The following is a 46,259-nucleotide window of genomic DNA, read 5'->3' as shown; positions in this document are numbered from 1 at the left end:
ATGCCCTACCCGCGCTGACCGCCTGACAACCCCTGTCGAAGGAGCACAGCGCTACACCACTACCCGGGACTTGACCCAGGCTCAGGAAGCAGACCGCCGGGAACGCACAGACGCGGCGCCTCGTGAGATTGGGTGGGTGACGTTCTCGGCCCTGGCCGACCATGGAGGTCTACTCCCAGGTCTCGTCGCAGGCCACGCGCGAGGCACTGCGCCAGCTCGGCGGACGACTGGGCGGCTCGGCTGGCTAGACCGACTGTCGCCCCATGGGCGACAAACGAAGATGTCGCGGTTCGACGACAAATGCACATGTCGTGGTACTGTGACATTCCGAGATGTCACAGATCTGTGACATCTACGGTTGGAGGTGGGTCGCATGCTCAGGACGGTCCGAGACGTCGGTGCTGCGGTGCGCCGAGCACGCCGGGAGGCCGGGCTCAGTCAGCAGGCTCTCGCGGACCGGGCGGGGGTCTCCCGCCAGTGGCTCTCCCGCGTGGAAGCGGGGAAGGGTCCCTCCGCGGAGATGGGCAAGGTGCTCGACGTCCTGGCCGCGCTCGGACTCGCGGTCGACCTGGTCACCACCCCCGTGGCCGAGGCCACGGACGATGACCCGTTCGCCAGTCTCTTCGAGGACGGCTCATGACGGCATTCCTGAACGTCTACCTCGACGGCGTCCTTGCCGGACAGTTGGCGCAGACCGCTGGTGGGGCGCTCGCCTTTGCCTACGACAGTTCCTACACCGCCCGTGCCAACCCCACGCCGCTCTCGCTGTCGATGCCGCTGAGTGGGTCGCGGCACTCGAACCGTGTCGTAGCCGCCTGGCTCGAGGGGCTCCTCCCGGACAACCTCGCCGTGCGGGAGGAGTGGGCTCGTAGGTTCGAGGTGTCAGCGCGCAACCCGTTCGCCCTGCTCCGGCACGTCGGGCGCGATGCCGCGGGGGCCGTGCAGGTGCTTCCCGTCGACGTCGACCCACCGGATGCAGCTCGGCGCACGGGCGACGTCCGCCGGCTCACCGAAGGCGAGCTCTCGGGTCTTCTTCTGCGCCTGACGGTGGGGGACCACGGCTGGGACGTCGGTGCCGGTTCCGGACGATGGAGCCTGGCGGGAGCGGAGAACAAGGTGGCGCTGCACCGTCTGGACGACGGCGGGTGGGGTGTTCCCCAGGGCGCGATGCCGACGACGCACGTCTTCAAGCCGACCCGCGCCGGCACCCGCTTCGAGGACCTGCACGTCAACGAGTTCGTCTGCCTGCGTGCCGCGGGTCTGCTGGGCCTGCGCGTCGCCCGGGTGGACCTGGTCGACGTCGGCGGGGCCAGGACGCTGGTCTCCACCCGCTACGACCGCGGTCGCGGACAGGACGGGATGTGGTTGCGCCTCCATCAGGAAGACCTGCTGCAGGCCATGAGCTACCCACCGACCAAGAAGTACCAGTCCGATGGCGGCCCCAGCGTCAAGAACGTCGCCTCGCTCCTGTCGACGCTGGCCCTCGCGGACCGTGATGCCGTGCGGTCGGCGTTCTTCGACGCCTTCGCCTTCAACGTCCTGGTGGGCGGGACCGACGCCCACGCGAAGAACTACTCCCTGCTCCTGCGCGGGCCACGGGTGGCCCTGGCACCCCTCTACGACGTCGCGTCCTATGCGCCGTACCTGAAGAGGGGCGAGGCGGTGCGGAGCTCGATGAAGGTGGGGCGCAACTGGCTCGTCCGCGACGTGACCGTCGAGGACTGGGTCGCCGTCGGTCTCTCCCTGGGTCTGGAGGCGACCGAGGCCGTGGACCGCGTGGAGCGCCTGCGCACAGGCCTGCCCGAAGCAGTCCTCGCAGCGGCTGAGGCCTCACCCGCGCCCTTCGCCGAGGAGGCCCGCCGTGTCGCCACAGCCGTCACTCGCCAGACACACCTGCGGGCTCAGCGCCTTCCGCGCGCCTCCCGGAACTCGGCTGACTAGGGTGCGGCACGATGAGGCCATGGAGACACGACCGGGGACGCCGGACGCCGGGGCCGTCCGGACCATGGTGCGCGTCTGCCGCAGTCGCGAGCGGGCCTGGGGGACGTTGAGGCGGCTCACCGACGCGGGTGACACCGGCGCCTGGGCGGAACGGCTCGAGGACGACATCGCCCGGTTGGGCGAGGCCGTCGCGTGGCTGGAGGCGGATTGGCGGCCCGACGGCGTGCTGCTGCTCGAGGGGCTGGTCCGACGGGCCCGGCGGCGCGGGGTGGAAGACCTGGCCGAACTGGCCGAGGACGCGGCGGCCGCCGCACAACCCCACCTGTCGCGCCTAGGTCGTCAGGTCCGGACGGTGCACGAGCAGGTCAGGACCGAGCTGACGGCCTGGGAGGAGGGGGACGTCCTCACGGCGAAGACCCTGCGGGTGGACCAGATGGGCCTGGTCGGCACGGGGAGCGAGGTGCGCGGGACGCTCAGCACCCTGACGGATGCCAGGACACCGGTCTGGTCACCGGTCGCCCAGGTCGTCGGGGCCTATCTGCTCCTCGAGACCGGTCACTGAGCTCGACGGCGGGGCGTAGACCCGCGGGGCGACATACCCGGGCGGCAGCCAGGAGCCGAAGGGGTCGGACCGGCGCATCCGGCACACCTGGCACAGCGTCCCCTCCCCACCGAAGGGGGTGCGACACCTGGCGCAGTCCTGGACGCGGATCGTCTCCAGAGGGGCGGAGGACTCCTGCGCCAGGTGGGCCCAGGTCACCGGGCCATCGTCGGAGATGGCCTCCACCGGGCAGAGGGCCTGACATCGGCCGCACCCGATGCACGCGGCCGGGTCCAGCATGAGGCTGACGCTCCCCGCCTCGCCCTGCCGCAGATCCAGCGCCGCGGTCGGGCAGCTCCGCACGCAGGTGGTGCAGGCTGTGCAGCCCTGGGACCGAAGGTCGCGACTGCGGGGCGCCGCGTGGGGTGAGGCTGGCGCGGACGGTCGGGCAGACAGCTCGGTGCGCAGGGCCGGCGAAATCGCGTGGGCGCCACCGGCCAACCCGACCACTTGACGTCGGATCTCCACCAGTGCCCGGGCCAGGCGGACCTGGTCACCGGCCTCGCCATGCCCGTCCGAGGGGCCCGGGGCCAGGCGCTCGACGGTCGGGATCTCCTCGGCTCGGTGCACCTCCCGACGTGGTGCGGCCCAGGCGAAGAGGGCACGGCGTCGGACCGGGAGGGCGTCGACGCTGCTGGTCCGGTCCGTGACCCTGCCGCGCCCCGGCCCGGGCCGGGAGCCCGAGCGTCCCGGCGTCACGGCGGCCAGGACCTCCAGGCGGATGGCGGCTCCCAGCTCGGCCAGCACCAGCTGAAGGAAGGCTGCCGCGGGCGGGTCGGCCTGCCCGGCGGGCGTGGGGTCGATGGACTTGGGGCCATCAGGTGTCGGGACGGTAGACGTGGTGCCAGCAGGCGTGCGGACGGCAGGTCCGGGCTCGCCGCAAGAGCACCCCGTGAGGTCCAGCACCAGCAGGGGAGCCGCGGCCACCAGCTCGGCCAGGGGGGCGGGGGACAGCGCCCGCAGGCAACCCTCCCAGCGCACGACGTGGTCGTGCGGCCCACCAGCGACCGCCCCCTCGGACCCACCGTCCGCCGACCCCGCGCAGCGAAGGACGACCCGCCGGTCGGCCGGGAGCCCGCGGGCCCAGGTGGTGACGGTCGCGACCGGGTCCGGGTGCATCAGGACAGGGTCGAGGCGACGCCGAGGTGGTGCAACTGGCCCAGCGCGCCACGGGTCAGTCCGGCCAGTCCGAGGTGGTAGTCGGTCTCGGCGTGCTCCTCGACGCGCTCGAGCAGGTCGGGCACCCACTGCTGCAGGTGCTGGTCGGTGAAGCTCCGGATGCCGGTCACCAGCTCCTCCGCACCGTCGGCATCCCCGACCTCCAGGGCATCGAGGGCGCGCAGCGCGAGGGTCGCGACGAAGGACGCCTCCAGCGCCACGTGGTCGTCCGGCTCCTTGTTGAGCAAGGGGCTCTGCAGGCCGAAGCGGCGGTAGAAGTCCCTGACCTGCAGGGTCTGCACGTCGAAGACGAGGCCCTCCCGCGATCGGTGCACCGACTCCCACGGCGCCGCCAGCAGCGGACGGGGCCCGACGAAGAGCCGACGGTGGTCTTGGCGCAGCGCCTCCAGGCTCTCCGGTCGCCCGTCGTGACCCCGGCCGGAGCGTACGAGCAGCCGCACCCCGCCGCTCGTGGCCGGGTCCTCGTAGGGCCAGGCCGCCAGCTGCTCGGGGCTGCGCAGGGCGTCGACGAAAGCCTGCTCCGGCTCCCGCCCGAAGGCGGTCGAGAGCACCGTCCAGGCTGCCGCGACATCGTCCAGCGCGTCGGCGAGCGCCGCGCCGGCGGGCCCAGGAAGCACGCTCACATCCCGATCCTGGCCATCGAGTCGTAGAACAGGCTGCGGCCGATGATCTCGGAGGCGAGCACGGTGGCGAAGGCTGCCGTGGCCACGGTCGCCACGAGCAGGGCCGACCGGTGGTCGGCGACCATGCGGTAGAGCGTGAGGCCGAGCAGCCCGGCACCGAGCACGAGCAGCACGAGGCGCGCGACGAACCAGGCGGTGCCGTAGGCGGCGACCGAGGCGGACGGCATACCCGGGTCGGCGGCCAGGTCCCGCTGCTGAAGCACGATGACGACCAGCTGCACCCCGAGGAGCAGGATGGAGGCGGTCGCGACCCAGCGCAGGGAGGCCTCGACGAGCTCCCGGCGGCCGGCATCGCCCGCGGCGGCGGCCTCGGGCGGCGGCTCCTCCGGACGCCGCAAGGACAGCAGCCAGCGGACCGGGGCCAGTCGCTCGACCCAGGCGAACCGCCGGGCGAGCCCCTGCCGGCGCCACATGATGACGCCCATGAACGCTGCACCGACCGCCAGGGCGCCCAGCAGGAAGGTGGTGAGGAAGAACTGTGCGGGCGTGGCCCAGGTGTTCCAGGCGGGCACGGTCGGCAGCGACGCGTAGACCATCGACATCACCCAGACCAGCCCCAGCCCGACGACGGCCGTCAACGCGGCCAGCGCCTGCCGCAGCGCCGGCGAGCCCCAGCGGAGGAACTGCAGGGCCGCGAAGAGGAAGCCCAGCCCGGAGAAGGCGATGCCGAAGACGATCTCGCGGCTCAACCACGAGGAGTCGAGATGCCGGAACGTGTTCAGCGCGTTGAACGGGTTGCCGAGGTGGAGCATCGAGGCCATCAGCCCCAGCACCAGGACCGGCCCGATGGCGTAGAGGGACGGGTCGGCGATCTCGTCGACGGCGGCCTTGCCGTAGCGCAGTCGGCCGACCACCTGGACCACTCCGAGGGCGACGAATGCGCCGACCGACATCTGGGCCAGCACGGTGAAGAGGATCAGCGGTAGCTCGTGGACGTTCACGGCACTAGATCTCCGTCGGGTTGGCGATCTCGCCGGTGCCGCTGCCCGTGGGCTGGGCGTCCCGGTGCGGGGTGATGACCAGGTGGGGTCTGGTGATCGAGGGGTCGGGCAACGGCTCGACCGCGTCGACGGTGCCGTACTTGGCGCGCAGCTCATCGATCGGGCCCCAGTCCAGGGCTCGGGAGGGGCAGGCCTCGACGCAGGCCGGGTTCTTGCCCTCGGAGCGGTAGTCGGCGCACAGGTCGCACTTGGTCATGTGCCCCAGCTCGGGGTTGTACTGCGGGGCGGAGTAGGGGCAGGCCCATTCGCAGTAGCGGCAGCCGACGCACTTGTCCGGGTCTACGGCCACCGTGCCGTCCTCGCGCTTGTGCATCGCGGTGGTCGGGCAGACCGCCACGCAGATCGGGTCCTCGCAGTGGTTGCACGCGATGGAGGTGTAGTAGCTGAAGACGTTCGGCACCATCGTGTCGCCGTCCTGCTGCCAGGTGCCGCCGGTGTACTCGACCACCCGCCGCCAGGTGACGCCCACGGGCAGGTCGTGCTTGTCCTTGCAGGCGATCTGGCAGGCCTTGCACCCGGTGCAGACGCTCTGGTCGAGGTAGAACCCCAGGTTGTCGCTCATCATGCCTCCAGGTCAGGTGCGGTCGTCTTCTCCAGCTCCACCAGCGTGGAGTACTGCGGGTTGGACTTGGCGAGCGAGGTCGGGTGCCAGCTGGTGAGGATGTTGGCCGTGCCGGCCCGGTCGGTGCCGTCCGGTCCGGGGTCGTACCACGCGCCGTGCGGCAGCATGACCACCCCGGGGGCGATGCGCGGCGTCACCTTGACGGCGACCAGGGTCGCGCCCCGGTCGTTGAAGACCCTGACCCAGTCATCGTTGTCCAGCCCGCGGGCCGTCGCGTCCGCCGGGTTGATCCACAGCCGTTGCGGGTGGGCCTCCTGCAGCCAGGGCACGTTGCCGTAGGTCGAGTGGGTGCGGCCCTTGAAGTGCTTGTTGATCAGCTGCAGGGGGTATGTCGTGTGAGCGCGGGCGGCTTCGGCACCCTCGGTGGTGCGCACGTACTCCGGCACCGCGGTGATCCGCTCGCCCTCCGGGAGCTCCCAGCGCCTGGCGTTCTCCCAGACCTCCTCGGAGAAGATCTCGATCTTGCCCGAGGGGGTGGGCAGCGGGTTGGCTTCCGGGTCCTCGCGGAAGTCGCGCAGGGGGATCACGCTCTCCCCGGCCATCTTCCAGACGCCCATCTCGCGCAGCTCCTGGAAGGGCGGCAGCTCGGGGTAGGTCTTGCGGGTCTCCTCGACGGTGTGCTCGACCCACTCCTCCTGGGTGCGGCCCTCGGTGAACTCCCGCTCCACGCCCATCCGCCGGGCGACCTCGCTGCAGATCTCGTAGATCCCGCGGCAGTCGTAGAGCGGTTCGATGGCCTTGTCCGCCAGGATGGTGTAGCCCATGTTGCCAGCGTGCCCCTGGTTGATGATGTCCATCTGCTCGGCGTTGGACAGGTCGGGCAGCAGGATATCGGCGTAGCGGGACGAGACCGTCATCTGGTTCTCGATGACGACGATGAACTCGCACTTGCTGTCGTCGCGCAGCAGCTCGGTGGTGCGGTTGATGTCGGAGTGCTGGTTGACGAGGGTGTTGCCGCCGTAGTTCCAGATGAACTTGATCGGCACCGACAGGCGGTCGGCGCCACGCACCCCGGCGTTGAGGGCCGTCATCTCCGGCCCGCGCTCGATGGCGTCGGTCCAGGTGAAGTGGGAGATCTGCGTCGTCACCGGGTTGGGTATAGCGTCGAAGGGCTTGGCCAGGCTGAGCATGTAGGCGCCCTCGCGGGACCCGGTGCCGCCGCCGGGGACACCGATGCTGCCGGTCATCGCGGCGAGGGTGAACATGGCCCGTGACTGGTTCTCGCCGTTCTGCTGGCGCTGGGCCGACCAGCCCTGCATCACCGCCACCGGACCGGCCGCTCGCCCGATCTGGCGGGCCAGGTCGACGATGGTGCCCACCGGCACTCCGGTGACGGGGGAGGCCCACTCCGGCGTCTTGGCAGTCCCGTCCGGGCCATCGCCCATGACGTAGGCCCGGTAGGAGCTCCCGGCGGGGACGCCCTCGGGCAGGTGCTCGTCGTCGAACCCGACGCAGTGGCTGTCCAGGAACTCCTGGTCGTGCAGGCCCTCGCTGATCATCACATGGGCCAGGGCCGCGATGAGGGCGACGTCCGTGCCGGGCCGGATGGCGACCCACTCGTCAGCCAGCTGCTGAGCGGTGTCCGACAGCCTGGGGTCGACGACGATGACGCGGGTGTGGTGCTTCTTCTTCGTCTGCTGGGTGACGAAGACCTCACCGCCACCGCTCATCCGGGTCTCGATCGGGTCGTTGCCGAAGATGACGACCAGCTCGGAGTTCTTCCAGTCGTCGTGGCTGTTGGTGTCGGTCCAGCCGCCGTACTGCACGCGCATCGCCTCGGTGATGCAGCCGGTGGAGTAGTCGCCGTAGTAGGTCAGCGAACCACCCAGGATGTTCATCAGGCGCTGGATCGCCCCGCCGTAGGGGCCGTAGGAGTTGATGATCGTGCCACCGATGACCCCCGTGCCATAGGCCTGGAAGACCGCTTCGTTGCCGTACTCCTCCAGCACCCGGCGCAGGTTGTCGGCGATGTCGTCGAAGGCCTCCTCCCAGGTGATCTCCTCCCACTCGCCGGCACCGCGCTCACCGACGCGCCGCAGAGGGGTCTTGAGCCTCTCCGGGCTGTAGATCCGCTGCCGGATCGAGCGACCGCGCACGCAGGCGCGGATCTGCTGGGTGCCGATCTCGTCGTCACCGGTGTCGTCGGGCAGGACCCGGGTGATCTGGTCGTCCCGGACCTCGAACCGCAGCGGACAGCGGGAGCCGCAGTTGACCAGGCAGGCGTTCCAGACCGTCCGGTCCGGGGGCGCTTCGGGGGCAAGGAGCCCGGCGGCCGTCTGCCCCTCCTCTGCACCGGTGCACGCGGCCAGCCCGACTCCCCCACCGGCCACGGCGCTCCACTGCAGGAACCTCCTGCGCCCCACAGCCGGGCCCCAGCCCCGCCCCGCCACGTCGCTCGATCCGGACTCCGAGTCGTTCATGCACCTCATACTACGACGCACTGTCATAGTCCATGCCCGGTTGCCGTAGGTTGCCGCGGCTTGGCGCGTCGCCCGGAGGGCGCGACGATGGGAGCATGAGATCCGTCGAAGGCATCGAGGAGCAGCACCGGGAGTGGCTGGACGCCGTGGGGGCGTTCGCCGGCGTGCAGCTGGACCTCCGCACGGTCGAGCGCGTGCTCGACCTGGCCAAGGACGTCGCGCACGACGCAGCCCGACCGCTGGCGCCGGTCGCCGCCTACGCCCTGGGGATCGCCGTCGCCGGCGGCGCCGACCCCGACGAGACCGCGCGGCGCATCGCGGGGCAGGGTGTGTCGGACTGAGCCGAGAGCCCTTGCAGGCACAGATGCTTGGCACGTTGATGTCGGGCAGCGCCAGCGAGTGCTCGGCGGAGCTCCAGGCGACCCTCCACGAGGTCCTGACCAGCGACTTTGCAGGTAACGACCCGATCACGGCTGCTGTGGGCGGGACATGTTCGTTTGCTGCACATCACACCGATGAAGTTGCTGTGAAGTACGTGTAGATTGACATTGTGGACATCGAAATGTTCGGGAACAAGAGAACCGGGACCCTCGTGCCGATCTCGGGTGTCCACCCACGATCCGGGGATTGGACACACTCCGCCTTCGTTCCCGCGCCCCTGACGGATGACCTGCCCGACCTGAGCTCTCAGACCTGGATGCGGGTCGCCGACGCGCGCGCAGCCCTCGCGGCACTGGACAGCACAGCGCGTCAGCTGCCCAACCCCCAGCTGCTCCGGCGACCCTCGCTGCAGAGGGAGGCCCAGAGCACCTCGGCGCTCGAGGGCACCTACGAACCCCTGCACGCGGTGCTGACCGCCGACGACGAGGGCCCGGTGAGCCTCACGATGCGCGAGGTTCTCAACTTCGTGACCATGGCCGACCTGGCCTTCGGCTGGGTGAACCAAGGGCGGACCCTGTCCGTCCCCATGCTCGCCGAGCTCCAGCAAACGCTGGTCCGCGGCACCCCGGCGGAGAGCCCCTCGTCCGGGCAGATCAGGAGGATCCAGGTCGTCATCGGGCAACGCCGGACGGCTGCCGTCGGGGAGCTCCCCGTCAAGGCCGCCAGGTTCGTCCCCCCTCCTCCCGGGTTGGACCTCGAGGCGAACGTGCGCGACCTGGTGCGTTGGATGGCCGCGGACCACAAGAACACCATGGACCCGGTGGTCGTCTCGGCGCTCTCGCACTACCAGTTCGAGACCCTGCACCCGTTCCACGACGGCAACGGACGCATCGGCCGCCTTCTCATCGTCCTGCAGCTCTACGCCTCTGGGGTCCTCAGCGAGCCGACCCTCACGGTGTCGCCCTGGTTCGAGGCACGACGCGCCGAGTACTACGACCGCCTCCTGGCGGTGAGCTGCGCCGGAGAGTGGGACCAGTGGATCTCCTTCTTCGCCCAAGGGTTGGAGGAGTCGGCTCAGACCACCCGTGGGCAGATGCTGAGGCTCGTCGACGTCCAGTCAGACCTGAAGGAGACGATCCGCGGCTCATCTCTCCGCGCGGACAAGGCACACACCCTCGTCGACTACGCGGTCGCACACCCCTCCTTCACGGTGCGGCAGGTCCAACGCGACCTAGAGCTCTCCTACGGCCGGGCCAACGGCCTCGTCGGTCAGCTGGTCGACCTCGGCGTCCTCTCGTCAACGGGGGAGACCTACCGCCGCCGCTTCTTCGCCCCTGCCGTCCTCGACGTCCTTCTCCGCGCATGACGGCGTTGCAGCACTTTCCTGGGGTATGGGGCGGACCTGCGAGGTCTGCTCCCAGGCCATGCGCGACGCCTCCGTCAGCTCGGGGACGCCTGGGGGAACGCGCGTAACCCCATACCTGCAGGTCAGGCCCACAATCGACGCGTTTGCAGCCGTACTTTCCTGGGGTACGGGCACGAAAGAGGCCCTCCCCGCGGAGCGGGAAGGGCCTCTGACCTGGGTGGAGGCGACCGGACTCGAACCGACAACCCTCTGCTTGCAAAGCAGATGCGCTACCAATTGCGCCACGCCCCCGAGGGGTATGAAGTTGTCCGACCGCCGCGCACCCGCTCCTGCTGGGCGGCAGCCGGGTCCGGCGGGAGGTGGGTTACTGACCCGGCTGACCGGGCACGTCGTCGGTGGCCTCGGCCCACAGGTCACGCTCGGCCTGCTGGTCCTGCATCCGCTTGAGGGCCACGAGGCCGGCCGCGGCGGCGGCCACCATGAGGAGGCGCTTCATCTGTCGATCAACTCCTGATCTCGGCGACGACGCAGGTGGGTGGTGGGCCTAACTGGACTTGAACCAGTGACCTCTGTCTTATCAGGACAGCGCTCTAACCGACTGAGCTATAGGCCCGGGCACGTGCGAGGCACGCGACGGTCGAGATTACCTCACCCTCCGGAGCGCCGCCAAAACACCCAGCCACGCGCTCCACGCCCCGTAGCAGACCTTGAACGAAATGTAGTACGTCTACTACATTGATCCCATGTCGGCCTCCCCAGCGGCGATCCAGTGCCAGGGCCTCACCATGTCCTACGGGGACCGCCTGGTCCTCGACGGCATCGACCTCGAGGTTCCCCCCGGCCAGGTGGTGGCCCTGCTCGGCCCCAACGGCGCGGGCAAGACCACGACGGTCGAGATCCTCGAGGGCTTCCGTCAGCCCTCCGCCGGCCAGGTCACGGTGCTGGGGGAGAACCCGGCCACGGCCCCCGAGTCGTGGCGGTCCCGGGTCGGCGTGGTCCTGCAGAGCTGGCGCGACCACGGCACGTGGAAGGTGCGCGACCTCATCGAGGTCATGGGGGGCTACTACGCCCCCTACGCCACGCCGAGCGTGCCCCGTCCCTGGTCGACCGACGAGCTGCTGAGCCGCGTGGGGCTCGCGACCCAGGCGGACGGCCGCATCGACAAGCTCTCGGGTGGGCAGCGACGCCGCCTGGACGTGGCCATCGGTCTCGTCGGGCGACCGGAGCTGCTCTTCCTGGACGAGCCGACGACCGGGCTGGACCCGGCCGGCCGGCGCGACATCCACGACCTCGTGGCCGACCTGGCGGACCTGCGCACGACCGTCCTCGTCACCACCCACGACCTCGCGGAGGCGGAGAAGATCGCCGACCGCCTGCTCATCCTGGCGGGGGGACACCTCGTCGCCGACGGGACCCCGGACGCGCTGCGCCACCAGCTGTCGCGGTCCAGCGAGGTGCGGTGGCGCGACCGGGCGACAGGGCAGGTCACCGTGCACGCGGACGCCGACCCCACGGCATACCTCGCGCATCTCCTCAGCACCCGCCCGGGCGAGGTCGAGGTGCTCGAGGTGCGCGCGGCCTCCCTGGAGGACATCTACCTCGACATCGTGCGCCGCTCCGAGACCGACGAGCACGACGGCGCCGACCTGCCCACCGCCGCCCTGGAGGCTCTGAGATGACCACGGCCATCCCGACCGCCGTGGTCCGGTCCGCCGCCCGGCAGGCCCGGATCACCCTCGTCCGGAAGTACACCTCGCCCGCCGGCCTGAGCGTCGTCGTCGTCTCGCTCGTGGTCCTCGTGGTGCTGTGGTTCCTGCGGGACGCCGAGCTCGGTGTCGCCCAGGTCGGGGCGAGCGGCTACATCTTCAGCGGCTTCCTCGCCTTCGGCGTCATCTCGGCGGCCGTCCTCGGGGTCGCCGGCGAGCTGCAGGCCGAACGTGAGGACGGCACCCTGCTCCGCGCGAAGGCCGTGCCCCACGGCATGACGGGTCACCTGCTCGCCAAGATCCTCGTCGCGCCCTTCGACGCGCTCATCCCCATGCTGCCGGCCATCGTCGGGGCGGCGATCTTCCTGCCCGACGTCATGCCCCGCGACCTCCTCGGGTGGGTGCTGCTCCTCGTGGTCTTCCTGCTGGGGGTGGTGACCATGCTCCCGTGGGGTGCGGTGCTCGGCTCGGTCTTCCGCACCATGATCGGCCTCGCCTGGGCGATGATGGCGATGTATGCCGTGGCCGCCCTCTCCGGGGTGTTCTACCCGGTCGGTGGCTGGCCGGCGCCGCTGCAGTGGGCCGCGCAGTGCAGCCCGCTCTACTGGATCGGGGTCGCGGTGCGCTCCGTCCTGCTGCCGCCGGAGGCGGCCGCGGCCGAGATCGGGGGCGAGTTCCGGCTCGTGCTGGCGCTGCTGGTCCTCCTCGGGTGGGCGGTGGTGGGCCTGCTCGTCGCCCCGGTCCTGCTGCGCCGGATGGCGCGCCGGCAGTCCGGCAGCACCGTCCAGGCGGCCCGCGAGCGTGTCCTGGCGAAGGGCTACTGACCCCCGTGCCCAGCGAGTCACCGCCGCTGCACAACCGGATCGCGATGCTGCGGGTCGAGCGCGGCATCAGCCGGCGGGAGCTGGCGGAGGCGCTGGGCGTGCACTACCAGACGGTGGGCTACCTCGAGCGGGGCGAGTACAGCCCCTCCCTCGTCCTCGCCCTGCAGATCGCCGAGTTCTTCGCCGTGCCGGTCGAGACCGTCTTCAGCCGCCGCCCCTTCCCGCCCCTGGGTGGCTGAGCAGCCGCTCCGTCCATGGCGTGACACCCCCGGTCGCGCTACTATGAGATGTAGTAGACAACAGAGAGGTGAGGACGATGACCACCACCCAGAGCACCACCCGACCGATCGTCGTGGGCTTCGACGGGTCGCAGAGCTCTCAGGACGCCATCCGGTGGGCGGCTGACGCCGCGGCCCGCCTGGTCGCGCCCCTCGTGGTCCTGCACGCCGCCGATCGCATCGTCCACGCGCAGGACGTCTCCATCGGCATCTGGGATCCGGCAGCCGAGCACCAGCGGGCCCAGGACCTCGCCGAGCAGGGCGCCGCGCTCGCCCGGGAGGCGCACCCCGACCTCGAGGTCACCGCCCAGGGGTCCCTCCTCGGCCCTCGCCAGGCTCTCGACGAGGCCTCGGCCCACGCGAGGGGCGTGGTGGTCGGGTCCCGCGGCTTCGGCCGGGTCCGCAGCACCCTCCTGGGTGCCACCACCTACGGCCTCACCGGCCACGCCCGGTGCCCGGTCACCGTCGTGCCGGGGCCGGCCTCCATGCCCGGACCCGACTCGCGTGTGGTGGTCGGCGTCGACGGGTCCCCGGAGTCCGAGCGGGCGGCCGAGGCCGGCGCGAGGTGGGCCCAGGCCTGGGGTGCGGACGTGCTCGTCGTCAGCAGCTGGGAGCGCCCGACGACCGACCCGTGGGGTCTGAGCGTGGACGGTATGCGGTCGGTCGACGAGGCCGCCGAGGTGCGCCGTGAGCGGGCGGCGGGGCAGGCACGGCATGCCGCGGACGCCCTCACGGCCGCCTTCCCCGACCTCTCGGTGGAGATCGCCACCCCCAGCGGGCGCGCCGACGAGAACCTCGTCGAGGCGTCGTCCGACGCGGCGCTGCTGGTGCTGGGCAACCGGGGCAGCGGACGGCTGTCGTCGTTCCTGCTGGGGTCGACGACGCGCAACATCCTGCACATGAGCATGGTGCCGGTGCACATCGTGCGCTGACCCCGACGGCACGCCCGAGCACCGGGCGGCCGGCTCACCTCACTCGTCGGAGAGCGTCACCTGGGCGCCTCCGACGAGGGCGGCGCAGATGTTGTAGAGGAAGGCCGAGAGGGTGGCCAGCGCGGTGAGCAAGAAGACGTTGAGCACGCCCAGCACCGCCGACAGGGCCATGACCCGGCTGAACCCGAGGTAGTCGGTGAGGTCGATGGTCGGGCCGCTGGCCTCCCCGCTGGTGATCTGGGCGAGGAAGCCGTTGATGGTGGAGAAGACGTTCATCCCGGACAGCACCGTCCACAGCACCGCCACCATGACGACGCCGGAGATCCCCAGCGCCACGGCGACGAGGAAGCTGATCTTCAGCACCGACCACGGGTCGATGCGCTGCGCGGTGAGGCGCACCCGACGCGGACCGCCCCGGCGCGGGGCCGGGCGCCCCGGCGGCCGGTTGCCCGACGTGCGGGCCGTGCTGCCCTGGACCCCGTCGCGCGGGCTCGCGCCCCGGGCCGTGGACCCACCCCGTCCCGCGCTGGCACCCGCGGCCGACCCCGAGGCCAGGCCGGCGGTCGCGCCGCGCAGGGCACGGGCCTTGCGCGCGGCCAGGTCGCGCCCCTGAGCGGTGCGAGCGAGCGCGCCGTCCTTCATCTTGGCGGCCGCCGAGCGCTCGTCGCCCTCGTCCCGGGGGGTGGATGGCGAGCCGCCCCCGGGGGAGGAGCCAGCCCCGGTCCCACCGGCGGCGCTCTTGTGCACCTGCGTCTCGTCGGTCGAGGAGCGGGACCCCGAGGGGCCCGGAGTGCTGCTCATGCGCCGTCGTCCTCCGTGCTCTCGGTGCTGTCGGTCTCAGAGCTCTCGGTGCCGTCGGCCACGTGCTCGCCGGACGGCAGGGTGTCCTCGTTCTGACCCGACGGTACGCCATCGTCCTCGGGGACCGCCGCATCCGCGCCGTCGACCTGCACGGCGGCCTCGACGGCCTCCTCGAGCTCCTCCTCGCCCGCCGCCTCCGCGTTGCGCGCGATCGCCAGGACCGCATCTCCCCGTCCGGGGTTGGCGAAGCGCACGCCGCTGGTGTCGCGGCCGGTGACCCGGACCCCCCGCTCTCCGCCCACCGCCGAGCGCACGACGTTGCCGCGCTCGGTGAGCACGAGCACCTCGTCCGACTCGTCGACGAGCAGCGCACCGACGACCGGGCCGGCCTTGTCGGTGGCCTTGGCGACCTTGATCCCCAGCCCGCCACGACCCTGCACGCGGTACTGCGACACGGGGGTGCGCTTGGCCATCCCGGTGGAGAACACCACGAACACGTAGGGGTCGGTGCCGTCGGCGACGACCTGCATCGCGAGCAGCTCGTCGTCACCGCGGAACTTCATCCCGGTCACGCCCGAGGTCGCTCGCCCCATCGGGCGCAGCATCTCGTCGGCCGCGGGGAAGCGCACCGACTGGCCGTCGCGGGAGACGAGCAGCACGTCGTCGCTGCCGTGCGCGAGGGCGGCGCCGACCAGCTCGTCACCCTCCCGCAGGTTGACGGCGATGAGCCCGCCGGACCGGGGGGAGTCGTAGTCGGTGAGCCGCGACTTCTTGACCAGGCCGTTCTTGGTGGCCAGGAGGAGGTAGGGCGCCTGCTCGTAGTCGCGCAGCGGCAGCACCGAGCGGATGCTCTCCCCGGGCTGGAACGCCATGAGGTTGGCGACGTGCTGACCCTTGCCGGTCGGCCCGCCCTCGGGGAACTCGTAGGCCTTGGACCGGTAGACCCGGCCCTGGTCGGTGAAGAAGAGCATCCAGTGGTGGGTGCTGGTGACGAAGAAGTGCTGCACGAGGTCGTCGGCCCGCAGCGCCGCACCCCGGCGACCCTTCCCGCCCCGGTGCTGGGCGCGGTACTCGCGCACCGGCGTCCGCTTGACGTAGCCGCCCCGGGTGATGGTGACGACGACGTCCTCCTCGGTGATGAGGTCCTCCATCGACATGTCACCGTCGAAGAGGTCGATCGTGGTGCGCCGGTCGTCGCCGAACTTGTCGACGATCTCCGCGAGCTCGGTGGAGATGATCTCGCGCTGTCGTGCGGGGCTGGCCAGGATCGCCTCGAACTCGACGATCTGCGCCTCCAGCTCGTCGTGGTCAGCCTGGATGCGGGCCCGCTCCAGGGCGGCCAGCCGGCGCAGCTGCAGGTCGAGGATGGCCCGGGCCTGCGCCTCGTCGATACCCAGCAGCTCCATGAGCCCGTTGAGCGCCTCGTCCGCCGACGGGCTGCGCCGGATGAGCGCGATGACCGCGTCCAGCTGGTCCAGCGCCCTGAGGTAGCCCCGGTAGACGTGGATCCGCTTCTCGGCCTCCCGCAGCCGGAACTGCGTGCGGCGGACGATGACCTCGACCTGGTGGTCGACCCAGTGCCGGATGAACGCCGAGATCGGCAGGGTCCGCGGCACCCCGTCGACGAGCGCCAGCATGTTGGCGCCGAAGGACTGCTGCAGCTGGGTGTGCTTGTAGAGGTTGTTGAGCACGACCTTGGCGACGGCGTCCCGCTTGAGCACGACGACCAGCCGCTGCCCGGTGCGCCCCGAGGTCTCGTCGCGCAGGTCGGCGACACCGCTGAGCTTGCCGTCCTTGACGAGGTCGGCGATCTTCTTGGCCAGGCTGTCCGGGTTGACCTGGTAGGGCAGCTCGGTCGCGACCAGGCAGGTGCGCCCCTGGATCTCCTCGACCTCGACGACGGCCCGCATGATGATCGAGCCACGCCCGGTGCGGTAGGCGTCCTCGATGCCCTTCTTGCCCATGATGAGCGCACCGGTGGGGAAGTCCGGGCCCTTGATGATCCCCAGGAGCGCGTCGAGCAGCTCCTCCCGGGAGGCGTCCGGGTGCTGCAGCAGCCACTGCGCCCCCGCGGCGACCTCGCGCAGGTTGTGCGGGGGGATCTGCGTGGCCATTCCGACGGCGATGCCCGCCGAGCCGTTGACCAGCAGGTTCGGGAAGCGTGCGGGCAGGACCGCGGGCTCGCGGGTCTTGCCGTCGTAGTTGTCGACCATGTCGACGGTGTCCTCGCGGATGTCGCGCACCATCTCCATGGCCAGCGGGTGCAGCCGGCACTCGGTGTACCGGGGTGCCGCCGCCGGGTCGTCCCCGGGGGTGCCGAAGTTGCCCTGCCCCTGCACCAGCGGGTGCCGCATCGACCAGTCCTGCACCAGCCGGACCAGGGCGTCGTAGATCGCGCCGTCTCCGTGCGGGTGGTACTGGCCCATGACGTCGCCGACGACGCGCGAGCACTTGTTGAAGCCGCGGTCCGGGCGGTAGCCACCGTCGTACATCGCGTAGAGCACCCGCCGGTGCACCGGCTTGAGCCCGTCGCGCACGTCGGGCAGGGCCCGGGAGACGATGACGCTCATCGCGTACTCGATGTAACTGCGCTGCATCTCGGCGTTGATGTCGATCGGCTCGATCCGATCGCCGGCCCCGGTCACCGCCGCCTCCAGGGCGGCGTCGGCACTCTGGGCCGCGGTGGACGCGTCCGGGATCTCCGGCAGGTCGGGCAGGTCGGGGGTCTGGTCGTCAGCCATGGGTCACCTATGTCGATTCAGGTATGGGGTGGGGCGGCTCAGATGCAGCGTCTTCTGGACGTCTTCGTCATCGCTCGATCCTCAGATGTCCAGAAAACGGACGTCCCGGGCGTTGCGCTGGATGAACGCCCGCCGGGACTCCACGTCCTCGCCCATGAGGATCGCGAAGATCTCGTCGGCCTTGGCGGCGTCCTCCAGCGAGACCTGCAGGAGGACCCTGGTGTCCGGGTTCATCGTGGTGTCCCACAGCTCGCTGTAGTCCATCTCGCCGAGGCCCTTGTAGCGCTGCACCCCGGTGTCCTTGGGCAGGCGCCAGCCCTTGACCGCTCCGTCCTCCAGGAGGGCGTTGCGCTCCCGGTCGGTGAAGGCGAACTGGTGCTCGGCGTTGGTCCACTTGACCCGGTAGAGCGGCGGCTGCGCGAGGTAGACGTAGCCGGCCTCGATGAGCGGCTTCATGAACCGGAAGAGCAGCGTGAGCAGCAGGGTCCGGATGTGGAGACCGTCGACGTCCGCGTCGGCCATGAGCACGATCTTGTGGTAGCGCGCCTTGGAGATGTCGAAGTCCTCGCCGATGCCGGTGCCGAACCCGCTGATGAGGGCCTGCACCTCCTGGTTGGCGAGGATCTTGTCGAGGCGGGCCTTCTCGACGTTGAGGATCTTGCCGCGGATCGGCAGGATCGCCTGGTTGTGCGGGTTGCGGCCGCGCACCGCCGAGCCGCCGGCCGAGTCGCCCTCGACGATGAAGACCTCGGAGATCGTCGGGTCGTTGGACTGGCAGTCGCGCAGCTTGCCGGGCAGCCCCCCGGACTCGAGCAGGCCCTTGCGCCGGGTGGCGTCCCGGGCCTTGCGGGCGGCGATCCGCGCCGTGGCGGCCTGGACCGCCTTGCCGACGATCTCCTTGCCCTCGCGGGGGTGCGCCTGCAGCCAGTGTCCGAACTCCTCGTACATCGCGGTCTGCACGAAGCCGCGCACCTCGGAGTTGCCGAGCTTGGTCTTGGTCTGGCCCTCGAACTGCGGCTCGCCCAGCTTGACGCTGATGACCGCGGTCAACCCCTCGCGGATGTCGTCACCGGTGAGGTTGGGGTCCTTCTCCTTGAGCAGCTTCTGCTCCCGGGCGAAGTCGTTGACCATGCGGGTCAGCGCCGACCGGAACCCCTCCTCGTGGGTCCCGCCCTCGTGGGTGTTGATCGCGTTGGCGTAGGTGTGGACGGCCTCGGTGTAGGCGCCGGTCCACTGCATCGCGATCTCCAGGCTGAGCATGCGGCTCTCGTCGGCGCTCTCGAAGGCGATGACCTCGGCGTGCACGGGCTCGCTGCGCTTGGACTTGTTGAGGTAGGTGACGTAGTCGAGCAGGCCGTTGTCGTAGCGGTAGGTGTGCGAGCGGCCCGTGCCCGCCCCTGCGCCACCGCGCTCCAGACCGGGGGTGGTGCCGTCGTCGTCGGCCTCACCCTCCCCGTCCATGGGGTCGTCGTCCAGGGCGTCGACGTCGACCTGCACCTCGCGGGGACGCTCGTCGACAAGGGCGATGGTCAGGCCCTTGTTGAGGAAGGCCATCTGCTGGAAGCGCGCCCGGATGGTCTCGTAGTCGAAGTCGACGGCGTCGAAGATGTCCGGGCTGGGCCAGAAGGTGATCGTCGTGCCGGTCTGCCGGTCGGCGTCCGAGGCGGGCTCGTGCTCGGCCAGGGGCGCCTGGGGCACGCCCAGGTGGTAGGTCTGGGTGAAGACGGTGCCGCGCTGGCGCACCTCGACGTCCAGCCGCTCGGAGAGCGCGTTGACCACCGAGGACCCGACGCCGTGCAGCCCGCCGGAGACCTTGTAGCCGCCCCCGCCGAACTTGCCGCCGGCGTGCAGCTGGGTGAGGACGAGCTCGACGGCCGGCTTCTTCTCCACCGGGTGGATGTCGGTGGGGATGCCGCGCCCGTTGTCGCGCACCCGCACCGCCCCGTCGGCCCGCAGGGCCACGTCGATGCGGTCGGCCTCGCCCGCCAGCGCCTCGTCGACCGCGTTGTCCACGATCTCCCACACCAGGTGGTGCAGGCCGCGAGCACCGGTGGACCCGATGTACATCCCCGGTCGCTTGCGGACCGCCTCGAGGCCCTCGAGGACCGTGATCGCCGAGGCGTCGTAGGCCGAGGCCGTGGCGAGCGACTCCGGTGCCCCGGACTGCGGTGCCGTCTCCGGGAGCTCCGGCATGGCCGGGTCCTCGGTGACGTCGGAGATCGCTCCGTGCTCTGGTCCGGCACTGGACAAGGGGGCTCCTCGGGTGGATGTGTCAAAGACGTCTCAGTCTACCCTTTCCACCGCGCGGATCCGAGTTTCCCCGGCGTGTGCCCCGTCCTCTGGGCCGTCCCAACGGCGGTGTGAGCGGAGTGACCCTCGATCAGGCATCCCCCCACGCACCCGGGGTCGCGACCGCCAGGAGCGCGTCTCAGCCGTAGGTGTCCCGCGGCCCGCGCCCCCCGGAGGACAGCGGCCCCTTGCGCCAGTGCGGCCCGGCCGGCCCCTGCACGACGATCTCGGCGACCACACCTTCCCCCACGAGCTCCTCGATCCGCGTCAGCACCGTGGACGTGAGCAACCGCATCTGGGTGGCCCACGCGGTGGAACGGGCGCGGACGGTGAGGGTGCTGCCCTCGAAGGCGACGACCTCCACCTGGTCGGCCACCTGGTCCCCGACGATCGCTCGCCACCGGCCGACGACACCTCCCACCTGCACCTCGCCGGCCCAGCCACGACCGGCGACGAGCCGTTCCATCTCGTCGCCGAGCAGCTGCGGGTCGCGGCGGGACCGCGGGTCGGGCTCCTCCCCGGTGCCCCCACGACGTCGCCGCGAGCGTCCTGGCGAGCCGGGCCGCAGTCCCTTGTCGCGCGCGGTCCGGCGGGCGCGCGAGAGCGCCTCCCGGGCGGCGTCCATCGCCCCGTCGGTGGGAGCGGTGTCCCCGCCGCCGTCACCGCCTGCCGGACCCACCGGCGGCCCTGCGCCCGTCATGGCTGCGCGGCCGCCTGCTCGGGGGCCTCGGCCTGCTGGGCGGACCCGGAGGCCCGGGCCGTCACCGAGCCGAGGGTCACGTCGAAGACCCGGCTCCCGGGGCCCAGCAGCCGCTGGGGCACGTCCTCGGCCACCGCCGCGGTCACCAGCACCTGCTCGCACTCCGCGACGAGCCCGGCCAGCCGTTCACGCCGACCGGAGTCCAGCTCGGCGAAGACGTCGTCGAGGACGAGCACGGGGTCGGTGCCGAGGTCGTGCCGCAGCAGGTCGAAGCCGGCCAGCCGCAACGACAGGGCCAGGCTCCAGGACTCGCCGTGGCTGGCGTAGCCCTTGGCCGGCAGCTCGCCCAGCGCCAGCACCAGGTCGTCGCGGTGCGGTCCGACGAGGCATACCCCCCGCTCCTGCTCCTGCGTCCGCACCGCCTCGATGGACTGGAGGATCGCCGCGGTGAGCTCCTCCTGGGTCGGGACCTCGCCGGCGGCGACGGCCTCGGTGACGTCCGTGCCGGGGTCGAGGCTGCTGCGGTAGGTCGCCCCGGCGCGGGTGTCGCTGTCGCTCAGGGTCCGGTAGGCCTGCTCCAGGTAGGGACGCAGGTCCCGCAGCAGCCGGAGCCTGGCGTAGAGCAGGGCGCCGCCGATCTGCGCGAGCTGCTCGTCGAAGACCGCGAGCGTCGCCAGGGCGCCGTCGCGGGCCTCCTCGAGGGTCTCCCCGGGGGCCAGCCGTGGGCCGCCGGACCGTCGGGTGGGTGCGCGCCACAGGTGCCCGGCCTGCTTGAGCAGGGCGCCGCGCTGGCGCACCGCCTTGTCGTAGTCGGCCCGGACCGCGGACCACCGCGGCTGTCGGGCGACGAGGAGGTCGTCGAGCAGCCGGCGTCGCTCGCCCGGGTCCCCCTTGACGAGCGCGAGGTCCTCCGGGGCGAACAGCACGCTGCGCAGGGTGCCCAGGACGTCGCGCTGGCGGCCGACCGGGGCCCGGTTGAGACGGGCCCGGTTGGCCCGGCCGGGCACGATCTCCAGCTCGACCAGCGACTCCCGGCCGTCCCGCACGACGGTGGCCCGCACGATGGCCGAGCCCGTCGCGCCGGCGCGCACCAGCGGAGCGTCCTGGGCCACCCGGTGGCTGCTCAGGGTCGCGACGTAGCCGGCGGCCTCGACGAGGTTGGTCTTGCCCTGCCCGTTGCGCCCGAGGAGCACGCTGACCCCGGGCTCCAGGTCCACCTCGGCGGCGGGGTAGCTACGGAAGTCGCTGACCTCCAGGTGTGTCAGGTGCACCGCTCTCGCGTCGGCTCAGTGCGCGTCGCCGGTGCCGGAGGTCGGCCCGGACGCGTCCTCGGTGGCACCGGAGCCGGAGGAAGGACCGGCGTCGGGCGACGAGGCCGGCTCGTCGCCCTCCTGGCGGGCACCCGGGCGCTGCTGGCTGTCGGAGTCCTTCTTCTTCGGCTCGGCGCCCCCGTGGACCTCCTTCTGGTCCTGCTCCAGGTCGGCGTCGTCGAGCATCCGGACGTCGTGCCCGCCGAACTGGCCGCGCAGCGCGGCGACGGCCTGCATGGCGGGGGAGTTCTCCTGGCGGGAGGCGAAGCGGGCGAAGAGCGCGGCGCTGATGACCGGCATCGGGACCGCGTTGTCGATGGCCTCCTCGACCGTCCACCGCCCCTCTCCGGAGTCGGTGGTGTAGGCGTCGATGCCCTCGAGCCCGGGAGTGTCGCCCAGGGCGCTGACCAGCAGGTCCAGGAGCCAGGAGCGCACCACGGTGCCGCGGCTCCAGGCCTGGAAGCAGCCCCGGACGTCGGTGACGATGTCCTTGGCCATGAGCAGCTCGAAGCCCTCGGCGTAGGCGTGCATGAGGCCGTACTCGATGCCGTTGTGGACCATCTTGGCGTAGTGCCCGGCCCCGACCTCACCGGCGTGCACGAAGCCCTCCTCGCGGGGGCCCTCGGGGCGCAGGGCGTCGAAGATCGGCATGGCCTTCTCGACGTCCTCGTCCCGCCCGCCGCACATGAGGCCGTAGCCGTTGTCCAGTCCCCAGATGCCGCCGGAGACGCCGCAGTCGACGTAGCCGATGCCCTTGGGCTCCATGAGCTCATCCAGCTCGCGGTCCTCGGTGTACTTGGAGTTGCCGCCCTCGATGATGAGGTCGCCCTCGTCGAGCAGCTCCCCGAGCTGCTCGACCGTGGAGCGGGTCGGCGGGCCGTGCGGGACCATCACCCAGACCACCCGGGGGGGCTCGAGGGCCTGCACCATCGACTCGACGTCGTCCACGTCCCGGAGGTTCTCGTCGAGGTCGAACCCGACGACCTCGTGCCCGGCACGACGCAGCCGCTCGCGCATGTTGTTGCCCATCTTGCCCAGGCCGATCATGCCGATCTTCATCTGCTGCTCCTTCGGTGGGTGGTGATCTGGTGGCGTCGGGTCAGCCCGCGAACCGTACCGGCATGAGGACGTACCGGTAGGAGTCGTCGGCGTCCCCGTCGAGCTCGGCCTGGCCGGAGATCACGGCCGGGCGCGAGGGCTGGGTGAACGACAGCCGCGTGTAGGGCTGCCCGAGGACCCCGAGCCCGTCGAGGAGGAACTGCGGGTTGAAGGCGATCTCGAGCTCCGGACCCTCGAGGGTGGCCTCCACGGCCTCGCTGCCCTGGGCGTCGTCGCCCGTCCCGGCCTCGATCGCCAGCTGGCCGTCGGTGAACCGCAGCCGCACCGGGGTGTTGCGCTCGGCCACGAGTGCGACGCGGCGCACCGCCTCGATGAAGGACTGGGTGTCCACCACGGCGACGCTGTCGACGGAGGAGGGGAAGATCGAGGTGACCTTGGGGTACTCCCCGTCCAGCAGCCGGGTGGTCGTACGACGCCGGCCGGCCTCGAAGCCGACCAGGCCGTCGCCGCGGCCAGCCGCCCCGAGCGAGAGCTCGACCGCCGCGCTGGCGCCCAAGGACTTCGCGGTCTCGGAGAGGGTGCGTGCGGGGATGAGGCACACGTGGTCGGCGTCCGGGCTGCCCGGCGACCACGTGAGCTCCCGCTGCGCCAGGCGGTAGCGGTCGGTGGCCAGCATGGTGATGCGCTCGCCCTCGATCTGGACGCGTACCCCGGTGAGGATCGGCAGCGTGTCACCACGGTCGGCCGCGATGGAGACCTGGTTGACCGCCTGGGTGAACGCGTCACCGGGGACCGACCCGCTGGTCTCCGCCTGCGCCGGCAGCTGGGGGTAGTCGGCCACCGGCATCTGGATGAGGGCGAAGCGGCTCGAGCCGCAGGTCAGTGAGACCTTCGGACCGTCGGTGGACACCTCGACCGGCTTGGCGGGCAGGTTGCGGGCGATGTCGGCCAGCAGCCGGCCCAGCACCAGCACCTGACCGCCCTCGGACACCTCGGCCTCGACGGTGACCGTGGCGGACACCTCGTAGTCGTAGGCGGAGAAGGTCAGGGTGCCCTCGGGGTCGGCCGTCAGCAGGACCCCGGCCAGCACCGGGACGGGGGGACGGCTGGACAGGCCACGTACGACCCACGCCACCGCCTCGGAGAGCACATCGCGCTCGACACGAAACTTCACGACACCTGGAACCTTCCGCACTGTGTGGTCTTCGGGGCAACTCTGCCACGAACCCCCCGGTCCTGCTGCAGCACGTCCCCAGGGACGTAGGAGGATCATCACGGGGACAGAGAGTGTTCGTCATCGTCATCGGGCCTGTGGATCCTGTGGACAACCCGGGTCGAGGGGCCTGTCGACGCAGGTGGGCGGGCGTGCTGGGCCGGGGGCCGGCCTGTGCACACCACGTGCAGGGACCGGTGGAGCGCGAGGTGGTGCCTGGGGACGCAGCGGCGCCCTCCCCAGGCACCGAGGCGCCCTGCACCGTCTTTCCCCATGCTGACCTGCGTCGATGCCCAGCTTCTCCACACCTCGTGCACACCCGGACCACCGGTCTGCGCGCAGGCGGGAGGGGTGGGGGGAGGAACGCGTGTGACGGCGGTGAACGCTGAGCCGCAACTCACAGGGTTATCCACAGGTGTGGACAAGAGCGTGGGCGAGGGGAGCGGCGAGTCAGCGCTGGGAGGCGCGCCGGATGCGCCCGGTGAGCTCGGCGATCTGGTCGTAGAGCGCGCGACGTTCCCCGATCTGGCCCCGGATCTTGCGCTCGGCGTGCATGACGGTCGTGTGGTCGCGCCCGCCGAACTCCTGGCCGATCTTGGGGAGGGAGAGGTCGGTGAGCTCACGGCACAGGTACATCGCGATCTGCCGCGCGTTGACCAGGGTCCGGGAGCGCGAGGTGCCGCACAGCTCCTCGATGGTGATCTGGAAGTACTCCGAGACCTCGCGGATGATCGTCGACACGGTGATCTGGGCCGTCTCGCTGCCCGGGACGATGTCCTTGAGCACGTGGGCCGCCAGGTCGGCGTCGGCGGGCTGGGAGGACAGCGAGGCGAAGGCCGTCACCCGGATGAGGGCACCCTCGAGCTCGCGGATGTTGGTGGTGATGCGGCTGGCGATGTGCTCCAGGACCTCGTCGGGGAGCTGCATACCCTCCTGCGCCGCCTTCTTGCGCAGGATGGCGATGCGGGTCTCGAGGTCCGGCGGCTGCACGTCGGTGAGCAGCCCCCACTCGAAACGGCTGCGCATCCGCTCGGCGAACCCGGACAGCCGCTTGGGCGGCTGGTCGGAGGTGATGACCACCTGCTTCTCGCTGTTGTGCAGCGTGTTGAAGGTGTGGAAGAACTCCTCGACCGTCTGCTCCTTGCCCTGCAGGAACTGGATGTCGTCCACCAGCAGGAAGTCGACGTTGCGGTAGCGGCGCTGGAACGCCCCGGCCTTGTCGTCACGGATGGAGTTGATGAAGTCGTTGGTGAACTCCTCGGAGTTCACGTAGCGCACCCGGACCCCGGGGTAGAGCTTGCGGGCGTAGTGGCCGATGGCGTGCAGCAGGTGGGTCTTGCCGAGCCCGGACTCGCCGTAGATGAACAGCGGGTTGTAGGCGCGGGCCGGGGACTCGGCCACCGCCAGCGAGGCGGCGTGCGCGAAGCGGTTGGACGGCCCGGACACGAAGGTGTCGAAGGTGTACTTGGGGTTGAGCCGCGCCTCGTCGGCGGCGCCGGTGACGGCGGGACCTGCCGGTGTCGCGGGCCGGGGTATGCCGTTGCCCGAGGCGGCCGGTCCGACGCCGTTCCTCGCCTCCGAGGACGCGGGCGCTGCTGCCGACGAGCTGGGCTGGGAGGCCGGCCGGGTGAGCGACTCCCGGCTCAGGGGGTCGTCGTCGGTGTCGTCGGCCTCCTCCTCCACCTGCTGGCGCAGGTCGTCGTCGACGGTGATGGCCAGCCGGATCTCCCGCGCCAGCTCGCGCGAGAGCAGGTCCACGATGGGCTGGCGCAGGCGGGTCTCGAGGAGCTCCTTGGTGTGCGGGTAGGGCACCGCGAGCAGCACCGTCGTGTCCAGGACACCGACCATGCGGGTGATCCTCAGGAACGCCTTCTCCCGAGCCCCGAGCCCGTTGGCCTCGAGCGCCGAGACGACCCGCCCCCAGGTGTCGTCCGCGTCGGTCGAGGGTGAGGACATGGCTGGGCTCAGCCCCCTCTCGAACGGATGACGACGATGCGTGATGGCGGTCGTCCACAGTGTTGTCCACAGGATGTGGATAAAGCGGTGGACATGTGCCGGAAGCGCCGACGCTAACAAGCAGCGACCCTGACCCGCAAGTGGCCTGGTGGGCGATCGTGCTCCGCCCGGCGTGTCGTCGAGACGGGCATCCCGGTCGTCGGCAAGATTCGGAGTTTTCGCGTCGGCGTGGGCGGGACCGGGCGCAGTTTGACCGGCGTGGACGCGCTCCCGTAGCGTGGAGCAGGCCGATTCTCGGCCGCTTTCGCCTGCCCGTGCCTGGACGTCTCCGCCCTCGTGCGCGGGCTTCCGTTGGCGGCCGACCCGGCCCTGCCGACCTGTACCGCCAGCACCGACCGGAGTAGTGATGAGCAAGCGCACCTTCCAGCCGAACAACCGCCGTCGCGCCAAGAAGCACGGCTTCCGCCTGCGCATGCGCACGCGTGCCGGACGCAGCATCCTCAACGCGCGTCGCCGCAAGGGCCGCTCCTCCATCTCGGCCTGAGCCGTCGGCACCGCCGGCGCTGCGTCCATGCTTGCGCGCCGCCACCGCCTGACCTCGGGAGAGGACTTCCGATCGGTCCTGCGGGGTCGCGGTGACGGGCGACGGCGTCAGCGGGCCGGCACCGACCTCCTCGTCGTGCACGTCTGCCTGCCCCGACCCGACGCGACTGCCGTCGCGTCCGTCGACACGTGCCCGCGCGTGGGCTTCGTCGTGTCCAAGGCGGTCGGCAACTCCGTCGTGCGCCACCGCACCGCGCGTCGCCTGAGGCACCTCGTGGCGGACCGGGTGGAGGGCCTCCCCCCGGCCGCGGACGTGGTGGTGCGGGCGCTGGCGCCCGCGGCGCAGGCGACCTCGGCCGAGCTCGGAGCCGCCCTGGACCAGGCCCTTGCGCGTGCTGTGACGAGGCGCTCGTGACCGGCGGACCGTCCGGGGGCACCGGAGAGCAGCTGCGCGACGTCCACCGCGGCGGGGTCGGACCGGGGGAACGCCGCAGCGTTCTCGCTCGTCCTCTCGTGTGGATGGTGCGGATCTACCAGTGGACGGTCTCACCGCTGCTGGGTCCGGTCTGTCGGTACTACCCCTCGTGCAGCGCCTACGGCGTGACGGCGCTCGAGCGGCACGGCCCGGTGCGTGGCGGCTGGCTGACCGTGCGCCGGGTCCTGCGTTGCCACCCGTGGGCGGCCGGCGGCGTCGACCACGTGCCCCCACGGCATACCGACGCCTCCACGTCCGACGCGTCCGGGGACCTCCCCGGGCCCTCCACCTCGGTGGGCGGCTCTGCCGCGCACCGCCGACCCTGAGGACCGCATGGGATTCTTCGACACCCTCCTCTTCCCCTTCATCTGGTTCGACTCCGCCATCCTCGTGGGGCTGGAGTGGTTGCTGACCCGGTTGGGTCTGCCGGACACCAGCGGGTGGACCTGGGTGCTGGCCATCGTCGGTCTCGTGGTGACGCTGCGGGCGCTCCTGACCCCGCTGATGATCCGGCAGATCAAGAGCCAGCGACGGTTGCAGATCGTCCAGCCCGAGCTGATGAAGATCCAGGCGAAGTACAAGGGCAAGAAGGACCAGGCCAGCCAGAAGGCCTTCCAGGAGGAGACGTTCGGGCTCTACCGGGAGGCGGGGGCCAACCCGTTCGGGGCGTGCCTGCCGATCCTCATCCAGATGCCGTTCTTCTTCGCGCTCTTCCGGCTGCTCAACACCGCGGAGACCGTCTCCCGCGGGGAGATCGAGCCGTTGGGTCTCTTCACGCGGGAGCTGGCCAGCAAGATGGCCGGGTCGGAGATCTTCGGCGCGGGCCTCACTTCGACGTTCCTGCACGACCAGGACCTCTCGGCCAAGATCCTCTCCCTCGTGCTCATCCTCGTGATGTCGGGGACGCAGTTCATCACGAGCCACCAGCTCATGCGGCAGAACATGTCGCCCGAGGCCCTCAACAGCCCGATGGCCCGGCAGCAGCAGATCCTCATCTACGTCCTGCCCGTCGTCTTCGCCGTCACCGGCGTCAATTTCCCCGTGGCCCTGCTCATCTACTGGACCGTCAGCAACTTCTGGACGATGGGGCAGCAGTTCTTCGTCATCCGCAACATGCCGGCGCCGAACACCCCGGCCGAGGAGAAGTACAAGGCGCGCATGGCACGCAAGGGCAAGACCGCCCTGGGCGTCCAGCTCAAGAACCCCAACTTCATGGCCGAGCGTGAGGCGGCCCAGGCGCAGGTGCAGGCGCGCGCGGCCGGCCAGCGGGCGCAGCCCAGGAGCAAGAAGCGCCGCAAGAAGCGCTGACGGGCGCCGTCCCTCCGGGACGGCCCCCACCGATCCGACCGTCCTCGAGACAGGAGTGCAGATGAGCACCACGAACGACACCGACACGGCGACCACCGACGAGCAGGTGCAGACCGACCAGCCGACGGCGCAGGAGCCCACCCAGGACGGGCCGGCGCCCGGCGAGCAGGGCGGCACGGGCGACGCGGAGGACGCCGACGCTGATGTGACGCAGGTCACAGCCGAGTCGTCGCCGACGGCAGACCGTGGCGCCTCGCCCGACCTCGTCCGTGAGGGCGAGGTGGCGGCGGACTTCCTGGAGACGCTGCTCGACATCGCCGACCTCGACGGCGACCTCGAGGTGGACGTGGACGGAGACCGCGCCGCCGTGGCCCTCGTCGACTCCGAGGACGGTGCGGCGCCGCGTCGGCTGGTCGGCCCGGGCGGTTCGGTCCTCGAGGCGCTGCAGGAGCTGACCCGCCTGGCCGTGCAGGCCGAGACCGGAGAGCGCAGCCGGCTCATGCTGGACGTGGCCGGCTACCGTGCGGACCGTCGCAGCGCCCTGGTGACCCAGGCGCGGAGTGCCATCGCGGAGGTCAAGGACTCCGGGGAACGTCGGGACCTCGAGCCGATGACCGCCTTCGAGCGCAAGGTCGTGCACGACGAGGTGCTGGCGGCGGGGCTCACCTCGGAGTCCGAGGGCGTGGAGCCCTCGCGCTACGTGGTCATCCTGCCGGCTGACTGACGCCGTGCCGGCCACCGCTGCCGCCCCACCGCCCCCGGACCAGGCGCGCGAGATCTTCGGTGCGCGGCTCCCGGTGGCGACGCGGTATGCCGAGCTCCTGGCCACCACCGGCATCAGCCACGGGCTCATCGGGCCTCGGGAGACGGACCGCCTCTGGGAACGGCACCTGGTCAACTGTGCGGTCGTCGAGGCCCTCTGCGAGGGGGACGCCGAGGTCGTCGACATCGGGTCGGGCGCCGGCCTACCGGGGATCGTCCTGGCCATCGCCCGGCCCGACCTGAGGCTGCACCTCGTGGAGCCGCTGCTGCGGCGCACCACGTGGCTGGAGCACGCCGTCGCCGAGCTCGGCCTGGACAACGTGACGGTGCACCGGGGGCGGGCCCAGGAGGTGGGCCTGGTGGCGCCGGTGGTCACCGCCCGGGCGGTGGCCTCCCTGGACAAGCTCGTCGCGTGGGGCTTCCCCCTGCTCGCCGAGGGTGGCCGGTTGCTCGCCCTCAAGGGGAAGGCGGCCGCCACCGAGCTCGAGCAGGCGCGACCGGTGTTGCGCCGGCACGGGGTGCGCAGCGCGCAGGTGCACGTGCTGGCGGACGGGACTCCCGCAGGTCCCGTCCGGGTCGTGGAGATCGTCCGCCCCGGGTAGGGCGGAGCCGGGGGTCAGTCCGTCGTCGACGACGGACCGAGCTCGTCCCGCCCGAGCAGGTCCAGGATTCGCTCCAGGTCGTCCTGGCCCGCGAACTCGATGACCATCTTGCCCTTGCGGCGACCCATGGAGACCTGGACCCGCGTGTCGAGCCGGCCGGAGAGCGAGCTGGCGATCTGCTCCAGCTCCGGAGACGGTAAGGAACCGGCGCTCCGGCGGCGGACCGGACGGTCCTCGTCACCCATCATGACGATCTCTTCGACCGACCGCACCGACAGGCCCTCGGCGACGATGCGCTGGGCGAGCCGCTCCATGGCGGCGCCGTCGGCCAGACCCAGCAGGGCGCGGGCGTGCCCGGCGCTGAGCACCCCCGAGGCCACGCGTCGCTGCACCATCGGGGGGAGCCGGAGCAGCCGGATCGTGTTGCTGATCTGGGGGCGGGACCGGCCGATGCGTCCCGCCAGCTCGTCGTGGGTGCACCCGAAGTCCTCGAGCAGCTGCTGGTATGCCGCGGCCTCCTCCAACGGGTTCAGCTGAGCGCGGTGCAGGTTCTCCAGCAGCGCGTCCCGGAGCATGTGCTCGTCCTCGGTGGCGCGCACGATGGCGGGGATCGTGGTCTGGTGCGCGGCGCGGGAGGCCCGCAGACGACGTTCCCCCATGACGAGCTCGAAGGGGGGCTCACCGGCCGCCACCTCGGCCGGGTCCGTGGGGCGGACGACGACCGGCTGCAGCACGCCGAGCTCGCGGATGCTGCCGACCAGCTCGGCGAGGTCGTCCTCGTCGAAGACGGACCGCGGTTGCCGCGGGTTCGCCCGGATCTGGTCGAGGGCGACCTCGGCGAACGACGCCCCAGGGACCGGGGCGAGCTCGTCGCCCTGCACGTCGACCGTCGTGGGCGCGCCGTCGTGGTCAGCGCGTGGCTGGCCGTCGTTTCCCGTGGAACCAGCAGAACCGTCGCCGTCCGCGGCACCAGGGGTGTCCGTGACGGTCGGGCGAGGGTGCTCCGCAACGGTGGGGACGCTGTCCCCCCGGGGGAAGAAGACATCCCGCGGACGGTCGAGGTCTCCTGCCGGCTGCTGCGGGATGAGCGCCCCCAGGCCTTTGCCGAGTCCACGTCGTCGGTCGGTCATGAGATCTCCTTGGTGCGGCGCATCTCGGCGGCCGCTTCGGCGTAGGACAGGGCTCCCGTGCTGGTCGGGTCGTAGGTCATCACGGTCTCCCCGTGGCTGGGTGCCTCGCTGATGCGCACGGACCGGGGGATGGCGGTCCGCAGCACGCGGTCCCCGAAGTGCTCACGGACCTGGTCGGCCACGTCGGAGGCCAGGCGGGTACGCCCGTCGAACATCGTCAGGAGGATGGTGGAGACGTGCAGGTCGGCATTGAGGTGCTGCTGGATGAGATCGACGTTCTTCAGCAGCTGGCTCAGTCCTTCCAGGGCGTAGTACTCGCACTGGATCGGGATGAGCAGCTCGCGCGCCGCCACGAAGGCGTTGACCGTGAGCAGGCCCAGACTGGGTGGGCAGTCGATGAGGACGAGGTCCGGGGGATCCGCCGCCGACCCGAGATAGGACTGCACGGCCCGGCGCAGCCGGTTCTCGCGGGCCACCAGCGGGACGAGCTCGATCTCGGCGCCGGCCAGGTCGATGGTGGCCGGCGCGCAGGACAGTCCCGGGACCTGCGGGCAGGGCTGGACCACGTCCGCCAAGGGAACGCCGTCGATGAGGACGTCGTAGATGCCGGCCGTACCGCTGCTGTGCGGGATGGAGAGGGCGGTGCTGGCGTTTCCCTGCGGATCCATGTCGATGACCAGCACGCGAAGTCCGCTCCCGGCCATGGCGGCAGCGAGGTTGACGGCCGTGGTGGTCTTGCCGACGCCGCCCTTCTGGTTCGACACGGTGATGACCCGGGTGCCCTGCCAGGGCTTGACCGTGCCACGCGCGGGAGCCGGGAGTGCAGGAGCGGGCGGGGTTTCCCGTGGAACAGTGCCAGATCCGGCTCGAGGGTGCGCGACCGGTTCGGGCGCGTGGCCCGTCCCAGACACCGTCGCCTCCGGCGCATCAGTATCGGTTCCACGTGGAACCGACGTCTCAGTTCCACGTGGAACAGTTCGTCCGTTGTGCTCAGGGCCCGCCGTCAGGCTGGGCCAGCCGAGGGCGGCCGAAGCGAACCCCTCCAGGATGTCCGCGCGGTCGTCGTCCCTACCCGGCCAGCCGAGCGCTCCGTCGTCATCAGTCATGAGGACCCCATCATCGCTGATCACCGACCCGCCACCAAGTCTGGCGCGCAACCACGAAGCCGTCCACAGGGTGTGGACAAACCCCGTGGACGGCTGTGGATGACGGACGCTGCGAGCCCGTCAGGGTGTGGAGGCGCTCAGGCGGTGAACGGCTCCAGCTCGTTGGCCAGCTTCTTCTTGGGCAGCGCCCCGACGATGGTCTTGACGACCTCGCCCCCGGAGTACACGTGCATCGTCGGGATGCCCGTGATCCCGTAGCTCTGGGTGGTTTGCGGGTTCTCGTCGGTGTTGAGCTTGACGACCTTGAGCTTGTCGCCCCACTCCTCCGAGAGCTCCTCCAGGATGGGAGCGATCATCTTGCAGGGACCGCACCAGGGAGCCCAGAAGTCGACGAGCACCGGCCCGTCGTGCTGCAGGACGTCCTCGGTGAAGGTGGCGTCGGACGTGTGGTTGATGCTCATGAATCTCCTTGTGACACAGCGGTTGCGAGGTGGTGGGACATGCCCTGGGCGTGGTCGCGGGCAGCGAGGTAGCGCTCGGCGTCTAGTGCCGCCGCGCAGCCGGTGCCGGCGGCGGTGATCGCCTGGCGGTAGGTGTGGTCGACGAGGTCACCGCAGGCGAAGACACCCTCGATGCTGGTCTCCGTCCCCCGGCCCTGCACCACGACGTAGCCCTCGTCGTCGAGCTCCACCTGCCCGCGGACCAGCTCGTTGCGGGGGTCGTGCCCGATGGCGATGAACAGCCCGGTGGCGGGGACGTGGCGCTGCTCGCCGGTGACCGTGTCGGCCAGCTGGATGCCGGTCAGCTTGGGGGAGCCCTCAAGCTCGGTCACCGCGGAGTTCCAGGCGAACGAGATCTTGTCGTCGGCCTGGGCGCGCTCGGCCATGATCCGGCTGGCCCGCAGCTCGTCACGGCGGTGGACCACGGTGATGGAGCGGGCGAAGCGGCTCAGGAAGGTCGCCTCCTCCATCGCCGAGTCGCCGCCACCGACGACGACGATGTCCTGGTCACGGAAGAAGGCGCCGTCGCAGGTGGCGCACCAGGAGACACCGTGCCCGGAGAGCTCCTGCTCACGCGGCAGACCCAGCTCGCGGTAGGCGGAACCCATGGCCAGGATCACCGCCCGCGCCTCGTGGACCGTCCCCTCGGCGTCCGTGACCCGCTTCACCGACCCGCTGAGGTCGACCTCCACCACGTCGTCGCGGACGAGCTCGGCGCCGAACCTCTCGGCCTGCTCCCGCATGTCCATCATGAGCTGCGGACCCATGATCCCCTCGGGGAAGCCGGGGAAGTTCTCCACCTCGGTGGTGTTCATCAGGGCGCCACCGGCGGTGACGCTGCCCTCAAAGACCAGCGGCGCCAGGTTGGCCCGCGCGGCGTAGACGGCGGCGGTGTAGCCCGCCGGGCCGGAGCCGATGATGATCACCTCACGGAGGGCGGTGGCGTCACCACCGCCGGAGCCGCTGGGGCGGGGCAGCAGGTCGATGGTCATGGAAGCCTTCCTCGCGGGGGTTGCACGGCGGATCGATGGTCCGGACGTGGGGGTCAACCGATCCTAGGACGACATTGTTCCAGGGGTCCGGTCGGTGCGGTGACGGGCCGGGACGGCGTGCTCGCGACGGTCAGGAGCCCGGGACCGGGTCGCCTTCCGGCTCGAGGGGAGCGATACCCGGCCGTTTGACGCAGGCGTGGGGCACCATCCAGGCGTGCCCGCTGCCGTCCGGGGCCCGGCCGAGGAGGACCACGACCTCCTGCGGACCCTCGTCGGACCGCAGCTGTGCCGGGGCGGCGAACCTCTGCTCCCAGCGCGACGCCACCGCCGGGGGCAGACCGCCCCAGCACTGCGTGGCCTGGGCCGTGGTCAGCGAGGACGAGGCGTCGGCGGCCGCGCCGCCAGCGCTGACCTGAGCCATGCGGACGGCGTAGTCGTCGTGGACCACCACGCCCAGGTCCGGCACGACGGTGGGTGATGCGACCTCGCTCAGGGTCCCCAGGCTGCCGGCGCCGTCGGTGCGTTCCTCGGAGGGGATGGTGGCGTCCTCCTCCGACGCGCCGTCAGCTGCCGTCCCGTCCTCGCCCGCCGAGCCCGAGGTGTCGCCGCCGCCATTCTCCTCCTGGTCGGCGACGGCCGCGTCGTCGGACTCCGCCCGGGAGGGGTACTGCGCCAGCGCCCCGCTGTCGCCGGTGCCCGTCCCGCCGAGGAGCTGGGTGAAGGTCACCGTGGTGATCGCCAGTCCCGCTGCGGCGGCGGCCAGCAGCCCCAGCGTCCGGCCGGGGCGTCGCCGACCCCGCTCGGCGGCGAGGTCGACCACCCGGTCCGCCGACCCCGTCAGCGGGTGGTGGGAGGCGGCGTCGACGAGGTGCTCACGCTCCACCGCCAGACGGGTCTGGATGCGGTGCACGAGGTGTTCGGGCATCGGGCCGGGGTCGGGCAGTCCGGAGAGCAGGGCGCGGACGCCGGTGGGGTCGTGCTCCTGGTCGTCGGGGTCGTGGCCCTCGGGCGGGTCAACGGGGGGCATGGCGCAAGAACCTCCTCTCCTCGTGCGTCGCGGCTGCGTCAGGTCCGGGGTGGCGCCCGGACCGGGGCCCCTGGTGCGGCCCACGGGGATACGACGAGCAGGACGGGGGCGTGGTTCCCTGCCGGTGCGACGCCACGACGGTCACCGCCCCTCGTCCTGCACGTCGAGGTGCAGCAGTCGCGCCATCGCCTCGCGTCCGCGTGAGCACCGGGACTTCACGGTGCCCTGGGCGACCTCCAGGACGTCGGCCGCCTCGGCGATGCTCAGGCCGTGCATGTCGACGAGGACGAGCGCGAGCCGTTGGCCCTCCGGGAGGCGGGCGAGCGCGTCCTGCACGTCCAGACGCACCTCCACCGAGGTATGCCGGTCCCGGGGGTCGACCGGTTCGTGCCCCTCGAGCTCGACGGTGGGTCGGCTCCGCCGCAGGCGGTCCAGGCAGGCGTTGACCGTGATGCGGTGCAGCCAGGTGGTGACCTGCGCGTCGCCACGGAAGGACCCGGCGCGACGGAAGGCGTTGAGGAAGGCGTCTTGGACGGCGTCCGAGGCGAGCTCGGGGTCACGGGTGGTCCGCAGGGCCACCGCCCACATCCGGTCCCGGTGACGGCGGAAGATCTCGCCGAAGGCCTCGTGGTCGCCGTCCTGGTGGCGGCGCAGGAGGGTGAGGTCGTCCAGCCCGGCGAGCTCGGAGGCGCTGCTCACGGTGCCGGTCGGGCTCACCGGACGGTGATCTCGGCCACTCGCACGATCTCACCGTCCGGTCCGGCGAAGGCCCGGGTGAACCACAGGATGACGTAGCGCCCCGTCGCCGGCTCGTCGGGGGAGACGGTCCACGTCCCCTCTGCGGAGTCCTCGCTGCCCAGCTCGGTGGCGCCGTCCAGCGTCGGGGTGTCCGCGACGTAGAGCGTCGCGCCCATGTCGCCCTCCCCGAGCACGACCTCCACCTCCGACACCTCGGTCTCCTCCCCGAGGTCGAGCACGAGACCGGTGCCGCTCTTCAGCGAGCCCCACCCCTCGGACAGGTAGGTGTGCGAGGTCCACTCGGTGCCCTCGTCGCCGTCGACGGCCAGCGGCGCCAGGTCGTTGCGCTCGTCGCCGTCGCCCTCGGGGTCGAAGGACGTGATCCCCTCGATGCTGATGGGCCCCTGCGGCTCGGGGGCCGGCTCCGCCTGCTCGGTGTCCTGCGGTGCGGCCTCGCTCGTCGCGGCCGCGTCGTCGCCCTCCTCGGGCTGCTGCTCGGTCGGAGAGCTCGTGGCTGCGGCTGTGCCGGGATCCTCCTCCGAGCCGCCGAGGCCGCGCAGGACCCCCCAGCCGAGGAAGATGGCGATGCCGAGCAGTGCCAGGGTGATGACGAGGACCATCACGGTCTGCGCCCCCGTCCCCCGCTCCTCCGGCAGGCCCGCAGCGGCACCCGCCGCCGGGCGCGATGCCTGGGCCGTCGTCGTGGTGCGCGCCTGCTCGGCCCGGGCCTGGCTGGCCTCGCCGCCACGCAGGAGGCCGCCCATCGTGTCGTCCGGCCGCGCCGGGCGGGCCCCGGCGGGGGCTGCGGCGGACGCCTCCGTGCGGTAGTAGGGGCGGGGGACCTCGTCGGTGGCGTCCGCGGTCGTGCCGTCGGACCCCGAGCCGTGGGCCTCCGCCCCGGTGGCTGACCCGGTGGCCGCGCCGGCTGCGGCGGAGGCAGCGACCGCACCGCGCGCCGCGTCGTCACCGTGCCCGTCGTGCCCGTCGTGGCGGCGGGGCGTGGCGGGGGTGGCCAGCTCCCCCGGAGGGGTTCCGCGCACCATCTCGGGTGACCAGGGCGAGAGCTGACGGACGAGCTCGCCCGGCGTGTGCGGGGCCGCGTGCAGGTCGGCCTCCGAGCCGTGCGCCAGCCGGCAGAGGGCGTCGAGGTCACCAGGGACCCCCGAGACCAGCTCCGAGGGTGCCGGGAGGGTGCCGTCGGCGAGACGTCGGGCCGGTCGGACGCCCGCCAGGTCCTCGCCGGGCCACCGGCCGGTGAGGGCGGTGTAGAGCAGGGAGACGAGGTCCGCGGAGTCGATGAGCGAGGCCTCGTCCGCGGTCACGTCGTCGGTGCCCTCGAGGGCCGAGGCGACCCCGACACCCGAGACCTTGACGGCGCCCTCGCTCGTGCGCAGGACCGAGTGCGGGTTGAGGTAGAGATGGTGCAGCCCACGGCGCCGGGCCGACTCGAGAGCGGCAGCACTCTCGCCGACCAGACGACGGGCCTCCTCCGCGGGGAGCGGGTGCTCCTCGACCAGCGAGGCCAGGGACTCCGCCTCGGACAACCCCTCCTCGATGATCCAGCAGAGGCCGTCCTCGTCGCCGACGTCCAGGACGCGCACGAGCCGGGGGTCGTCGACCGAGGCGACTCGCCGGGCACCGTCCAGCACGGCGGCCGCGACCTGCGCCGACGGGCCCTCGGAGGGCAGCACGGTGACGGCGACGAGGCGCCCGAGGGTGCTGTCCTTGGCCGACCAGTACTCCAGGCCCCCGCCCTCGCGCTCCGCCAGCAGCTCGTCGAGGACGTAACGGTCACCCAGGCGGGTGCCGACCTCGAGCCGATCCATGCTGGTGTCCTCTCCTGGGCGCGTGCGGTGGTCGTCCCACCCTAGTGTGCCGCGACCGCCCGGCCCGGCTGCTGTCGCCGCGCCGTCCCGGGTCGGGCGATCCGTGGTCGGGCCGCCGGCCGGCTGCTCCTCCAGCCCGGAGAGCGAGGAGGCGGCGTCCGCGGCCGCCGTGGTGTCGACCCGCGCCGGGTCGATGTCGGTGACCGCTGCCGTCGCCCCCCGGGGGGCGAACCGGCGCAGCCCCGGGACCCGACGGAGGAGGGGCGCGGCGACGTCACCGACCTCACGCACCCCGAAGCGGTGGGCGAGGACGGCATACACGACGAGGAACAAGGTCCCCGCCACCGCCAGGGTCGCCGCCGCGCTGACGAAGCCGTCCACCCCCTGCGGCTGGGTCGAGGTGGGGTCGGGCGGCGCACCCCGGTCGAGCAGCCGCATGGCCAGCCAGGCCGGGGCGAGGGCCAGGACGGCGGCGGCGCCCGCCCGCAGGAAGGTGGCCCCGGTGGACCGCAGGCCCAGCGCGGGCAGGCGACGGCGGGCCGCCCGCAGCCCCAGGACCGCGGCCGTCGTCTGGCCGAGCGCCTGGCCCAGCCCCAGCAGGATGGCCACCCGGGCCGGCGCCGCGAAGGCGGCGACGAGGCACATCGTCAGGAGCACCGAGGTGACGGCGACCTGGAAGAGGAACGGGGTGCGGGCGTCCTCGAAGGAGTAGAAGACGCGCGAGCACAGCAGGTAGACGCCGTAGGGCACCAGGCCGACGACCATGGCGACCACGATGGCAGCGATGGCGGCGTGCTCGGCGGGAGTGCTGCCGAAGTAGACGACCCGCACGAGCAGGGGCGCGAAGAGGACCATCCCGAGGGCGATGGGCACCATGGCCGACCCGAGCAGGCGCAGCCCGCGGGAGGTGTGCTCGGCCATCGCGGTGAGGTCGTCGCGCGCGGCGTCCTTGGACAGGACGGGGTAGATCGCGGTGAGCAGGGACAGCGCGATGAGCGAGTGCGGGAGGACGAACAGCGAGAAGGCGTAGGTGTAGGTGATCTTGCCCGGGGCGTCCGGCACCTGGTCGATGACATCGCTGAGCAGGTTGGTGACGACGAGCATCCCGCCCTGGGAGACGGCCATGTCGGCCAGCGCCCAGCCGGCCATCACCCCCGCCGTGCCGAGGCCGACCCCCCGCAGGCCCCACCGCGGACGCCACCGGAACCCGGTGGCCCGGACGGCGGGGACGAGGACGAGCGCCTGCAGCACGATGCCGAGCGTCGCCGACCCGGCCAGCAGGCCGATCATCCCGGGGGTCCAGTCCTGCAGCTCGATCGTGCCCGCGTCGGGGTAGCGGCGCATGAAGACGACGATGCCGACGATGGCGACGATGTTGGCCAGCGCCGGGCTCCACGTGAACGCGGCGAACCGGTGGTGGGCGGCCAGGACCTGCCCCATGACCGTGTGCAGGCCGTAGAAGAGCATCTGCGGGATGCACAGGTAGGCGAAGACGACCGCGAGCTGCAGCTTGGGGTCGTCCCAGGCCCAGGAGAGGGCATACACCTTGGTCACGAGTGGGGCTGCCGCCGTGAAGACGACGGTGCCCAGCACGAGGATGGCGACCGAGAGCGTGATGAGCCGGTCGCTGTACTCCTGGCCCTCCCGGCCCCGGGTCATGGCCCGGGTCAGCTGGGGCAGGAGGAGGACGTTGAAGACCCCCGCCGCCAGCAGGAGGTAGATGGTGTTGGGGATGGTGTTGGCGGTGTCCCACACGCTCCCCGCCGGGGTGAGGACCCCGATGGCGATGCCGAGGAGCGCCATGCGGGCCATCCCCAGCAGCCGGGACGCCAGCGTGCCCCCGGCCATGATGACGCTGGAGCGGGCCAGGGACGAGCTGGAGCCGGTGCCGTTGTCGCTCACGTCGATCCTCCCGGGCCCGCGGTGGGGCCGTCGGTGGGGCCGTCGGGCGCGCTGCGCAGCGCCCGGGCGAGACCGAGGACGAGGACGAGACCGGCGACGCCTCCCAGGACCCAGTAGACCCAGATGCCGGTGGGCTGGACCCGCACCTCGATCGCGACGGGCTCCCCGAGGGTCGTGCCGTCCGGGGTGCTCAGCTGGGCGACGAGCGTCGTCTCCCCGCGGGTGATGGACCGTGCGGTCACGGAGGCGGTCGCCCGGCTGTCGGCGCCGATGTCGACCGGGTCGGGCTGCTGGATGACCTGGAGCCGACCGTTCGTGGCGACCAGCTCGAGGACGACGTCCTCGACCGCGACGCCGAGGTCGTTGACGACGGTGATGCCGATGTCGCCCTGGTTGGTGAGGAAGTTGACGCTGCTGGGGGTGACCCAGATGCCGTCGCGGGTGGACTGGATGTCGTCGCGCACCACGGCGCGGGTCTGCAGCCACCCCTCCTCGTGGCCCCGCCAGACCCCGGACCACAGCGTGTCGAGCACCGGCCGCCAGGAGTCCAGCGCCGTGCTGTCGTCGAGCACCGTCGTCAGGTCGTCGAGCTGCTCGGCGCTGACGGCGAGCACCTCGGCGCGCTCGGGGTCGACGGGGCTCTCGGGGGCCCTCAGCTGCTGGACGAGGTCGCCCAGCACGGCCTCCTGCGGCCCCTCACCGGTCAGGCGCAGCTGCTGGGAGCCCTCGGCCCGGTCCAGGAGGTCCTGGGCCGAGACGGACGAGATCCACGGGGCCTGTCGCCAGCCGTCGCTGAGCTGCTCGAGCATCTCGGTGCTCGCCGGGGTCCGCCGCGGGGGGGCGACGACGAGCTCCCGCACCTCGGTGGGGTCCTCGAGGTGGGTGCCGAGGGTATGGGCCAGGAGGTGCTGGGCGGCGGCACCCGCACCACGCTCCTCGGCCTCCTGCGGGCTCTGGGCGACCAGGGCGCTGGTCCAGGAGTCGGCACCCAGGGCGAGGAGCCCACCGGGCCGCTCCAACGGCACCGCCCCCCGACGCGGCAGGGCGGCCGAGTCGGCGGTGAGGCTCTCCCGCGGCAGGACCACGACCCGCAGGTCCGCGTCGACGCCTCGCACCAGTGCCGTCATCTGCGCCATCTCGCCGGGATCCGGGGCGCCCCCGACCGGCCACGCCACGTCGCGCCGGCCGGTGCTGAGGACCAAGGGGTCAGTGGCGTCGGCGGCCGGGGCGAACAGGTCGGCCACGACGTCCTGGGGAGGTTGGCGACGCCGGACCAGCTCGAGGTCGGGATCGTGCCGGGGCAGCCACCAGAGCTGCTCGTCCGGCAGCCCGGCCAGCGTCGTCGACAGGGTCGCCGCCGCAGCCCGGACGTCCTCGGCGTCGGCGCCGGACGGCTCGGCCGGCGCCGTCGTCTGCTCCGGGGTCGTGGTGGCGACGGCGTCGTCGGGGACCGGCGCCGGGACGGTCTGGTCCGGGGCCGTCGTCCCGTCCTCGGCGCCCGTCCCCTCCGGGGCCGGCGTCTCGGTGGCCGTGGTCGGAGCCTGCGGCGCCGGGGTGGTGGGCGTCGGCGTCGGCTCGACCGAGCCCTCCCGCGGCGTGGCGATGCTGGGCGCCGGTTGCTGGGCCAGCACGGTCGCCGGATCGACGACGTAGGTGACCGCGGGCACGTCCAGCTCCTGCAACCACGCGGTCACCATCGACTCCGGGCCGATGGCGGCGGCCCAGGCCTCGGCGTGTTCCCCGTCGACCGGGCTGAACAGGCCGGGGTCGGCGGGCAGGGCGAGCGGGACCACCCAGGCGGTCTCGAGCGGGTTGGCGACGTCGCCCAGGCCGGCGCTCGACAGCGTGGAGCGCAGCCGGGCGCCCGCCGGCGCCGTCGCCCCGTCGTCCTCCTCCTCGGCGGCGCGCAGGACCAGGGGGAGGACCCCCGCGTCGTCCGGCAGGTCCTCGGTGACCGAGGCGGGGACCTCCACCCGGAAGGGGACGGCGCCGCTGGCCGGCACGACCGGCCCGACGGTGTCGTCCCCGAGGACCACCTCCTGACCCAGGCTCAGCTCGCCGTCGAGCCACTGGCCCACCTGGTCCCGCGAGGTCAGCGAGGTGGCGGACAGGCTGGCGGTGAGCGAGGTCAGCCGGCGCGGCACGGAACCGTGGTTGAGCAGACGACCGGTGAGGGTCAGGGGCTCCCCGGGGACGAGCACGACCGGGTCGACCTCGTCGAGCAGCACCGACACCTCGGTCGTCTCCGTCGTCGACGGCGACCCCGGTGCGGCAGACGCCTCGTGGGTCGTCAGGGGTCCGCCCAGCGGTGCCGCGACCAGGCTCGCCCACACCCCGAGGGCGAGCGCCGTGGCGGGCAGGCGCCGGGGACGCAGCGCCCGTCGCGGGCGGGGAGAGGTGGTGGTCAACGACGTGGCCCCTCAGGCGCTCCGGGTGAGTCGGAGCCAGGCCTCCCGGGCGATGCGGCGCTCGTTGGGGAAGGTGAGCTTGCGGTGGACCTCGTCCAACGGGACCCAGATGGCGTCGATCGCCTCCTGGTCGGGGTCGTTGTCGATGGTGAGACAGCCCCCCGTCGCCTCGAGGAGGTAGTGGTGGACCATCTTGTGGATGCGGTGCGAGGGGGTGGTGAACCAGTACTCGATCGTGCCCAGGGTGATGAGGACCCGACCCTGGATACCGGTCTCCTCGGCCACCTCCCGCTCCGCGGTCTGCACGAGGGTCTCCCCGGGCTCGACGTGCCCCTTGGGCAGGCACCACTCGACGCGACCGGATCGGTTGCGGCGCGCGATGATGGCGATCCTGGCCTGCCCCTCGTAGACGTCGATGACCACACCCCCCGCCGAGGTCTCGTTGACCGACGGCAGCCGTCGCGCGCCGTGGTGCTGGCGCGGAGGCGTGGTGGTCATCCACCCACTGTAACGAGTGGGGTCGGCCCGGACCGGACGACGACCCGGCCCGGCGCGGGGGCCGTCTACCCTAGATCCGATGTCCGCCGACGAGATGACCACCGACGGCGCGCTGCTCGTGCGCGCCCTGCGCCAGCTGACCCCGGCCATGGGGCTGCTCACCGAGATCGGTGAGCTCTTCGGTGCTGCCGGGCACGAGGTGGCGCTCGTCGGCGGGCCTGTCCGCGACGCCTTCCTCGGTCGCCCCTCCACCGACCTCGACCTCACCACCTCGGCCACGCCCGAGGAGATCGAGCGGGTGCTGACCGGCTGGGCGGACACGACGTGGGACGTCGGCCGCGCGTTCGGGACCATCGGTGCGCGTCGCGGCGCGCACACGCTGGAGATCACCACCTACCGCGCAGACGCCTACGACGGTGAGACCCGCAAGCCCGTGGTCGCCTTCGGGAGCTCGCTCGAGGAGGATCTCGTCCGTCGCGACTTCAGGGTCAACGCGATGGCCCTGCGCCTGCCCGAGCTCACCTTCGTCGACCCGCACGGCGGTCTGGCCGACCTGGCGGGACGCCGGCTGCGCACCCCGCACGGGCCCGAGGTGTCCTTCGCCGACGACCCCCTGCGGATGCTCCGGGCGGCCCGGTTCGCCGCCCAGCTGGGCTTCCGGCCGACGAGCGAGGTCCTGGCCGCCATGACCGACATGGCCGACCGCCTCTCGATCGTGTCCGCGGAGCGGGTCCGCGACGAGCTCGTCAAGCTCGTGCTGGCCCCCGACCCCCGCGCCGGGCTCGAGATCCTCGTGACGACCGGGCTCGCCGACCAGGTGCTTCCCGAGCTGCCCGCCCTGCGGCTGGAGGTCGACGAGCACCACCGCCACAAGGACGTCTACGAGCACAGCCTCATCGTGCTGGAGCAGGCCATCGGCCTCGAGGACGAACCGGGGGCGCGGGAGGACGACCCCGACCGCGTGCCGGGCCCGGACCTCGTCCTGCGGCTGGCGGCGCTGCTGCACGACATCGGCAAGCCCGCCACCCGGCGCTTCGAGCCGGGAGGGGGGGTCAGCTTCCACCACCACGAGGTGGTCGGCGCCAAGATGACCCGCGCCCGGCTACGCGCCCTGCGCTTCGACAAGGAGACGGTGCGCGCCGTCACCCGGCTGGTCGAGCTGCACCTGCGCTTCCACGGGTACGGCTCGGGAGAGTGGACCGATGCGGCGGTCCGGCGCTACATCACCGACGCAGGGCCGCTCCTCGGGCGGCTGCACAAGCTCACCCGGTCCGACTGCACCACCCGCAACCGGCGCAAGGCCGCCCGCCTCTCGGCGAGCTACGACCACCTCGAGGAGCGCATCGAGCGGCTCCGGGAGGAGGAGGAGCTCAGCGCGGTCCGGCCCGAGCTCGACGGGCACCAGATCGGGGCGGTCCTCGGCATCCCTCCCGGTCCGCAGCTCGGTCGGGCCTACCAGCACCTCCTCGCGGTGCGGCTGGACCAGGGTCCGCTGGGCGAGGAGGGAGCCCGTGCCGAGCTGCTGAGGTGGTGGGCGGAGCAGGAGACGCCCGGTGGGTAGGCACCGCCCGGCCCGTCGCAGCCACCCCGCACCCCGCCGCTGGACCCATCTCCTCGCCCGCCTGCCCTGGATCACGCTCGTGCTGCTGGCGGTGCTCGCCGTCGGCCTCGTCGAGCTCGTGCAGCCGCGGACCTACGCGGCGAGCGCGACGCTCACCGCCCCCACCGAGCGCGCCGCCGACCAGCTCTCGGTGCAGCTCACCGACCCGGCCCTGCGGCCCGAGGTCGAGCGGGTCGTGGAGCTGGACCCCGAGCTGTCCGGCAGCGTGCGGTTGGCGGTCCGGCACGAGGCCGAGGACCGCCAGGTGCACCTCGAGGCCACGGCGCCCGACCCGAGGCTGGCGGCGCTCGCCGCGGACACCGGGGCGGCCCTCACCGTGCAGGAGCGCGCCGACGGCACCGAGCTGACCCACGGCGCCCGGGTCCCCACCGAGCCCGTCGACGACCGGGGTCTCCTGTGGCTCCTCGTCGCGGCCGCGCTGCTGGCGGTGGCCGTGCGCGTCGAGGCCGCCCACCGGGCGGGGCTGGCTGACCACCCGGAGCCGGAGCCGACGGGGGTCTCGTGAGCACGGCAACCGAGGCCCCGCTCACCCGGCGCCGGGCACGGGCCCTGCACGCGGCCCGGCACGCGCTGCGGGTGCCACCCGTGCCCCGCGACTTCCGCAGCGACATCGAGGGCATGCGCGCCCTGGCGGTGCTGGCCGTCATGCTGTGGCACGCCGGGGTCCCCCTGCTCCCGGGCGGCTTCGTCGGTGTCGACGTGTTCTTCGTGGTCAGCGGGTTCCTCATGACCTCGTTGCTGCTGGAGGAGGGACGCGCACGCGGACGGGTCGACCTCGGTCGCTTCTACGCCCGGCGTGCCCGGCGACTGCTTCCGGCGGCGCTGGCCGCCCTGGCCGGCACCGCCCTGCTCACCGTCCTCTTCCTGCCCCGGGGCCGCTGGGGCGAGGTGGGCGGCGACCTGCTCGCGTCGGCGACCTACGTCGTCAACTGGCGGATGGCCTGGCGCTCGGTGGACTACCTCGACCTCGAGCGGGCCCCCAGCCCGCTCCAGCACTACTGGTCGCTGTCGGTGGAGGAGCAGTTCTACCTCGTGTGGCCGGTCGTCCTGCTGCTGATCCTCGTGTATGCCGCCGGCCGGGCCCGCGTCTTCAGCACCCTGACGTGGGTGGTCACCCTCGGCCTGTTCGCCGGGTCCCTGGTGGTCTCCTGGCGCTGGACCCTGGAGGAGCCGGCCGCCTACTTCGTGACCCCGACCCGGGTCCACGAGCTCATGCTCGGGGCGGTCGTCGCCCTGGGCGCCCGCGCGTGGCCGCGGCTGCCGCGCGCGGTCGCCGCCGCCCTCGGCTGGCTGGGGCTGGCGATGGTCGGCGTGGCGCTCGTCGTCATCACCACGCAGACCCCCTTCCCCGGCCTGTGGGCGCTGCTGCCGACGGTCGGCGTCGCGCTCGTGCTCGTGGCCGGCCCGTCCGCGGGCGGTCTGGGGCCGGAGGCGCTGCTGCGGGCCCGGCCCCTGCAGTGGGTGGGCCGGTTGTCCTACAGCCTCTATCTCTGGCACTGGCCGTTCGTCGCCGTCGCGGCCGAGATGGCGCACGTCGGCCGAGGGGGGCCCGACACCCTCCCGGTCCACTGGGGCCTGCTGGCCGTGGGGCTGTCCGTCCTGCCCGCCTGGTGGTCCTTCGCCCTGGTGGAGGACCCCGTCCGCCGGCACGGGCGGGTCCTGGCGGCCCAGCTGCCCCCCGGCGTCGTCGTCCGGCGCACCTTGCGGCTCGGGGTGAACTGCACCCTGGCGGGTGCGGCGCTGGGGCTCGCCCTCATGCTGGCCGCCCCGCAGTCGGAGACCGAGCAGGCGGCCCGCTGGCGGACCCCCGACGTGGTGGAGCAGCTGCGGTCCCCGGTGGGTGCCGACACCCTCGCGGTCGGTGTCGACGACCCGGCGCCGGGAGCGGCCGGCGCAGGGTCGGGCCCGGTCGTGGCGGCGTCCGCGGGCAGCGGGGCCTCGGACGTCCTCGGGGAGCCGCCTCCCGTCGTCGAGATCCCCGAGCAGGTCGGTGACCTCGCCGTGCCGCTGGAGCAGGTGCCCGACGACGTGCCGGTGCTGGAGCCGGAGGAGTGCTTCGTGGCGCTGGGCGGCACCCGGGTCGGGGTGTGCGAGGGGGGTGACCCCGACGGCGATCTCACGGTCGCGCTCATCGGTGACAGCCATGCGGGGATGTGGATGACGGCCATGGACGCGATCGGCCGGGACCGGGGGTGGCGGGTCCTCGCCATGACCAAGTCGTCGTGCCCGCCGGCCCGTGGCCTCGTGGTGGAACGCTCCGGGCAGGCGGGTGACTACCGTCAGTGCACCCGGTGGCAGCAGCGCCTGGACGAGGCGCTCGTCCGCGAGTCCCCGGACGTGGTGCTCCTCTCCAGCGCGTCCTACGGCACCACCGGGGACGAGAAGGTGGCCGCGGGCCTGGGGGCGCGGATCGACATGCTGCGCGAGGAGGGGATGCGGCCCGCCCTCATCCGGGACGTGCCCCGGGCGCCCTTCGACGTGCCGGCCTGCCTGCTGGAGAACGAGGACGACGTCCCGCGGTGCGCGTTCGACCGGGAGCAGGGGCTGGCCACCTCCGGCACCGGGCACGACCTGATGGCCGAGCAGCGCCCCGAGCTGCCGGTCCTGGACCTGACCGACGCGGTCTGCCCCGGCCGCACCTGCAGCCCCATCGTCGGCGAGGTCGTCGTGTGGCGGGACAGCAACCACCTGTCGGCGACCTACGTCCGGTCGTTGCGCGACGCCGTGGAGGAGCAGGTGTCGCAGGTCGTGCTGGCCGATCAGCTGGGGGAGGCCGTGCGGTCCGGGGTGGGGGTCGGCACCGGTCGCTGAGCGGCCG

General features: G+C 72.2%; 42 protein-coding genes and 2 tRNA genes (1 of these 44 running past the window's edge). 18 read left to right on the top strand and 26 right to left on the bottom strand.

The window, feature by feature from the left end; genetic code table 11:
- Positions 1-373: 373 nt before the first annotated feature.
- Genes Q0967_RS15770 through Q0967_RS15760 form a run of 3 tightly spaced genes read left to right on the top strand, consistent with a single transcriptional unit; the run spans position 374 to position 2,503 of the window.
- Positions 374-640, top strand: a complete 267-nt coding sequence (locus Q0967_RS15770; RefSeq protein ID WP_298751939.1) for a helix-turn-helix domain-containing protein — start codon at positions 374-376, stop codon at positions 638-640.
- Positions 637-1,941 carry a type II toxin-antitoxin system HipA family toxin gene (locus Q0967_RS15765; RefSeq protein ID WP_299450932.1) on the top strand — a complete coding sequence of 435 codons (1,305 nt, stop codon included), beginning with the start codon at positions 637-639 and terminating at the stop codon, positions 1,939-1,941. Before Q0967_RS15770 ends, Q0967_RS15765 begins: the two co-directional genes overlap by 4 nt.
- A gap of 19 nt (positions 1,942-1,960) precedes the next feature.
- The gene (locus Q0967_RS15760) at positions 1,961-2,503 is read left to right on the top strand and encodes a hypothetical protein (RefSeq protein WP_299450929.1); all 543 of its coding nucleotides are present in this window, start codon (positions 1,961-1,963) and stop codon (positions 2,501-2,503) included.
- Here Q0967_RS15760 and Q0967_RS15755 read toward each other — a convergent pair.
- From Q0967_RS15755 to Q0967_RS15735, 5 genes are read right to left on the bottom strand one after another with little or no spacing between them, the layout of a single operon-like run.
- On the bottom strand, positions 2,450-3,661 hold the full coding sequence (locus Q0967_RS15755) for a 4Fe-4S dicluster domain-containing protein (protein ID WP_299450926.1): 1,212 nt from the start codon (positions 3,659-3,661) through the stop codon (positions 2,450-2,452). The two genes, Q0967_RS15760 and Q0967_RS15755, sit on opposite strands and share 54 nt — an antisense overlap.
- Complete coding sequence (locus Q0967_RS15750; protein WP_298751947.1) at positions 3,661-4,344, bottom strand: molecular chaperone; 684 nt, start codon at positions 4,342-4,344, stop codon at positions 3,661-3,663. Before Q0967_RS15750 ends, Q0967_RS15755 begins: the two co-directional genes overlap by 1 nt.
- A complete protein-coding gene (locus Q0967_RS15745) occupies positions 4,341-5,345 on the bottom strand; it encodes a DmsC/YnfH family molybdoenzyme membrane anchor subunit (RefSeq protein WP_298751949.1) in 1,005 nt (334 codons plus the stop codon). The genes Q0967_RS15750 and Q0967_RS15745 overlap by 4 nt, the downstream gene beginning before the upstream one ends.
- 4 nt (positions 5,346-5,349) lie before the next feature.
- Positions 5,350-5,970, bottom strand: coding sequence for a DMSO/selenate family reductase complex B subunit (locus Q0967_RS15740; RefSeq protein ID WP_299450922.1), 621 nt, complete (start codon positions 5,968-5,970; stop codon positions 5,350-5,352).
- Complete coding sequence (locus Q0967_RS15735; protein WP_298751952.1) at positions 5,967-8,447, bottom strand: DMSO/selenate family reductase complex A subunit; 2,481 nt, start codon at positions 8,445-8,447, stop codon at positions 5,967-5,969. Before Q0967_RS15735 ends, Q0967_RS15740 begins: the two co-directional genes overlap by 4 nt.
- A 95-nt stretch (positions 8,448-8,542) precedes the next feature.
- On the opposite strand from Q0967_RS15735, the gene Q0967_RS15730 reads away from it, so the two are divergent.
- Together Q0967_RS15730 and Q0967_RS15725 are read left to right on the top strand one after the other, a co-directional pair.
- Positions 8,543-8,788: a DUF6457 domain-containing protein gene (locus tag Q0967_RS15730; protein ID WP_298751954.1), complete on the top strand. Its 246-nt coding sequence runs from the start codon at positions 8,543-8,545 to the stop codon at positions 8,786-8,788.
- Between the two features lie 356 nt (positions 8,789-9,144).
- Positions 9,145-10,194, top strand: coding sequence for a Fic family protein (locus tag Q0967_RS15725; protein WP_298751956.1), 1,050 nt, complete (start codon positions 9,145-9,147; stop codon positions 10,192-10,194).
- A gap of 218 nt (positions 10,195-10,412) precedes the next feature.
- Here the strand turns inward: Q0967_RS15725 and Q0967_RS15720 are convergent.
- The 3 genes from Q0967_RS15720 to Q0967_RS15710 form a co-directional block, all read right to left on the bottom strand.
- A tRNA-Ala gene (locus Q0967_RS15720) sits at positions 10,413-10,485 on the bottom strand.
- Between the two features lie 73 nt (positions 10,486-10,558).
- The gene (locus tag Q0967_RS15715) at positions 10,559-10,690 is read right to left on the bottom strand and encodes a DLW-39 family protein (protein ID WP_235585695.1); all 132 of its coding nucleotides are present in this window, start codon (positions 10,688-10,690) and stop codon (positions 10,559-10,561) included.
- A gap of 40 nt (positions 10,691-10,730) precedes the next feature.
- Positions 10,731-10,807 (bottom strand) — tRNA-Ile (locus tag Q0967_RS15710).
- 130 nt (positions 10,808-10,937) lie between these two features.
- Between Q0967_RS15710 and Q0967_RS15705 the strand changes: the two genes are divergently transcribed.
- The 4 genes from Q0967_RS15705 to Q0967_RS15690 all read left to right on the top strand — a co-directional run bounded on the left by Q0967_RS15705 (position 10,938) and on the right by Q0967_RS15690 (position 13,934).
- Positions 10,938-11,873, top strand: coding sequence for an ABC transporter ATP-binding protein (locus Q0967_RS15705; protein WP_298751961.1), 936 nt, complete (start codon positions 10,938-10,940; stop codon positions 11,871-11,873).
- On the top strand, positions 11,870-12,724 hold the full coding sequence (locus Q0967_RS15700) for an ABC transporter permease (protein ID WP_298751963.1): 855 nt from the start codon (positions 11,870-11,872) through the stop codon (positions 12,722-12,724). Before Q0967_RS15705 ends, Q0967_RS15700 begins: the two co-directional genes overlap by 4 nt.
- Positions 12,725-12,729: 5 nt before the next feature.
- Complete coding sequence (locus Q0967_RS15695; protein ID WP_363321993.1) at positions 12,730-12,963, top strand: helix-turn-helix transcriptional regulator; 234 nt, start codon at positions 12,730-12,732, stop codon at positions 12,961-12,963.
- A 77-nt stretch (positions 12,964-13,040) separates the two neighbouring features.
- Positions 13,041-13,934, top strand: a complete 894-nt coding sequence (locus tag Q0967_RS15690) for a universal stress protein (RefSeq protein ID WP_298751965.1) — start codon at positions 13,041-13,043, stop codon at positions 13,932-13,934.
- Positions 13,935-13,973: 39 nt separating this feature from the next.
- On the opposite strand, the gene Q0967_RS15685 is transcribed toward Q0967_RS15690, so the two are convergent.
- The 8 genes from Q0967_RS15685 to dnaA all read right to left on the bottom strand — a co-directional run bounded on the left by Q0967_RS15685 (position 13,974) and on the right by dnaA (position 26,003).
- On the bottom strand, positions 13,974-14,735 hold the full coding sequence (locus Q0967_RS15685) for a DUF3566 domain-containing protein (RefSeq protein ID WP_298751967.1): 762 nt from the start codon (positions 14,733-14,735) through the stop codon (positions 13,974-13,976).
- Complete coding sequence (gene gyrA, locus Q0967_RS15680) at positions 14,732-17,476, bottom strand: DNA gyrase subunit A (protein WP_298751969.1); 2,745 nt, start codon at positions 17,474-17,476, stop codon at positions 14,732-14,734. Before gyrA ends, Q0967_RS15685 begins: the two co-directional genes overlap by 4 nt.
- Before the next feature lie 81 nt (positions 17,477-17,557).
- Entirely contained in the window at positions 17,558-19,669 is a 2,112-nt protein-coding gene (gene gyrB / locus Q0967_RS15675) for a DNA topoisomerase (ATP-hydrolyzing) subunit B (RefSeq protein ID WP_299450937.1), read from the bottom strand.
- Between the two features lie 235 nt (positions 19,670-19,904).
- On the bottom strand, positions 19,905-20,465 hold the full coding sequence (locus tag Q0967_RS15670) for a DUF721 domain-containing protein (RefSeq protein ID WP_298751973.1): 561 nt from the start codon (positions 20,463-20,465) through the stop codon (positions 19,905-19,907).
- Positions 20,462-21,736: a DNA replication/repair protein RecF gene (gene recF / locus Q0967_RS15665; protein ID WP_299450915.1), complete on the bottom strand. Its 1,275-nt coding sequence runs from the start codon at positions 21,734-21,736 to the stop codon at positions 20,462-20,464. The genes Q0967_RS15670 and recF overlap by 4 nt, the downstream gene beginning before the upstream one ends.
- A gap of 15 nt (positions 21,737-21,751) precedes the next feature.
- Complete coding sequence (gene gnd, locus Q0967_RS15660; RefSeq protein WP_298751978.1) at positions 21,752-22,834, bottom strand: phosphogluconate dehydrogenase (NAD(+)-dependent, decarboxylating); 1,083 nt, start codon at positions 22,832-22,834, stop codon at positions 21,752-21,754.
- A 40-nt stretch (positions 22,835-22,874) separates the two neighbouring features.
- Positions 22,875-24,008, bottom strand: a complete 1,134-nt coding sequence (dnaN, locus tag Q0967_RS15655; RefSeq protein ID WP_298751980.1) for a DNA polymerase III subunit beta — start codon at positions 24,006-24,008, stop codon at positions 22,875-22,877.
- Positions 24,009-24,497: 489 nt separating this feature from the next.
- Positions 24,498-26,003, bottom strand: a complete 1,506-nt coding sequence (dnaA, locus tag Q0967_RS15650; RefSeq protein WP_298751982.1) for a chromosomal replication initiator protein DnaA — start codon at positions 26,001-26,003, stop codon at positions 24,498-24,500.
- Positions 26,004-26,409: 406 nt separating this feature from the next.
- On the opposite strand from dnaA, the gene rpmH reads away from it, so the two are divergent.
- The 6 genes from rpmH to rsmG all read left to right on the top strand — a co-directional run bounded on the left by rpmH (position 26,410) and on the right by rsmG (position 29,693).
- Positions 26,410-26,547 carry a 50S ribosomal protein L34 gene (gene rpmH, locus Q0967_RS15645; RefSeq protein WP_058892008.1) on the top strand — a complete coding sequence of 46 codons (138 nt, stop codon included), beginning with the start codon at positions 26,410-26,412 and terminating at the stop codon, positions 26,545-26,547.
- Positions 26,548-26,574: 27 nt separating this feature from the next.
- Positions 26,575-26,961 (top strand): ribonuclease P protein component, encoded by a 387-nt coding sequence (rnpA, locus tag Q0967_RS15640; RefSeq protein WP_299450909.1) that lies wholly within the window; start codon positions 26,575-26,577, stop codon positions 26,959-26,961.
- The gene (yidD, locus tag Q0967_RS15635) at positions 26,958-27,347 is read left to right on the top strand and encodes a membrane protein insertion efficiency factor YidD (protein WP_367181625.1); all 390 of its coding nucleotides are present in this window, start codon (positions 26,958-26,960) and stop codon (positions 27,345-27,347) included. The genes rnpA and yidD overlap by 4 nt, the downstream gene beginning before the upstream one ends.
- Before the next feature lie 7 nt (positions 27,348-27,354).
- Complete coding sequence (gene yidC / locus Q0967_RS15630) at positions 27,355-28,329, top strand: membrane protein insertase YidC (RefSeq protein ID WP_298751987.1); 975 nt, start codon at positions 27,355-27,357, stop codon at positions 28,327-28,329.
- Between the two features lie 61 nt (positions 28,330-28,390).
- Entirely contained in the window at positions 28,391-29,053 is a 663-nt protein-coding gene (locus tag Q0967_RS15625) for a R3H domain-containing nucleic acid-binding protein (protein ID WP_299450907.1), read from the top strand.
- A gap of 4 nt (positions 29,054-29,057) precedes the next feature.
- Positions 29,058-29,693, top strand: coding sequence for a 16S rRNA (guanine(527)-N(7))-methyltransferase RsmG (rsmG, locus tag Q0967_RS15620; RefSeq protein ID WP_298751993.1), 636 nt, complete (start codon positions 29,058-29,060; stop codon positions 29,691-29,693).
- Positions 29,694-29,707: 14 nt separating this feature from the next.
- Here the strand turns inward: rsmG and Q0967_RS15615 are convergent, their stop codons facing one another.
- The 9 genes from Q0967_RS15615 to Q0967_RS15575 form a co-directional block, all read right to left on the bottom strand.
- The gene (locus tag Q0967_RS15615; protein ID WP_299450903.1) at positions 29,708-30,823 is read right to left on the bottom strand and encodes a ParB/RepB/Spo0J family partition protein; all 1,116 of its coding nucleotides are present in this window, start codon (positions 30,821-30,823) and stop codon (positions 29,708-29,710) included.
- Positions 30,820-31,872, bottom strand: a complete 1,053-nt coding sequence (locus tag Q0967_RS15610) for a ParA family protein (protein ID WP_298752184.1) — start codon at positions 31,870-31,872, stop codon at positions 30,820-30,822. Before Q0967_RS15610 ends, Q0967_RS15615 begins: the two co-directional genes overlap by 4 nt.
- Before the next feature lie 194 nt (positions 31,873-32,066).
- Positions 32,067-32,390 carry a thioredoxin gene (gene trxA, locus Q0967_RS15605; protein ID WP_298751997.1) on the bottom strand — a complete coding sequence of 108 codons (324 nt, stop codon included), beginning with the start codon at positions 32,388-32,390 and terminating at the stop codon, positions 32,067-32,069.
- On the bottom strand, positions 32,387-33,421 hold the full coding sequence (trxB, locus tag Q0967_RS15600) for a thioredoxin-disulfide reductase (RefSeq protein WP_298751999.1): 1,035 nt from the start codon (positions 33,419-33,421) through the stop codon (positions 32,387-32,389). Before trxB ends, trxA begins: the two co-directional genes overlap by 4 nt.
- 130 nt (positions 33,422-33,551) lie before the next feature.
- The gene (locus Q0967_RS15595; protein ID WP_298752001.1) at positions 33,552-34,448 is read right to left on the bottom strand and encodes a hypothetical protein; all 897 of its coding nucleotides are present in this window, start codon (positions 34,446-34,448) and stop codon (positions 33,552-33,554) included.
- A 141-nt stretch (positions 34,449-34,589) separates the two neighbouring features.
- Positions 34,590-35,165, bottom strand: a complete 576-nt coding sequence (sigM, locus tag Q0967_RS15590; protein ID WP_298752003.1) for an RNA polymerase sigma factor SigM — start codon at positions 35,163-35,165, stop codon at positions 34,590-34,592.
- Positions 35,162-38,914 carry a murein biosynthesis integral membrane protein MurJ gene (locus Q0967_RS15585; protein WP_298752006.1) on the bottom strand — a complete coding sequence of 1,251 codons (3,753 nt, stop codon included), beginning with the start codon at positions 38,912-38,914 and terminating at the stop codon, positions 35,162-35,164. Before Q0967_RS15585 ends, sigM begins: the two co-directional genes overlap by 4 nt.
- On the bottom strand, positions 38,911-41,322 hold the full coding sequence (locus tag Q0967_RS15580; protein ID WP_299450897.1) for a DUF6049 family protein: 2,412 nt from the start codon (positions 41,320-41,322) through the stop codon (positions 38,911-38,913). Before Q0967_RS15580 ends, Q0967_RS15585 begins: the two co-directional genes overlap by 4 nt.
- Positions 41,323-41,334: 12 nt before the next feature.
- Complete coding sequence (locus tag Q0967_RS15575; protein WP_298752010.1) at positions 41,335-41,820, bottom strand: NUDIX hydrolase; 486 nt, start codon at positions 41,818-41,820, stop codon at positions 41,335-41,337.
- A 79-nt stretch (positions 41,821-41,899) separates the two neighbouring features.
- On the opposite strand from Q0967_RS15575, the gene Q0967_RS15570 reads away from it, so the two are divergent.
- From Q0967_RS15570 to Q0967_RS15560, 3 genes are read left to right on the top strand one after another with little or no spacing between them, the layout of a single operon-like run.
- Positions 41,900-43,381 carry a CCA tRNA nucleotidyltransferase gene (locus Q0967_RS15570; RefSeq protein ID WP_298752012.1) on the top strand — a complete coding sequence of 494 codons (1,482 nt, stop codon included), beginning with the start codon at positions 41,900-41,902 and terminating at the stop codon, positions 43,379-43,381.
- Positions 43,374-43,946 carry a hypothetical protein gene (locus Q0967_RS15565; RefSeq protein WP_298752014.1) on the top strand — a complete coding sequence of 191 codons (573 nt, stop codon included), beginning with the start codon at positions 43,374-43,376 and terminating at the stop codon, positions 43,944-43,946. The genes Q0967_RS15570 and Q0967_RS15565 overlap by 8 nt, the downstream gene beginning before the upstream one ends.
- On the top strand, positions 43,943-46,252 hold the full coding sequence (locus Q0967_RS15560; RefSeq protein ID WP_299450892.1) for an acyltransferase family protein: 2,310 nt from the start codon (positions 43,943-43,945) through the stop codon (positions 46,250-46,252). The genes Q0967_RS15565 and Q0967_RS15560 overlap by 4 nt, the downstream gene beginning before the upstream one ends.
- On the opposite strand, the gene Q0967_RS15555 is transcribed toward Q0967_RS15560, so the two are convergent.
- Positions 46,201-46,259, bottom strand: partial view of a hypothetical protein gene (locus Q0967_RS15555; protein WP_298752019.1) — the 3' portion only. 1,306 nt of this gene lie beyond the right edge of the window; only the last 59 of its 1,365 coding nucleotides appear in the window; the start codon falls outside the window, past its right edge — the gene reads right to left on this strand; its stop codon occupies positions 46,201-46,203. The genes Q0967_RS15560 and Q0967_RS15555 overlap by 52 nt on opposite strands.

The sequence above is a fragment of the uncultured Serinicoccus sp. genome (assembly GCF_947500995.1).
In the GTDB taxonomy this organism is placed as follows: domain Bacteria; phylum Actinomycetota; class Actinomycetes; order Actinomycetales; family Dermatophilaceae; genus Ornithinicoccus.
This window is presented reverse-complemented; position numbering and strand designations above follow the sequence as displayed.

Coding starts and splice junctions, on each gene's coding strand:
- Q0967_RS15770 (WP_298751939.1), top strand. CDS start 374: ATGCTCAGGACGGTCCGAGACGTCGGTGCTGCGGTGCGCCGAGCACGC.
- Q0967_RS15725 (WP_298751956.1), top strand. CDS start 9,145: ATGCGGGTCGCCGACGCGCGCGCAGCCCTCGCGGCACTGGACAGCACA.
- Q0967_RS15740 (WP_299450922.1), bottom strand. CDS start 5,970: ATGATGAGCGACAACCTGGGGTTCTACCTCGACCAGAGCGTCTGCACC.
- Q0967_RS15570 (WP_298752012.1), top strand. CDS start 41,900: ATGTCCGCCGACGAGATGACCACCGACGGCGCGCTGCTCGTGCGCGCC.
- Q0967_RS15625 (WP_299450907.1), top strand. CDS start 28,391: ATGAGCACCACGAACGACACCGACACGGCGACCACCGACGAGCAGGTG.
- trxB (WP_298751999.1), bottom strand. CDS start 33,421: ATGACCATCGACCTGCTGCCCCGCCCCAGCGGCTCCGGCGGTGGTGAC.
- rnpA (WP_299450909.1), top strand. CDS start 26,575: ATGCTTGCGCGCCGCCACCGCCTGACCTCGGGAGAGGACTTCCGATCG.
- Q0967_RS15705 (WP_298751961.1), top strand. CDS start 10,938: ATGTCGGCCTCCCCAGCGGCGATCCAGTGCCAGGGCCTCACCATGTCC.
- Q0967_RS15595 (WP_298752001.1), bottom strand. CDS start 34,448: ATGCCCCCCGTTGACCCGCCCGAGGGCCACGACCCCGACGACCAGGAG.
- Q0967_RS15615 (WP_299450903.1), bottom strand. CDS start 30,823: ATGACCGACCGACGACGTGGACTCGGCAAAGGCCTGGGGGCGCTCATC.
- trxA (WP_298751997.1), bottom strand. CDS start 32,390: ATGAGCATCAACCACACGTCCGACGCCACCTTCACCGAGGACGTCCTG.
- gnd (WP_298751978.1), bottom strand. CDS start 22,834: ATGAAGATCGGCATGATCGGCCTGGGCAAGATGGGCAACAACATGCGC.
- dnaA (WP_298751982.1), bottom strand. CDS start 26,003: ATGTCCTCACCCTCGACCGACGCGGACGACACCTGGGGGCGGGTCGTC.
- gyrA (WP_298751969.1), bottom strand. CDS start 17,476: ATGGCTGACGACCAGACCCCCGACCTGCCCGACCTGCCGGAGATCCCG.
- Q0967_RS15715 (WP_235585695.1), bottom strand. CDS start 10,690: ATGAAGCGCCTCCTCATGGTGGCCGCCGCCGCGGCCGGCCTCGTGGCC.
- Q0967_RS15760 (WP_299450929.1), top strand. CDS start 1,961: ATGGAGACACGACCGGGGACGCCGGACGCCGGGGCCGTCCGGACCATG.
- Q0967_RS15685 (WP_298751967.1), bottom strand. CDS start 14,735: ATGAGCAGCACTCCGGGCCCCTCGGGGTCCCGCTCCTCGACCGACGAG.
- rpmH (WP_058892008.1), top strand. CDS start 26,410: ATGAGCAAGCGCACCTTCCAGCCGAACAACCGCCGTCGCGCCAAGAAG.
- Q0967_RS15730 (WP_298751954.1), top strand. CDS start 8,543: ATGAGATCCGTCGAAGGCATCGAGGAGCAGCACCGGGAGTGGCTGGAC.
- Q0967_RS15735 (WP_298751952.1), bottom strand. CDS start 8,447: ATGAACGACTCGGAGTCCGGATCGAGCGACGTGGCGGGGCGGGGCTGG.
- gyrB (WP_299450937.1), bottom strand. CDS start 19,669: ATGCCGGAGCTCCCGGAGACGGCACCGCAGTCCGGGGCACCGGAGTCG.
- Q0967_RS15670 (WP_298751973.1), bottom strand. CDS start 20,465: ATGACGGGCGCAGGGCCGCCGGTGGGTCCGGCAGGCGGTGACGGCGGC.
- Q0967_RS15755 (WP_299450926.1), bottom strand. CDS start 3,661: ATGCACCCGGACCCGGTCGCGACCGTCACCACCTGGGCCCGCGGGCTC.
- Q0967_RS15690 (WP_298751965.1), top strand. CDS start 13,041: ATGACCACCACCCAGAGCACCACCCGACCGATCGTCGTGGGCTTCGAC.
- yidC (WP_298751987.1), top strand. CDS start 27,355: ATGGGATTCTTCGACACCCTCCTCTTCCCCTTCATCTGGTTCGACTCC.
- Q0967_RS15700 (WP_298751963.1), top strand. CDS start 11,870: ATGACCACGGCCATCCCGACCGCCGTGGTCCGGTCCGCCGCCCGGCAG.
- Q0967_RS15575 (WP_298752010.1), bottom strand. CDS start 41,820: ATGACCACCACGCCTCCGCGCCAGCACCACGGCGCGCGACGGCTGCCG.
- Q0967_RS15765 (WP_299450932.1), top strand. CDS start 637: ATGACGGCATTCCTGAACGTCTACCTCGACGGCGTCCTTGCCGGACAG.